The organism is Morganella psychrotolerans (assembly GCF_001676055.1).
In the GTDB taxonomy this organism is placed as follows: Bacteria; Pseudomonadota; Gammaproteobacteria; order Enterobacterales; family Enterobacteriaceae; genus Morganella; species Morganella psychrotolerans_B.
On sequence record NZ_LZEX01000001.1, the window covers coordinates 288,357 to 346,027 of the forward strand.

The 57,671-nt window shown below is 48.2% G+C and carries 53 protein-coding genes, 2 pseudogenes and 1 riboswitch (2 of these 56 cut by a window edge); of the genes and pseudogenes, 27 read left to right on the forward strand and 28 right to left on the reverse strand.

The window, feature by feature from the left end:
- The 9 genes from pabB to mntP all read left to right on the forward strand — a co-directional run.
- Positions 1–1,286 carry the 3' portion of an aminodeoxychorismate synthase component 1 gene (gene pabB, locus AYY17_RS01260; protein ID WP_067420634.1) on the forward strand. Its footprint begins 97 nt before the window's first position, so the window shows 1,286 of its 1,383 coding nt (coding positions 98–1,383); the start codon falls outside the window, past its left edge; it ends in the stop codon at positions 1,284–1,286.
- Between the two features lie 3 nt (positions 1,287–1,289).
- The gene (locus AYY17_RS01265) at positions 1,290–1,856 is read left to right on the forward strand and encodes a CoA pyrophosphatase (RefSeq protein WP_067420636.1); all 567 of its coding nucleotides are present in this window, start codon (positions 1,290–1,292) and stop codon (positions 1,854–1,856) included.
- Positions 1,857–2,047: 191 nt separating this feature from the next.
- Positions 2,048–3,412 carry an L-serine ammonia-lyase gene (locus tag AYY17_RS01270; RefSeq protein ID WP_067420638.1) on the forward strand — a complete coding sequence of 455 codons (1,365 nt, stop codon included), beginning with the start codon at positions 2,048–2,050 and terminating at the stop codon, positions 3,410–3,412.
- A 491-nt stretch (positions 3,413–3,903) separates the two neighbouring features.
- Positions 3,904–4,887 (forward strand): PTS mannose transporter subunit IIAB, encoded by a 984-nt coding sequence (gene manX, locus AYY17_RS01275; protein WP_206778821.1) that lies wholly within the window; start codon positions 3,904–3,906, stop codon positions 4,885–4,887.
- A gap of 63 nt (positions 4,888–4,950) precedes the next feature.
- Positions 4,951–5,748, forward strand: a complete 798-nt coding sequence (locus tag AYY17_RS01280; RefSeq protein ID WP_067398011.1) for a PTS mannose/fructose/sorbose transporter subunit IIC — start codon at positions 4,951–4,953, stop codon at positions 5,746–5,748.
- A gap of 13 nt (positions 5,749–5,761) precedes the next feature.
- Positions 5,762–6,619 (forward strand): PTS mannose transporter subunit IID, encoded by an 858-nt coding sequence (locus tag AYY17_RS01285; protein ID WP_067362881.1) that lies wholly within the window; start codon positions 5,762–5,764, stop codon positions 6,617–6,619.
- 79 nt (positions 6,620–6,698) lie between these two features.
- Complete coding sequence (locus AYY17_RS01290; RefSeq protein WP_412778995.1) at positions 6,699–7,019, forward strand: DUF986 family protein; 321 nt, start codon at positions 6,699–6,701, stop codon at positions 7,017–7,019.
- Positions 6,937–7,158, forward strand: coding sequence for a DUF986 family protein (locus AYY17_RS22660; protein WP_412778996.1), 222 nt, complete (start codon positions 6,937–6,939; stop codon positions 7,156–7,158). The genes AYY17_RS01290 and AYY17_RS22660 overlap by 83 nt, the downstream gene beginning before the upstream one ends.
- A gap of 156 nt (positions 7,159–7,314) precedes the next feature.
- A riboswitch (yybP-ykoY riboswitch) is annotated at positions 7,315–7,511 on the forward strand.
- 6 nt (positions 7,512–7,517) lie between these two features.
- A complete protein-coding gene (gene mntP, locus AYY17_RS01295) occupies positions 7,518–8,087 on the forward strand; it encodes a manganese efflux pump MntP (protein ID WP_067398666.1) in 570 nt (189 codons plus the stop codon).
- A gap of 53 nt (positions 8,088–8,140) precedes the next feature.
- On the opposite strand, the gene rlmA is transcribed toward mntP, so the two are convergent.
- Positions 8,141–8,956 (reverse strand): 23S rRNA (guanine(745)-N(1))-methyltransferase, encoded by an 816-nt coding sequence (gene rlmA / locus AYY17_RS01300; protein ID WP_067421288.1) that lies wholly within the window; start codon positions 8,954–8,956, stop codon positions 8,141–8,143.
- 75 nt (positions 8,957–9,031) lie between these two features.
- Between rlmA and AYY17_RS01305 the strand changes: the two genes are divergently transcribed.
- From AYY17_RS01305 to AYY17_RS20930, 3 genes are all read left to right on the forward strand, one after another.
- The gene (locus AYY17_RS01305; protein ID WP_067420642.1) at positions 9,032–10,081 is read left to right on the forward strand and encodes a hypothetical protein; all 1,050 of its coding nucleotides are present in this window, start codon (positions 9,032–9,034) and stop codon (positions 10,079–10,081) included.
- Between the two features lie 114 nt (positions 10,082–10,195).
- Entirely contained in the window at positions 10,196–10,933 is a 738-nt protein-coding gene (locus tag AYY17_RS01310) for a vWA domain-containing protein (RefSeq protein ID WP_067420644.1), read from the forward strand.
- A gap of 182 nt (positions 10,934–11,115) precedes the next feature.
- The gene (locus AYY17_RS20930) at positions 11,116–12,390 is read left to right on the forward strand and encodes a YadA-like family protein (protein WP_082981217.1); all 1,275 of its coding nucleotides are present in this window, start codon (positions 11,116–11,118) and stop codon (positions 12,388–12,390) included.
- A 78-nt stretch (positions 12,391–12,468) separates the two neighbouring features.
- On the opposite strand, the gene AYY17_RS01320 is transcribed toward AYY17_RS20930, so the two are convergent.
- The 4 genes from AYY17_RS01320 to AYY17_RS01335 all read right to left on the reverse strand — a co-directional run bounded on the left by AYY17_RS01320 (position 12,469) and on the right by AYY17_RS01335 (position 18,716).
- Entirely contained in the window at positions 12,469–15,609 is a 3,141-nt protein-coding gene (locus AYY17_RS01320; RefSeq protein WP_067420646.1) for a CusA/CzcA family heavy metal efflux RND transporter, read from the reverse strand.
- Entirely contained in the window at positions 15,602–16,861 is a 1,260-nt protein-coding gene (locus tag AYY17_RS01325) for an efflux RND transporter periplasmic adaptor subunit (protein WP_067420648.1), read from the reverse strand. The genes AYY17_RS01320 and AYY17_RS01325 overlap by 8 nt, the downstream gene beginning before the upstream one ends.
- 27 nt (positions 16,862–16,888) lie before the next feature.
- On the reverse strand, positions 16,889–17,242 hold the full coding sequence (locus AYY17_RS01330) for a copper-binding protein (RefSeq protein WP_067420650.1): 354 nt from the start codon (positions 17,240–17,242) through the stop codon (positions 16,889–16,891).
- A 91-nt stretch (positions 17,243–17,333) separates the two neighbouring features.
- Positions 17,334–18,716 (reverse strand): Cu(I)/Ag(I) efflux RND transporter outer membrane protein, encoded by a 1,383-nt coding sequence (locus AYY17_RS01335; protein ID WP_067420652.1) that lies wholly within the window; start codon positions 18,714–18,716, stop codon positions 17,334–17,336.
- 165 nt (positions 18,717–18,881) lie between these two features.
- Between AYY17_RS01335 and AYY17_RS01340 the strand changes: the two genes are divergently transcribed.
- The 3 genes from AYY17_RS01340 to AYY17_RS01350 all read left to right on the forward strand — a co-directional run bounded on the left by AYY17_RS01340 (position 18,882) and on the right by AYY17_RS01350 (position 21,730).
- Positions 18,882–19,568 carry a copper/silver response regulator transcription factor gene (locus tag AYY17_RS01340; RefSeq protein WP_067362891.1) on the forward strand — a complete coding sequence of 229 codons (687 nt, stop codon included), beginning with the start codon at positions 18,882–18,884 and terminating at the stop codon, positions 19,566–19,568.
- Complete coding sequence (locus AYY17_RS01345; protein ID WP_067420654.1) at positions 19,555–20,985, forward strand: Cu(+)/Ag(+) sensor histidine kinase; 1,431 nt, start codon at positions 19,555–19,557, stop codon at positions 20,983–20,985. Before AYY17_RS01340 ends, AYY17_RS01345 begins: the two co-directional genes overlap by 14 nt.
- A gap of 238 nt (positions 20,986–21,223) precedes the next feature.
- Complete coding sequence (locus AYY17_RS01350; RefSeq protein ID WP_162271084.1) at positions 21,224–21,730, forward strand: hypothetical protein; 507 nt, start codon at positions 21,224–21,226, stop codon at positions 21,728–21,730.
- Positions 21,731–21,776: 46 nt separating this feature from the next.
- On the opposite strand, the gene AYY17_RS01355 is transcribed toward AYY17_RS01350, so the two are convergent.
- The 3 genes from AYY17_RS01355 to AYY17_RS01365 are packed head-to-tail and all read right to left on the reverse strand — an operon-like array spanning position 21,777 to position 25,358.
- On the reverse strand, positions 21,777–23,732 hold the full coding sequence (locus tag AYY17_RS01355) for a DNA topoisomerase III (protein WP_067420657.1): 1,956 nt from the start codon (positions 23,730–23,732) through the stop codon (positions 21,777–21,779).
- Between the two features lie 2 nt (positions 23,733–23,734).
- Entirely contained in the window at positions 23,735–24,778 is a 1,044-nt protein-coding gene (selD, locus tag AYY17_RS01360; protein ID WP_067420659.1) for a selenide, water dikinase SelD, read from the reverse strand.
- 28 nt (positions 24,779–24,806) lie between these two features.
- Complete coding sequence (locus AYY17_RS01365) at positions 24,807–25,358, reverse strand: NAD(P)H nitroreductase (protein ID WP_067420662.1); 552 nt, start codon at positions 25,356–25,358, stop codon at positions 24,807–24,809.
- A gap of 163 nt (positions 25,359–25,521) precedes the next feature.
- Here AYY17_RS01365 and sppA point away from each other — a divergent pair, with 163 nt between their 5' ends.
- The 3 genes from sppA to pncA all read left to right on the forward strand — a co-directional run bounded on the left by sppA (position 25,522) and on the right by pncA (position 29,188).
- The gene (gene sppA, locus AYY17_RS01370) at positions 25,522–27,384 is read left to right on the forward strand and encodes a signal peptide peptidase SppA (protein ID WP_067420663.1); all 1,863 of its coding nucleotides are present in this window, start codon (positions 25,522–25,524) and stop codon (positions 27,382–27,384) included.
- Positions 27,385–27,505: 121 nt separating this feature from the next.
- Positions 27,506–28,525 (forward strand): asparaginase, encoded by a 1,020-nt coding sequence (gene ansA / locus AYY17_RS01375; protein WP_067420665.1) that lies wholly within the window; start codon positions 27,506–27,508, stop codon positions 28,523–28,525.
- A gap of 24 nt (positions 28,526–28,549) precedes the next feature.
- Positions 28,550–29,188 (forward strand): bifunctional nicotinamidase/pyrazinamidase, encoded by a 639-nt coding sequence (gene pncA, locus AYY17_RS01380; RefSeq protein ID WP_067420668.1) that lies wholly within the window; start codon positions 28,550–28,552, stop codon positions 29,186–29,188.
- Positions 29,189–29,243: 55 nt separating this feature from the next.
- Here pncA and AYY17_RS01385 read toward each other — a convergent pair whose 3' ends face one another.
- The gene (locus tag AYY17_RS01385; protein WP_067420670.1) at positions 29,244–29,519 is read right to left on the reverse strand and encodes a YeaC family protein; all 276 of its coding nucleotides are present in this window, start codon (positions 29,517–29,519) and stop codon (positions 29,244–29,246) included.
- Between the two features lie 104 nt (positions 29,520–29,623).
- A complete protein-coding gene (msrB, locus tag AYY17_RS01390; RefSeq protein ID WP_067420671.1) occupies positions 29,624–30,025 on the reverse strand; it encodes a peptide-methionine (R)-S-oxide reductase MsrB in 402 nt (133 codons plus the stop codon).
- 340 nt (positions 30,026–30,365) lie between these two features.
- On the opposite strand from msrB, the gene gapA reads away from it, so the two are divergent.
- Positions 30,366–31,361: a glyceraldehyde-3-phosphate dehydrogenase gene (gene gapA / locus AYY17_RS01395; protein ID WP_067420673.1), complete on the forward strand. Its 996-nt coding sequence runs from the start codon at positions 30,366–30,368 to the stop codon at positions 31,359–31,361.
- 110 nt (positions 31,362–31,471) lie between these two features.
- Positions 31,472–32,353 carry a D-hexose-6-phosphate mutarotase gene (locus AYY17_RS01400; protein ID WP_067420675.1) on the forward strand — a complete coding sequence of 294 codons (882 nt, stop codon included), beginning with the start codon at positions 31,472–31,474 and terminating at the stop codon, positions 32,351–32,353.
- A 33-nt stretch (positions 32,354–32,386) separates the two neighbouring features.
- On the opposite strand, the gene AYY17_RS01405 is transcribed toward AYY17_RS01400, so the two are convergent.
- The 6 genes and pseudogenes from AYY17_RS01405 to fadR all read right to left on the reverse strand — a co-directional run bounded on the left by AYY17_RS01405 (position 32,387) and on the right by fadR (position 40,003).
- Entirely contained in the window at positions 32,387–32,989 is a 603-nt protein-coding gene (locus tag AYY17_RS01405) for a YiiX family permuted papain-like enzyme (protein ID WP_067420677.1), read from the reverse strand.
- Positions 32,990–33,068: 79 nt separating this feature from the next.
- Positions 33,069–33,827: a MipA/OmpV family protein gene (locus AYY17_RS01410; RefSeq protein WP_067420679.1), complete on the reverse strand. Its 759-nt coding sequence runs from the start codon at positions 33,825–33,827 to the stop codon at positions 33,069–33,071.
- Positions 33,828–33,975: 148 nt separating this feature from the next.
- Positions 33,976–36,267 carry a carbamoyltransferase HypF gene (gene hypF / locus AYY17_RS01415; RefSeq protein ID WP_067421289.1) on the reverse strand — a complete coding sequence of 764 codons (2,292 nt, stop codon included), beginning with the start codon at positions 36,265–36,267 and terminating at the stop codon, positions 33,976–33,978.
- A gap of 203 nt (positions 36,268–36,470) precedes the next feature.
- Positions 36,471–37,541: an alanine racemase gene (alr, locus tag AYY17_RS01420; RefSeq protein ID WP_067420681.1), complete on the reverse strand. Its 1,071-nt coding sequence runs from the start codon at positions 37,539–37,541 to the stop codon at positions 36,471–36,473.
- A gap of 22 nt (positions 37,542–37,563) precedes the next feature.
- Complete coding sequence (locus AYY17_RS01425) at positions 37,564–38,862, reverse strand: D-amino acid dehydrogenase (protein WP_067421290.1); 1,299 nt, start codon at positions 38,860–38,862, stop codon at positions 37,564–37,566.
- Positions 38,863–39,284: 422 nt separating this feature from the next.
- Positions 39,285–40,003, reverse strand: a pseudogene (gene fadR, locus AYY17_RS01435) (fatty acid metabolism transcriptional regulator FadR).
- A 243-nt stretch (positions 40,004–40,246) separates the two neighbouring features.
- Here fadR and nhaB point away from each other — a divergent pair.
- Together nhaB and dsbB are read left to right on the forward strand one after the other, a co-directional pair.
- Positions 40,247–41,794: a sodium/proton antiporter NhaB gene (gene nhaB, locus AYY17_RS01440; protein WP_067420685.1), complete on the forward strand. Its 1,548-nt coding sequence runs from the start codon at positions 40,247–40,249 to the stop codon at positions 41,792–41,794.
- A gap of 163 nt (positions 41,795–41,957) precedes the next feature.
- Positions 41,958–42,491 carry a disulfide bond formation protein DsbB gene (gene dsbB, locus AYY17_RS01445; RefSeq protein ID WP_067420687.1) on the forward strand — a complete coding sequence of 178 codons (534 nt, stop codon included), beginning with the start codon at positions 41,958–41,960 and terminating at the stop codon, positions 42,489–42,491.
- Positions 42,492–42,552: 61 nt separating this feature from the next.
- On the opposite strand, the gene AYY17_RS01450 is transcribed toward dsbB, so the two are convergent.
- The 3 genes from AYY17_RS01450 to AYY17_RS01460 all read right to left on the reverse strand — a co-directional run bounded on the left by AYY17_RS01450 (position 42,553) and on the right by AYY17_RS01460 (position 43,626).
- The gene (locus AYY17_RS01450; RefSeq protein WP_067421291.1) at positions 42,553–42,963 is read right to left on the reverse strand and encodes an ASCH domain-containing protein; all 411 of its coding nucleotides are present in this window, start codon (positions 42,961–42,963) and stop codon (positions 42,553–42,555) included.
- Positions 42,957–43,214 (reverse strand): putative hemolysin, encoded by a 258-nt coding sequence (locus AYY17_RS01455; protein WP_235845240.1) that lies wholly within the window; start codon positions 43,212–43,214, stop codon positions 42,957–42,959. The genes AYY17_RS01450 and AYY17_RS01455 overlap by 7 nt, the downstream gene beginning before the upstream one ends.
- A 79-nt stretch (positions 43,215–43,293) precedes the next feature.
- The gene (locus AYY17_RS01460; protein ID WP_067420691.1) at positions 43,294–43,626 is read right to left on the reverse strand and encodes an SMR family transporter; all 333 of its coding nucleotides are present in this window, start codon (positions 43,624–43,626) and stop codon (positions 43,294–43,296) included.
- A 440-nt stretch (positions 43,627–44,066) separates the two neighbouring features.
- On the opposite strand from AYY17_RS01460, the gene AYY17_RS01465 reads away from it, so the two are divergent.
- Positions 44,067–45,632 (forward strand): ATP-binding cassette domain-containing protein, encoded by a 1,566-nt coding sequence (locus AYY17_RS01465; RefSeq protein WP_067420693.1) that lies wholly within the window; start codon positions 44,067–44,069, stop codon positions 45,630–45,632.
- Between the two features lie 66 nt (positions 45,633–45,698).
- Here the strand turns inward: AYY17_RS01465 and AYY17_RS01470 are convergent, their stop codons facing one another.
- The 3 genes from AYY17_RS01470 to AYY17_RS22025 all read right to left on the reverse strand — a co-directional run bounded on the left by AYY17_RS01470 (position 45,699) and on the right by AYY17_RS22025 (position 47,307).
- Complete coding sequence (locus AYY17_RS01470; RefSeq protein WP_067420695.1) at positions 45,699–45,902, reverse strand: hypothetical protein; 204 nt, start codon at positions 45,900–45,902, stop codon at positions 45,699–45,701.
- Positions 45,903–46,010: 108 nt separating this feature from the next.
- Positions 46,011–46,769 (reverse strand): HAD family hydrolase, encoded by a 759-nt coding sequence (locus AYY17_RS22020; RefSeq protein WP_235845241.1) that lies wholly within the window; start codon positions 46,767–46,769, stop codon positions 46,011–46,013.
- 1 nt (position 46,770) lies between these two features.
- Positions 46,771–47,307 (reverse strand): hypothetical protein, encoded by a 537-nt coding sequence (locus tag AYY17_RS22025; protein ID WP_235845242.1) that lies wholly within the window; start codon positions 47,305–47,307, stop codon positions 46,771–46,773.
- 191 nt (positions 47,308–47,498) lie between these two features.
- Between AYY17_RS22025 and AYY17_RS01480 the strand changes: the two genes are divergently transcribed.
- On the forward strand, positions 47,499–48,053 hold the full coding sequence (locus AYY17_RS01480; RefSeq protein ID WP_067420697.1) for a class IV adenylate cyclase: 555 nt from the start codon (positions 47,499–47,501) through the stop codon (positions 48,051–48,053).
- A gap of 100 nt (positions 48,054–48,153) precedes the next feature.
- On the opposite strand, the gene AYY17_RS01485 is transcribed toward AYY17_RS01480, so the two are convergent.
- A complete protein-coding gene (locus tag AYY17_RS01485) occupies positions 48,154–48,681 on the reverse strand; it encodes a hypothetical protein (protein WP_235845243.1) in 528 nt (175 codons plus the stop codon).
- Positions 48,682–48,890: 209 nt separating this feature from the next.
- Positions 48,891–49,490, reverse strand: a complete 600-nt coding sequence (locus AYY17_RS01490) for a pentapeptide repeat-containing protein (RefSeq protein WP_067420701.1) — start codon at positions 49,488–49,490, stop codon at positions 48,891–48,893.
- 492 nt (positions 49,491–49,982) lie between these two features.
- On the opposite strand from AYY17_RS01490, the gene AYY17_RS01495 reads away from it, so the two are divergent.
- On the forward strand, positions 49,983–50,327 hold the full coding sequence (locus AYY17_RS01495) for a hypothetical protein (protein ID WP_235845244.1): 345 nt from the start codon (positions 49,983–49,985) through the stop codon (positions 50,325–50,327).
- 368 nt (positions 50,328–50,695) lie between these two features.
- On the opposite strand, the gene AYY17_RS01500 is transcribed toward AYY17_RS01495, so the two are convergent.
- On the reverse strand, positions 50,696–50,923 hold the full coding sequence (locus AYY17_RS01500; RefSeq protein WP_067420703.1) for a hypothetical protein: 228 nt from the start codon (positions 50,921–50,923) through the stop codon (positions 50,696–50,698).
- 535 nt (positions 50,924–51,458) lie between these two features.
- Here AYY17_RS01500 and ttcA point away from each other — a divergent pair.
- A pseudogene (gene ttcA, locus AYY17_RS01505) lies at positions 51,459–52,378 on the forward strand (tRNA 2-thiocytidine(32) synthetase TtcA).
- Between the two features lie 286 nt (positions 52,379–52,664).
- Here the strand turns inward: ttcA and zntB are convergent.
- Together zntB and AYY17_RS01515 are read right to left on the reverse strand one after the other, a co-directional pair.
- Entirely contained in the window at positions 52,665–53,648 is a 984-nt protein-coding gene (zntB, locus tag AYY17_RS01510) for a zinc transporter ZntB (RefSeq protein ID WP_067420706.1), read from the reverse strand.
- Positions 53,649–53,713: 65 nt separating this feature from the next.
- Positions 53,714–55,348, reverse strand: coding sequence for a peptide ABC transporter substrate-binding protein (locus AYY17_RS01515; RefSeq protein WP_067420708.1), 1,635 nt, complete (start codon positions 55,346–55,348; stop codon positions 53,714–53,716).
- A 161-nt stretch (positions 55,349–55,509) separates the two neighbouring features.
- Here AYY17_RS01515 and tpx point away from each other — a divergent pair, with 161 nt between their 5' ends.
- A complete protein-coding gene (gene tpx / locus AYY17_RS01520) occupies positions 55,510–56,013 on the forward strand; it encodes a thiol peroxidase (RefSeq protein WP_067420710.1) in 504 nt (167 codons plus the stop codon).
- Positions 56,014–56,102: 89 nt separating this feature from the next.
- Here tpx and tyrR read toward each other — a convergent pair whose 3' ends face one another.
- Positions 56,103–57,671: the 3' portion of a transcriptional regulator TyrR gene (gene tyrR / locus AYY17_RS01525; RefSeq protein WP_067420712.1), read on the reverse strand. Its footprint extends 27 nt past the window's final position; 1,569 of the gene's 1,596 nt are visible here — the last part of the coding sequence; its start codon lies off the right edge, out of view; the stop codon is at positions 56,103–56,105.

Sequence of the window (57,671 nt, forward strand, 5' to 3'; positions counted from 1 at the left end):
TACTGCTGCACTCGGGTGATGCTCAGCATCAGCATAACCGCTTTGATATTCTGACTGCTGACCCTTTTATGACCCTGACGACCCGGGGCGATAACACCTTTATTGAGGATAACCGGGGTCAGTGTAGCTGTCATAAAAGTGATCCGTTCCGGTTACTGGATGATGCGCTGGCACAGTCCGGTTTTTCCCCCTGCCCGCAGAATGATTATCCGTTTATGGGCGGCGCACTCGGGTTATGGGGATACGATCTCGGTCGCCGTACCGAATCCCTGCCGTCACTGGCGCGCAATGAGCTAAGCATTCCGGATATGGCAGTGGGTCTGTATGACTGGGCAATCATAGTGGACAACCATCGCCTCTGTGCCACACTGATTACGTATGACGATCCTGCTGTGCGTCTTGCGTGGTTACAGGCACAGCGGGATGCCGCTCCCGTACAGACGGTTCCGTTTGCACTGACCGGCAGTTGGCAGTCCGATATGAGTGAGCAGGAATATCACGAAAAAATCGCCCGTATTCATGAGTATCTGCAGGCCGGAGACTGCTATCAGGTGAATCTGGCGCAACGTTTTACCGCACCTTATGAAGGGGATGAATGGCAGGCGTTTCTGTTGCTGAATGCAGAAAATAAAGCCCCGTTCTCTGCATTTCTGCGTTTGCCTGAAACGGCAGTTATCTCTGTTTCACCGGAGCGCTTCCTGTGGCTGAAAGACGGCACAGTGCAAACGCGTCCGATTAAAGGCACACGTCCGCGTCATCCGGAAGATGAACAGGCTGATGAGAAAGAAAAACAGGCGCTTGCCGCATCCGAAAAAGACCGGGCCGAGAATCTGATGATTGTTGATCTGATGCGCAATGATATCGGGCGGGTTGCGCGGCCGGGCTCTGTCAGTGTGCCGTCACTGTTTGCCGTGGAGGCATTTCCGGCGGTGTATCATCTGGTCAGCACCATTACCGCAGAATTACCGCCGCAATGCCATGCAGCGGATTTGCTGCGCGCCTGCTTTCCGGGCGGATCAATTACCGGTGCGCCCAAAATCCGCGCGATGGAAATTATTGAAGAGCTGGAGCCTTACCGCCGCCATGCCTATTGCGGGTCAATCGGCTATATCAGTTTCTGCGGAACAATGGACACCAATATAGCTATCCGTACCCTGATTGCCGAAGACAACCGGCTGTACTGCAAAGCAGGCGGCGGTATTGTCGCAGACAGCCGCGCCGCAGATGAGTATCAGGAAACATTTGATAAACTGGGGCGGATCTTACCCGTTCTGCCGGAGAAATAACCCATGAATTCACTGGCGCAGTTTATTCCCCGTTTTCAGTTAATTCGCCCTGAAGAGGCGGAGATTTCAGGTCAGCGTGATCGTCATGCAGCTGTTTTGCTGCCGATCACAGATAAACCCCGGCCGGGAATATTACTGACCCTGCGCGCCGCTTCACTGCGATCTCACCCGGGGCAAATTTCCCTGCCCGGCGGTGCGGCTGATCCCGGTGATACAACACCTGTTGCCACCGCCCTGCGCGAGGCTCAGGAAGAAATTGCCATCCCGCCGCAATCGGTACAGGTACTGGGGCAGATGGCGCCGGTTGACAGTGTGACCGGGTTTCGCGTGACCCCGGTGGTCGGAATAGTTCCCTCCTCACTGGCCTTGCGGGGTAATCCGCAGGAAGTTGCTGATATCTTTGAACTGCCGCTTGATGCCGCTCTTGATGTAAGCCGTTACCGCTACATTGATATGAAGCGCAATACCGTGGAGCGCCGCCTGTATTTTTATCTGTATGAAGGAAGAATGATTTGGGGGCTGACTGCGGGTATTTTATACCGGCTGGCAACGCAAGTTAAAAATGATTAATTTGTAACCTAATTCACACTCTTACACTATTTTACCCTGTATTTTTTCATCAACCATGCCTTTCTTTTATCTGAAAACGCTGTTATGCGGCAAAAAATGCGATAAACTACTTTATTAGCGTGAGCAAATAACAGTAAAGTAACGCGCTTTACAATAAGTCACTATTACATTGTTTTTTTAAGGAGTCTGACGTGATTAGCGTTTTCGACATGTTTAAAGTGGGCATTGGCCCTTCCAGCTCTCACACCGTAGGGCCGATGAAAGCCGGGAAGCAGTTTGTTGATGAATTAGTTGAAAAAGGACTGATCTCACGCGCAACCCGCGTTTCCGTTGATGTCTACGGCTCACTCTCCTTAACAGGGAAAGGTCACCATACTGATATCGCTATCATCATGGGTCTGGCGGGTAACTTACCGGCAACCGTGGATATTGATGCTATTCAGGGCTTTATTGCAAATGTCAGTGAAACAGAAAAACTGGCACTGGCAAATGGTCAGCAAACCGTTGATTTTCCGCTTGAAGGCGGAATGAATTTCCATACCGGTAACCTGCCGCTGCATGAAAACGGCATGAGCATCACTGCATTTGCCGGTAACGACGAATTGTTCACCAAAACCTATTACTCCGTCGGCGGTGGTTTTATCGTCGATGCAGAACACTTCGGTCAGGATAACGCGAATGAAACCCCGGTATCCTACCCGTACGCCAGTGCTGAAGAGCTGCTGAAGCACTGCCATGAGACCGGTCTGTCAGTCTCCTCTCTGATGATGAAAAATGAGCTGGATCTGCACACCAAAGCAGATATTGATGCGTATTTTGCTGATATCTACAAAACCATGACTGACTGTATTGCTCATGGTCTGGAAACCGAAGGCATTCTGCCTGGTCCGTTGCGTGTACCACGCCGCGCGGCAGCACTGAACCGGCTGATTAATTCAACCGGTAAACTGTCAAATGACCCGATGCAGGTTATTGACCTGGTCAATATGTTTGCACTGGCGGTCAACGAAGAAAATGCCGCCGGCGGACGTGTTGTCACCGCGCCGACCAATGGCGCCTGCGGGATCGTGCCTGCGGTACTGGCTTACTACGACAGCTGCATTGAAAAAGTCACCCCGGATATCTATCTCCGTTACTTCCTCGCAAGCGGTGCGGTCGGCATTCTGTATAAAATGAATGCATCGATTTCAGGCGCCGAAGTCGGTTGTCAGGGTGAAGTCGGTGTCGCCTGTTCAATGGCAGCAGCCGGACTGACTGAAATTCTCGGCGGCAGCCCGGAGCAGGTCTGTATCGCGGCTGAAATTGGCATGGAACATAACCTGGGATTAACCTGTGACCCGGTCGCAGGACAAGTTCAGGTGCCATGTATTGAGCGTAACGCGATTGCCTCTGTGAAAGCGATCAATGCTGCACGTATGGCAATGCGCCGTACGAGTGCGCCGCGTGTCTCTCTCGATAAAGTTATCGAAACTATGTATGAGACAGGCAAAGACATGAATGCCAAATACCGCGAAACATCGCGCGGTGGTCTGGCGATCAAAGTTCAGTGTGACTGAACCGAATCATGTTGTGATCTGATCCGCAAAACATAATTTTCGGACATTAATATCCCTGCAACATTGCAGGGATATTTTTTACCTGAAGCGCATCAGCTTCGCTGTTTTTTTGTACAAATTTGTACTATTTCAAGTAATTATATTAATGGTATGTAAATTTCATCAGTTCATCACGCTATAAAATACCAAATAATCCCGCCATTCCCCTGATAAATGTCTTGTTCAACATAATTATCATCTTTACTTACATGTTTCGTGTTTCGATTTTGTTGTTTTCTGACGGAAAGCAAGTTTTTTTTATAATCATAAAATGGTAGTCTTACAATTAATTAGCGCCCCGAAATTAATTACCGCTGCTTAAACGTAAATAATTAGCGGTATCACGGGCCTGAGACTATCTTTACACCGGAGTCTTACGGTTTTTTCCTGACCCATAAAAGATTCTGTGTAATACACAAAAACCATCCTGGCTGATGTTAAGGGGGAGAAAGGTGAGTATAGCCATTATGATTGGCACCCACGGTAAAGCCGCGGAGCAATTACTGCGCACGACTGAAATGTTGATTGGTGAACAGGAGAACGTCTCCTTCATCGACTTCGTTCCGGGGGAAAATGCCGACACACTGTATGCCAAGTACAATGAAAAGCTGCCCGGTTTATCAACCACCGACGGGGTATTATTCCTTGTCGATACCTGGGGCGGCAGCCCGTTCAACGCAGCAAACCGTATCGTCACTGAGCAGGATCAGGCGGCCGGCGGCACCAGTAATTATGAGATAGTCACAGGGGTGAATGTTCCGATGCTGGTAGAGACCTTTATGTGCCGTGATGATAATCCGTCATTACAGGAACTGGTCGCTGTCGCACTCGAAACCGGTCGTGAAGGTATCCGCGCCCTGAAAACTCAGGAAGCAGAAGCACCCAAAGCGGCACCCGCGCCAAAACCGGCTGCAAAACCTGCAGCACCGGCCGGTCCCGGCGGACACATGATTATTTCTCTTGCACGTATCGATGATCGTCTTATTCATGGTCAGGTTGCCACACGCTGGACCAAAGAGACAAATGTAAAACGTATCATTGTTGTCAGTGATGACGTCGCAAAAGACACTGTCCGATCCACATTACTCAAACAGGTCGCACCTCCGGGCGTTACGGCTCACGTCGTTGACGTGGAGAAAATGATCCGTGTCTGGAATAACCCGAAATACGCCAATGAACGTTGTATGTTGCTGTTTACTAACCCGGCAGATGTACTGCGTCTGGTTGAAGGCGGCGTTAATATCACAACCGTGAATATCGGCGGAATGGCATTCCACGAAGGCAAGAAACAGGTTAATAATGCAATATCTATCGATGATAACGATATCGCTGCATTCAAGGCCTTAAATGAACGGAACATTGAGCTGGAAGCCCGCAAAGTGTCTACCGATTCAAAAATAAAAATGATGGATTTAATCAGCAAAGCTGAAAGTTAATTTGACCCATTACTCAATACAAGATTTGTTTTTCACAACATGATTGGTTAAAGGAGAAAGACAATGGAACTTTCCGTTGTACAAATCGTCCTGGTCTTCATCGTTGCCTGTGTCGCAGGTATGGGGTCAATCCTCGATGAATTCCAGTTTCACCGCCCTCTGGTCGCCTGTACGCTGATGGGGATCGTTCTGGGTGATATGAAAACAGGCATCATGATCGGCGGTACGCTGGAAATGATCGCCCTGGGCTGGATGAACATTGGTGCGGCAGTCGCACCGGATGCAGCGCTGGCGTCTATCATTTCCACCATACTGGTTATTGCCGGCGGACAAAATATCGGTGCCGGTATTGCACTGGCTATTCCGCTGGCTGCCGCAGGTCAGGTTCTGACCATTATCGTCCGTACCATTACTGTCGCCTTCCAGCATATGGGGGACCGTGCCGCAGATAAAGGTAACCTCTCCGCGCTGGGCTTTATCCATGTCGGCGCCCTGCTGCTTCAGGCCATGCGTATCGCTATTCCGGCAGTTATCGTTGCGGTATCAGTCGGGACAGATGTTGTCCGTGAAATGCTGGATTCCATCCCTGACTGGGTCACCAACGGTCTGAATATCGCCGGAGGCATGATCGTTGTTGTCGGTTACGCCATGGTGATTAACATGATGCGTGCCGGTTACCTGATGCCATTCTTCTACTTAGGTTTCGTGACCGCCGCATTCACCGACTTCAACCTGGTTGCTCTGGGTGTTATCGGGACGGTGATGGCTGTGCTGTATATCCAGCTCAGTCCGAAATACAACAAATCGGAAGTCGTTGTCGCTGCCGGCAGCAAAAATGACCTCGATAACGAGTTAGACTAAGAAGGTGAACAACATGGTTGATACAACAAGCAACATAACTGCAAAAAAACAGTTAAGAAAGAGCGATATCCGTGGTGTGTTCATCCGCTCAAACCTGTTTCAGGGGTCGTGGAACTTTGAACGTATGCAGGCGATGGGTTACGCCTTCTCCATGGTGCCGGTGATCCGCCGTCTTTATCCTGAAAATAACGACGAGCGCCGTCAGGCAATCAAACGCCACATGGAATTCTTCAACACGCATCCGTATATGGCAGCCCCTATCCTCGGGGTAACCTGTGCGATGGAAGAGCAGCGCGCCAATGGTGCAGATATCGATGATGGTGCCATCAATGGTATCAAAGTCGGTCTGATGGGACCATTAGCCGGTGTGGGTGACCCTATTTTCTGGGGTACCGTACGTCCGGTATTTGCCGCACTCGGTGCCGGTATTGCCATGACCGGCAGCCTGCTCGGGCCACTGCTGTTCTTCTTCCTGTTCAATATTGTCCGCCTTGCCACCCGTTATTACGGTGTGACGTACGGCTATAAAAAAGGACTGGATATTGTTCAGGATATGGGCGGCGGCTTCCTCCAGAAACTGACAGAAGGTGCCTCTATTCTCGGCCTCTTTGTCATGGGCGCGCTGGTTAATAAATGGACAAAAGTGAATATTCCGCTGGTGGTATCGGAGATTAAAAACCCGACCACAGGCGAGATAGATGTCACCACTGTCCAGACCATCCTCAACCAGCTGATGCCGGGCCTGATGCCTCTGTTGCTTACCTTCGGGTGTATGTGGCTGCTGCGCCGTAAAGTAAATGCGCTGCTGATTATTATCGGGTTCTTTGTGCTCGGCATTCTGGGTTACGTTTTCGGTTTCCTGGCACCATAATCAGTAAAGAACTATGTTAATTTAAACGGGAGGACAGCCTCCCGTTTTTTATTGCCACTTCAGGGGAAAAGGAACCACTATGACAATTAACGATATCATTCTGCTGAGTGTAATTATTCTGATGCTGCTGTTTGCAGCCTATGACGAATTTATCGTCAATACACTGAAAGGTAAAACACAGTTACGGGTCAAACTCAAACGTAACCACCGTGCTGATGCCGTTATTTTTATCTTTCTTATTGGTATTGTTATTTATAATAATATAACCGGACATGGCAGTGCATTAACAACCTATTTACTTTCTGCCTGTATTATCATTGCAATCTATCTGGCTTTTATTCGTTCACCCAAGTTATATTTTAAGCCAGACGGATTTTTTTTATGCAAATGCCTTTATTAAATATGACAGAATAAAAACAATGAATTTATCTGAAGACGGCATTCTTCTTGTGGGTTTAGAAAATCGTAAAATTTACATCAAAGTTTCTCATCTTGATGATTTACAACAAATTTATAATTTCATGGTTAATAATAAATAATTATCCTTTATTTTTATCCCCCTATAGAAATAAAGACTAATAACAATATTAGTCTTTATTTTCTTATTTAATCATAAGTAATGAAAATCATTCTCATTAGCATCTTTTAAAAAGAGAATATCTATTCTTGCCTTTTTTATTTTCTGTGATATCTTTCCGCTCACGTCATTGGGGAGTAGCCTGTTCTATTATTCACCTCTCAGGTAAATAACAGAAAATCCGTGTCAACATGCTCGCTGGATATTATATCAGCGTGGTACGGATGCCGTTTCGGTTGGCAAGACCATAGACACACTTTTCACCGGAGGTCGGGGATGAATTGTGTGTATATGGATAGCTACCCGACCGAGACTGAGTTTATGAGTTTTTATGCCACCCTCGTCCTCGCCCTGGCCCTGTCTATGGATGCCTTCGCCGTTGCTGTCTGCAAAGGCGCTACCTTACACAAACCACCCTTACGCGAAGCTCTGCGCACCGGTTTAATCTTTGGTGTTATTGAAGCCATCACGCCGCTTATTGGCTGGACAATCGGTATTTTTGCCAGCCGTTATGTTATCGAGTGGGATCACTGGATTGCGTTTGCGCTGTTATTTATTCTTGGCGCCCGTATGATCTACAACAGTATCACTGCCGGTGATGATTGCTGCGCCCAACACGAAAAACCACAACGCCACAGTGCAATGCATCTTGCCACCACTGCTATTGCCACCAGCCTGGATGCCATGGCTATTGGTGTTGGTCTGGCGTTTCTGGAAGTGAATATCGTGCATACCGCCATGACTATCGGGCTGATGACCATGATAATGGCAACAACCGGGATGATTTTGGGACGCTATATCGGTCCGCTGCTGGGTAAACGCGCGGAAATTGCAGGCGGGATAGTTCTGATCCTGATTGGATTCACCATTCTGTATGAGCACATTGGTTAATCAGTTCTGTTTTGCACACAAATAAAAAGACCCGCTGTCGCGGGTCTTTTTATTTATGCATCACGCCGGTAAACCCGGATCAGAAAATCAGTTTCACAGGAAAATGCCGTTTCTGCCGCCAGCTGATTTTTCACCGCCTCTGTCGCTTTCCAGGCAAACGGTGTCATCGAGAGCAGTGCGATTGCATCCGCTCCGTTCAATACCATCGGATACGCTACCTGATACTCTTGTGCAGGACTGAAGCCGGGGAAACATTCCTCTTTCAGCGGATGCAGATGCACTTCATTATAAATCAGGGATTTCAGCTGATACAGATGGCGCGGGCCGGGTGTTACTGTAATGACAATTCCGCCCGGCTTCGCCACGCGGGTTAACTCATCCGGGTTACAGGGCGCATAAATACGCAATACGCCTTCCAGACTGTTATCTTCAAACGGCAGCCGCTGGCTGGACGCCACACTGAAATTTACCTGCGGATAGCGCTTTGCACCAAAACGTACCGCGACTTTTGCCACATCCAGCCCGTAAACCGTGACATCACGCGCAGCAAGGCTTTCCGCCAGCGCGCCGGTGTAATACCCCTCGCCACAGCCGATATCCAGAACCGCTTGCGCCTGTTCCGGTAAAAACTGGTCAAACGCCGCAATAACCTGATCACGCATCGGCCGGTAATGATGATTATCCAGAAACGCTCTGCGCGCCTGCATCATCTCTTTGCTGTCTCCGGGCTCTTTTGAGCGCTTAAACTGAACAGGTAACAGATTGATATATCCCTCTTTCGCCAGATCAAACTGATGGTTATTATCGCAGTAATAACTGTTGGAGCGGCGATCCAGCGGGTGTTGGCAAAGCGGGCATTGGTAAGACATAATCATTCACTGTGAAATAGGATAAGAGTGCAACCGGCAGCGCCGGTAACAGAAAAATTGAGGCAAAACCATATCATGAAAACGTATTGGTGGCAGGATAAAATTGATGATTATCAGCAATGGCACAGCCTGCACGTCAGAGTTAATCCACAGAGTGTAACCTCCGGTGCCCCTGAACTGCTCAGCGGACATAATAGCCGTATACAGTTGCAATTACGGGGCTATCCGCTTTTTTGGGCCACCGTTTTACACAACCACAGCGGTGTCTGGCTGATCCATAACCGGGACCACCCTGACCAAAACAACCTGTTGTCCCCAATCCGTTCACATACGGTGGAACAAATGGCGGCAACATCGTCTGATACACGCACGCCGCAATGGTGCCGCTATTTTGCCCGCGACCTTCTTGAGCGTCCTTCTCCGTTACTGTCCGCCGGGGAATGGCTGCTGCGCCCGATGAATGCAGTTCCGCCTGCTGCACCTTACTCTTGCAATATTCCTCAAACCGTAAAAGAGTGGCGCTTCCGCTCGCCGGTAAGTAACGATCACAGCGGGGCTGACTGGATGTTATACAGTGAAGACCTGCCGGATCTGCAATCGCCTGCGCAGGTTACGCTTGTCGATTGGTGGTTCGGCGGTTATCTGTTACTACCCCGCTATCCGGTTGATCCGCAAAGCAGCAGACTGAAATACTGGCGTAAAACTGCCCGTGAAGGGAAATTACCGCCGGTGCTGGTCTGGTATATCAGCGGCCTCGCCTCTTATCTTATCCTTGACGGGCACTTGCGGCTTCAGGCGGCATTTGATGAATCAGTGCCGCCTTCATTTATTGTACTGAGCCAATATCATGAATCACATTATGAACCGGGTCCGGAAGCGATTGATAAAATACAACGGGCATTGCAGCACCAAATAAACCGTAGTCCCGGCAAGCCTGATATTGACAGCATAAATCAGAGACTGATCAGTCTTTATCAGACCCGCTACGGACTACACTACAGCCTCAGCCGTGCTGTATTAGGGAACAGTTCAAAATGGGAAGATGCTGTTTCTGACTATTTGCGCCGTCATCAGGCACAACAATGGCTCCCTGCTATTTTGCAACGGACAGAAGAGGTTATCTGATCCCGCGTAATCAGATAAATCTGCTTTGAATATTTTTTGTACACGCCAGAATACGGGTATTCCCCCCCTCACCTCACACGAAAGAATATATACCCTGAATAATAAGGAATACCTATGCTCAGACTTACCCGTCCGCTTTTTGCCTCACTTTTGTTTTTATTTTCAGCCACCACATTCGCTGCGGTTGACACCAAACCGGCACCGTCTGAAACAATTGCGCCCGCAGATTTAGACCTGGTATTTGTTCTGGATAAAAGCGGATCTATGTCCGGGTTTGAACAGGATACTATCGGCGGCTATAACTCCGTGCTGGCAGAAAACCGGAAAAAAAGCGGCAATATTTACGTCACCACTGTTTTATTCAACCAGGAAAACAGCACATTACATAACCGTGAACCTATCAGTAAAGTTAAAAACCTGACCCCGGATGATTATTCTGTCGGCGGTAATACCGCATTATTCGATGCCGTTGGTCAGACAATCGAAAAAACCCGTGAAACCCGCAAAATCACAAAAAATAACAACGTATTATTTGTCATTATTACTGACGGTGAAGAAAACAGCAGTCAGAAATACAGCCAGTCAAAAATTAAATCGATGATTAATTCTGCGGAAAAAGAAGATAAATGGGATTTTATTTTCCTGGGTGCCAATATTGATGCTATTTCAGAAGCCGGTAATATCGGTATTAAAAGCGATAACGCCACAGGTTATGTGCAGGATAAAAAAGGTTACGATAAAGCCTATGAAGCTGTAAATAAAGCAGTTTCCGTTAAACAGCAATCCAAGCCGATTACAGGCGAATGGAAAGCGGAAGTCGAACAGGATAACAGCGAGCGTAGTAAGAAATAACAGTTTACCTCTTATATATTCACAAAAACAGTACAGTTCGCTGTGCTGTTTTATTTTCTCATCCCGCAGGCTTTATTTCCTCCGCCCCCCTCTGATAATGAACATTAAATGAGTTAAATTCAGCCGGATTAATTTAATACTTTAGCTATAGTTATGTGTAATTACCATAATGAGGCGTAATCATGTTTAAAAAATCTGTTCTTATCCTTGCACTGTTACCTGTTTTTAGTTTATCCGTACAAGCGGCTGATGGCTCAAATAAAATAACCATAGGTGAGATTGCAGATCCACAGACGTTTCCGGCAGATCATCCGGACCCGAATAAAAAAGCACAAGCAAAATCAGACTCCGATATTGCCATCGGTAATAGCTCTTATGCCGACGGAAGCGCTGATGGTCAGAGTGGTGCACCTGCGATGGCTATCGGAAATGCGGCTGTTGCGACCGGTGAAGGTTCTGTCGCGCTGGGCAGTAAAGCGGTATCAGAAGGTATGGGTGGCGTTGCTATCGGAGATGCCGCGAAACAGAAAAATGGCGGGATAAGTATCGGGTCTAATGCGAATGCTGGTATCGGAGGTGATGGTCCATTCCCGGGAATGGAGATAAATAATAGTGTTGCAATCGGCAATACAGCAAAAGTTGTTAATGGCGCAAAAGATTCTGTTGCGCTGGGAGCAAATTCTGTTGCTGGTATAGAAGCAACACAAAAAGTACGTTTTCTGGCTGAAGATGCTCGTGCCGCTCAAAATGTAGGTGATGTTTCTCTTGGCAGTAAATCTGCCGACCCGCAAAATGAACCCGATACATTCCGTCGGATAACCAATGTCGCGGGTGGCGCGGAAGATACAGATGCCGCCAATATTGCACAGTTATCTGTGGTCGACGATAAAGCCGTTACTGCAAAAAACACCGCTGATGCTGCTGATGCCAAAGCTGTTACTGCAAAAAACACCGCTGATGCTGCCGATGCCAAAGCAGTTACTGCCAAAAACACCGCTGATGCTGCCGATGCCAAAGCTGGTGTTGCTGACGCCAAAGCAGTTGATGCAAAAAATACAGCCGTAACAGCAAATACCACGGCAATTGATGCCAGAAATACCGCATTTACCGCCAACACCACCGCCCAAAAAGCGAATGTGACGGCAAATAATGCGTTTAACCTGGCAACACATAACTCTGCACGTATTGATAAACTGGAACTGCGTTATGACGAACTGGATGACAAAATGCAGCGCGGTTTTGCTATGTCTGCCGCTACAGCCAACCTGTTCCAACCTTATAATGTCGGCAAATTTAACCTGAGTGCGGCAGTCGGCGGATTTAATTCTGAGAACGCACTGGCGGTCGGCAGCGGCTACCGGTTTAATGAGAATGTTGCCGTTAAAGCCAGCCTTGCCACCTCAACCTCTCAGGGCGGGGATGTGATGTACGGCGCGGGTATGAATCTGGAATGGTAAACAGCAGGAATGGTAACTGAATAGTAAATCCCCGGCTGTCAGGCCGGGGATTTTATTTTGGTTATGACCTTCTTTTGGTTATGTCGTTTTATGGCGGCGCAGCCAGATCAGTTTATAAGCTGCCGGAATAATAAACATTGATAATAATGGTGCAGTTATCATGCCGCCAATCATCGGTGCGGCTATCCGGCTCATCACTTCTGAACCTGACCCCGTTCCCCATAATATCGGCAGTAAGCCTGCAATAATCACCGCCACTGTCATTGCTTTCGGTCTGACGCGCAGCACCGCACCGTGATAGAGAGCATCATCCAGACCTTCACGGGTGAATGTCGCCGGGTTGGTCAGTTTAGGGTCAGCTTCTATGGCATGGCGCAGATACATCAGCATCACCACACCAAATTCTGCTGCAACGCCCGCAAGAGCAATAAATCCGGTGCCGGTTGCAACAGATAAATGGAACCCCTGCCAGTACAGGAACCAGATCCCGCCGATCAGGGCAAACGGCATACTCAGCAGAATAAGCAACGCTTCATCTAACCGTCTGAAGGCAAGATACAGCAGGATGAAAATAATCATCAGCGTCATCGGTACCATCAGCATCAGTTTCTGATTTGCCCGCTCCAGTAATTCAAACTGACCGGAAAATGACACGCTGGTTCCCGGGCGCAGTTTCACGTCCTTCTCAATAGCCTGGCGCAAATCATTCACCACCGAAACCATATCGCGCCCGCGGGCATCAATATAGATCCAGCTTGCCGGACGTGCATTTTCTGTTTTCAGCATTGACGGGCCGGAAGACACTCGGATCTCTGCAAGGTCACCGAGCGTTATCTGCTGATTCTGTGGTGTCAGTACCGGCAGTTCACGCAAGGCCTGCGGGCTGTCACGCAATGCCTGCGGGTAGCGCAGGCCTATCGGATAACGCGCCACACCCTCCACGGTTTCCCCCACCATAGCCCCGCCGGTTGCCGATGATACAAACAACTGGACATCACTGACAGTCATTCCATAACGTGCTGCTTTTTCACGGTTTATCACCACATCGATATAACGTCCGCCCTCAAGCCGCTCGGCAAGCGCCGACACAACACCCGGAACCGTTCTGGCGACAACTTCAATATCCGACGCTGTTGCATCAATGTCGGCTAACACTGTACCGGAGACTTTAATACCAATCGGACTTTTTATCCCGGTGGATAACATATCAATGCGGTTACGGATAGGCGGAACCCACAGATTAGCTAATCCCGGCAGACGTACGGTTGCATCCAGCTCCTCAATGATTTTATCCAGCGTCATTCCTTCACGCCATTCTTCCTGCGGCTTCAGCTGAATGGTTGTTTCTATCATTTCCAGCGGCGCAGAATCGGTTGCGGTTTCCGCTTTTCCTGCTTTACCGAATACCGTTGCCACTTCAGGCACAGTGCGGATCAGTTTATCCGTGGTCTGTAACAGCGCGGTTGCCTGTGCCGGAGAGACACCCGGCAATGTGGACGGCATATACAGTAAATCACCCTCATTAATTTTCGGTAAAAATTCCCCGCCTATCCGGCTGAGCGGCCACATCACAGTGAAAAGTGTCAATACCGCCACCAGCAAGGTCAGCTTCGGCCGGTGCAGCACTTTCAGTAATAACGGGTGATAGATGCGGATCAGGAAACGGTTCAGCGGATTTTTGTTTTCAGCCGGAATTTTACCGCGTATCCAGTAACCCATCAGGATAGGGATAACAAAAATCGCCAGCGCCGCAGCGCCTGCCATGGCATAGGTTTTGGTAAATGCCAGCGGTCCGAACAGACGCCCTTCCTGACCTTCAAGGGTAAAGATTGGAATAAATGATAATGTAATAATCAGCAGGCTGATAAATAACGCAGGACCCACTTCAACAGAGGCCTCCGTGATCACCTGCCAGCGCGTTTTATTATCAAGTGGTGTGTCCGGATGCTGATGTCCCCACTCTTCCAGGCGTTTGTGTGCATTTTCTATCATCACAATTGCCGCATCCACCATCGCGCCGACCGCAATGGCTATCCCTCCCAGCGACATAATGTTGGCGTTCAGCCCCTGGAAATGCATGACGATAAACGCGATAAATAATCCCAGCGGCAATGAAATAATCGCCACCAGTGCAGAGCGAAGATGCCACAGGAACAGTGCACACACCACGGCAACCACCAGAAACTCTTCCAGCAGTTTAAAGGTCAGATTTTCAATAGCGCGGTCAATCAACTGGCTGCGATCATAAGTCGTGACGATTTCAACGCCTTCCGGCAGACTGCTTTTCAGTGCTTCAAGCTTGGCTTTGACCGCTGAAATTACGTCACGGGCATTTTCACCGGAACGCAAAATCACTATCCCGCCCGCAACTTCGCCTTCACCATCAAGCTCGGCTATGCCACGGCGCATTTCAGGCCCTATCTGCACAGTCGCCACATCGCGCAGATACACCGGCACACCATTCGCATCCGCTTTCAGGACTATCTGATTAAAATCATCCTCAGATTGCAGATAGCCGGTGGCCCGCACCATATATTCCGCTTCTGCCAGTTCAAGGGAGGATCCCCCGGCTTCCTGGTTTGAGGCGGAAAGCTGCTGCTTCACCGTCGCAAGGCTGATGCCGTACTGCGCCAGTTTCTGCGGATCCACCACAATTTGGTACTGTTTTACCACGCCGCCGACAGACGCGACTTCCGCCACATTTGGTATGGTTTTCAGTTCATATTTCAGGAACCAGTCCTGCAATGCGCGTAAATCCGCCAGATCCTGTTTTCCGCTGCGATCAACCAGCGCATATTCAAAAATCCAGCCGATACCGGTGGCATCCGGGCCTATCTCCGCACTGACACCGGCGGGCAGTTTTCCCTGAATCTGATTAAGATATTCCAGCACACGGGAGCGCGCCCAATAAAGGTCGGTTCCGTCTTCAAAAATGACATAAACATAAGAGGCACCAAACTGTGAGAATCCACGGACTGTTTTCGCCCCGGGGACAGACAGCATGGTAGTTGTCAGCGGATAAGTCACCTGATTTTCAACCAGTTGCGGTGCTTGTCCGGGATACGTGGTTTTGATAATAACCTGCACATCAGACAGGTCCGGCAGTGCATCCACCGGGGTTTTGGCAATAGTCCACGCGCCCCATAAGGTCAGAAACAGTACACCGAACATCACCAGAAAGCGGTTGGCGACCGAGCGCCGGATAATCCATTCAATCATGACCGCCTCCCTGATGCCCTGAGTGCGGGGAAGTATCACGCATCCGTTCCAGCGCACCATTAATATTGGCTTCGGAATCAATCAGGAACAGTCCGTTAACCACCACTTTTTCCCCTTCACTCAGTTCATTACCAATCCCGGTGTCACCCTGAGATTCGCGCAGAACAGTAATCTTTTTCGGTACAAACTTCCCGTTTTCATCCTGAGTTATCACCCGTTGCTCACTGCCGGTATCAATCACCGCCCGCGACGGAATAAGCAGCATATCGCCGCTCTTTGCCGTTAATGTGAGATACGCATTCATGCTGGGTTTAAGTAATTCCTCCGGGTTTTCAACCTGTAAACGCAACTGAAGTGTGCGGCTGACCGGATCAGCCCCCGCCAGCAGGTCGCGCCGGGTGATTTTGAAGGTTTTATCCGGCTGAGACGGTACTGAAAGGCGCAAGTCTGCCTGTTTATCCAGCAGATAGGCGAGAGATTCCGGCACCGCTACAGTCAGCCAGATGGGATCAATTCCCTGAATTTTGGCAACAATATTTTCTTTGCCGATATTCATCCCGGTTTTCAGATCAAACGCAGTCAGAACACCGTCAATCGGCGCAGTGATTGTAAACCGGGTCTGAATTTCCCGTTTTTGCTGCAACTGCCGGATATGATTTTCCGGCATTCCGGCCAGACGCAGGCGCTCCAGCACACCGCGAAGCTGTACTGCGGTTGCGCCGGTTTCTCTGAGCAGAAGATATTCACTCTGCGCCTCAACCCACTCAGGTACAGTGATTTCAATCAGCGGCATGCCTTTGCGTACGCGGTCACCGGTGGTCAGCGGGGATACTTTTTCAATAAATCCCCCGGCGCGGGCCTGGACAATGACAAACTGATAATCATTAAACATCACATTTGCCGGAAACGTGCGGGTATAATCCAGGGTTCCGCGACGAACCTGCGCCGTTTTTAACCCGAGATTTTGCTGCTGAACCGGGTCTATCCGCACGCCGTTACCTGTTCCTCCGCCCTCTTCATCCGCATATTTGGGCACCAGATCCATATCCATAAACGGGGATTTACCCGGCTTATCAAATTTGGCATCCGGTTTCATCGGATCATACCAAAAGAGGACTTTCCGCTCCGGCGCCTGAACGGCGGTATCACTCTGTACAGAAGTGAAATACGGTGAGATCCCGATTGCCACGGCGCCGCCGATAATCAAGCTGCTGATTATCACCGCGCTGTATTTTAATGTTGCAGATGCCATGTCCGTTCCCCGGAAATAGCCGGTGAATTACCGGACTGAGATTGACTGAAGAAGGGAAATATTTTCCTGCTGAATGAATGTGAAGCTGACTTTGTCACCTTCTTTCAGATCCGTAAATTGCGGTGAGTCTTCTGTGTAGGTAAAGCGCATCCGCATCGCGGGCCAGCCAAGTGATGCGATAGCATCATGATCTATCGTGATTTTTTTGTTCTCCGCATCAATGCCCCGGACAGTACCGACGGCGTCGGTAACCGGCTGCGATACCGGAGATGCAGATGCAGATGCAGATGCAGATACATTGTGATGTGTTTCATTGGCGGACGCAGGCAGTGAGAATGCAGCCATGCCCGCCACTAATGTGACGATGAGAGATAGACGCATAATAAGTATCCTTATTTTAATATACCCTTATTCATTCAAACTGCAGGTTCGTTGGCTACATCTTAAATGACGTTGGGTATAATGTTGATGATCAGGCTTTCCATCCACCGCCCAATGCGGCAAACAGGGTAATTTCATTTATTTTTTGGTTGTACTTCAGTGTGGCTAGGGTTTGCCGCGTGGTCAGCAGTGCCCGTTGCGCATCCAGCACATCGAGATAACTGCTCTGCCCGCGGGCAAAAAGAAACTGTGCACGCTGCAATGTAATATCCAGTGATGCGGCGTACCTGGTCTGTGCCGCTATCTGTTGTGTAAGACTGTCCCGCAACGCCAGTGCATCCGCGACTTCTTTAAAGGCGTTCTGAATGCGCTGCTCATAGATAACCACCGCTTTTTCCTGTCGGATCTCCGCAAGCGCCAGGTTGGCGCTGTTACGCCCGCCGTTAAATAGCGGAATGGTGATTTTCGGAATAAAGCGCCAGATGCCGGTGGCGGCATCAAGCACAGAAGCGAGGTTACTGCTGCTGCCGGAGATATCACCGGTCAGCGAAACAGACGGGAAAAATGCCGCTCGGGCTGCACCAATATTGGCATTTGCTGCCAGCAAAAGGTGTTCGGCTTCGGTAATATCCGGTCGTTGCAGTAAAATATCTGACGGGAGATTAGCCGGTAAGTTAACTTCCGGGGAAACCAGTGCAACAGCCGGATTTGCCGGTAATAACGGACGGTAATCACCTGATACCCGCTGCAACGCATTGGCGGCCTGTTTCAGCTCACCCTCACGCGCGGCAATATCCGCCTGTGCGCTTTCCGTTTGTCCGCGGGCTTGCTCCAGCGCGAGTACATTGCTGTTTCCGGTCACCAGACGACGCTCAATAAACCGGTAAGACTGCACATAGTAGTTCAGGCTTTCGCGACTGATAGCAAGCTGCTCTGTGGCAAGGTGATACTGGTAATAACTCTGCATTGCAGTGCTTATCAGCAGGATCTGCGCGGTTCGCTGCGCTTCCTGTGTGGCAAGAAAGTTTTGCTGATCAGCATCACTCAGGTTCTGTAAACGCCCCCAGAAATCCGGCTCAAAGCTCAGTGAAAAACCGGTTTCATAACTGTCTTGCGTCCGTTTTTCGCCGGTAAACCCGCCTTGTGACGTGGCACTGAGGTTACCATTTACCTGCGGTAATTGGTCTGCCCGCGTCACACCATATTTTTCACGGGCTTCACGGACATTGAGTATCGCCGTTTTTAAATCCGCATTCGTGCGCAGTGTCTGCTCAATCAGTGCCGTGGCCGCAGGATTGGCAAAAAACTGACGCCAGCCCGGATCGGTATAATCACCGGTGCTGACCAGCCCGTTCTGCGCACGGGAAAATTGCTGAGGAACCGCGAGTGCCGGACGCTGATAATCCGGCGCAAATGACACGCAGCCGGTCAGAACAAAAAAGGTACTCAGTGAGATATATTTTAAAATCCGCATACTGTCCGGTCCGCCGGTTATTAACGTAATAGCCGCAGTGTACCGAGGAGATTCTGTTTACTGAGTGACAGAAAAATGACGAAATTGTCATTTTAGGTAACGGACGTTGATCTCATGATTTTGCGCATTAAAATGGCTGTCATCGCTCACGGAACAGGAATGAATGTGAAAATTTTAATCATCGAAGATGAAAGCAAAACAGGCGAATACCTGAAAAAAGGATTGTCAGAGGCCGGTTTTATTGTCGATCTGACCGATAATGGTCTGACCGGGTATCATCTTGCACTGACGGCCGATTATGACCTGATTGTGCTGGATATTATGCTGCCTGATGTCAACGGCTGGGAAATCATCCGTATGCTCAGAGCCGCAAATAAAGGCATGCCGGTGTTACTGCTCTCTGCACTCGGCACCATCGAACACCGCGTCAAAGGTCTTGAGTTGGGTGCGGACGACTATCTGGTCAAACCCTTTGCATTTGCTGAATTATTGGCACGGGTCAGAACCCTGCTGCGCCGGGGAACCGCGATTATTGCCGAAAGTGAATTCCGGATCGCTGACCTGATGATGGATCGCGCGTCACGCAAAGTGACCCGCAGCGGTGAGCGGATCACGCTGACCAGTAAAGAATTTTCACTGCTTGAATTTTTTCTGCGCCATCAGGGGGAAGTTCTGCCGCGTGCCCTTATCGCCTCTCAGGTCTGGGATATGAATTTTGACAGTGATACCAATGTGATTGATGTGGCGGTCAAACGTCTGCGTGCCAAAATTGACCAGGATTTTGAGCCGAAACTGATCCACACCATCCGCAGTGTTGGTTATGTCCTTGAGATCCCCGATGATAAAAAATAAGTCCTGCCGCCCCTTTTCCCTTGCCACCCGGCTGACCTTTTTTATCAGCCTGGCAACAGTGACCGCCTTTGTCGCATTCACCTGGATAATGCTTCATTCCGTGGAGAAACATTTTGCCCAGCAGGATGACAGCGATTTGCGGCAAATCAGCGCTACTGTCCACAGTATTCTTCAGGACAACAGTGAATCCGCATATCAGCGGCTCAGCACACTGAGTTCAGTACTGAATAATTACCCGAATATTGCGGCGGTCTTGCTTGATAAAAACAATAAGATCCTGTTTCAATCACAAAACGGACCTGATTTTAATACCATTATTAACTCTCCGGCGTTCAGTCAGAAATCATACGATGACCGTGTATTCCGCTGGGAAAAAGAAAATGACCCGACCGCCTACCGTATTCTTATCACCCCGGCCGGGGCGCACTATACATTACTTATTTCACTCTCAATCAATTTCCATCTGCATTACATTGATGAACTTAAACGTAATTTAATGATGACCGCATCCGCCATCAGTATGCTGATTGTCATCATTGTCTTATTTGCGGTTTATACCGGGCATCAGCCGTTGCGCAGTGTCAGTGATAAAATTAAAAATATTACCTCTGAAGATTTAACTGTTCGCCTGGATCCGGAAAATGTGCCGATTGAACTGGCACAATTAGTTATTTCGTTTAACCATATGCTCGGCCGAATAGAAGATGTCTTTACCCGACAGGCTAATTTTTCTGCGGATATTGCTCATGAAATACGCACACCTATTACGAATTTACTGACACAAACAGAAATTGCATTAAGTCAGCCGCGCACCACAAAAGAGCTGGAAGATATTCTGGAGTCCGGCATGGAAGAGTATCACCGGCTGGCTAAAATGGTGACTGATATGCTTTTTCTGGCGCAGGCTGATAATAATCAGCTTATCCCGGAGCAATCACTGTTGAATTTACACACGGAAGCTATGAAGGTGATTGATTATTACGATATCGTCGCCGAAGAGCAGGGAATTTCATTAATGCTGACGGGCGAGCCTGCATATATTAATGGTGATTCAGTGATGATCCGCCGTGTTATTAATAATTTACTCTCTAATGCTGTCCGCTATACCCCGCCGGAAGGCACCATCATTATTGCGATAAAAGAAGAAGATAATCTTATTACGCTGATGGTAAAAAACCCCGGAACGCCGATTTCAGCAGAGCATCTTCCCCGTCTGTTTGACCGGTTGTACCGTATAGACCCCGCAAGACGACGTAATGGTGAAGGCAGCGGCATCGGGCTGGCGATTGTCAAATCCATTGTGACCGCACATCACGGCAGAATACAGGCTGAATCTGATGAAGATTCCACCCGGTTTATTATTTCATTCCCCGTTATTACTGTCATCGTTCCGCCAACGAACCTGCAGTTTGAATAAATAAGGGTAGATACCCAACGTCATTCGAGATGCAGGAAGGCGGCAAGCTCCGACCGCCGGGGAGCATACATTAGTATGTGACCCGACGGGCTGAGTGCAGCCAACGAACCTGCAGTTTGAATGAATAAGGGTATATGACAAACATGTCATTATTCCGTCACCCCTGCAACAGAACCTGTTTTATATAATCATCCCATCGAACACAGTTTACCAACTAAACTAACTTTCATGGAGATATATGATGAAAAGCATTATGAAAACATTATTAACCACTACTGCATTAATGATGGTATTTTCCGGCGCAGCCACTGCTGCCACACAAAATACCACCAACTTCAATCAGATGAATGAGCATGAAAAAGCCGTGGTTGCGCACGATATGATGAATAACGGACGTTCCGGTGCGCACCAGGTAATGAGCAGTGACCATAAGAATAAAATATCGGCTGAACAAAAAGCATCTGAAAATACCGTTACCGGTTTTTCACAGATGAATGAACATAAGCAGGCTGCCGTCGCACATGACATGATGAATAACGGCCGTTCCGGGCAACATCAGGTCATCAGTAATAAACATAACCAGCTTGCCGGTGATAAAGCAAATACCACCGCAAATAACGGTACGGCGACACTCTTTTCACAAATGAGTCAGCAGGAAAGAGCCGCTGTTTCCCGCGATATGATGAATAACGGGCGCTCCGGTCCGCATCAGTTACTTGCTGAACAACACCGCAGACAGAGTTAATTTCTTATTTCCTTATTTCCTTATTTCCGTACCCTGTTGTGTTTTATTATTTCCTTGTGATTATGGTGTTATTCTTGCCCCGGCTTACGGGGCTTTTTTTTGTTTTTTTCGGCTTTGCGGCCTTCTTTTTTGACTGTGGCGGCGGCGGTAAATCACGGAATGCCCGCACATTACGGTTTTGCTTTGCCTGACCTATCAAGCCCATCAATGTTTCAGACAACGGCACCATAAAATCCTGATAACGGTACTGTTTCTCACTGATTTGTGTCAGGGTTGATTCCCAGTGCGCCGTCATATCCGGCAGTGTCGCCATTTCCGGCAAGACATGAATAAGTGCGCGTCCCGCAGGCGATGAGTGAATATTCCGCCCTTTTTTGTACAAAAATTCACGGCGGAACAGCAATTCAATAATGCCTGCGCGGGTCGCTTCTGTGCCTAAACCATCGGTTTCACGCAGCACTTTTTTCAGGGATTTATCTTTCACAAACCGGGCAATCCCGGTCATAGCGGAAAGCAGCGTGGCATCGGTAAACGGGCGTGGCGGCTGAGTCTGGCGCTCCACCACTTCCCCGTGCTCACACAGCAATTCATCACCTTTGGTCAGAACCGGCAGCGGTGTGCCTTCGTTCTCTTCATCCCGCTCTTTGGCACCTAACAGGGTGCGCCAGCCCGCTTGTGAGAGGAAACGGGCTTTTGCGATAAATTTTCCGTTGGCAATATCCAGCTCAATTACGCACTTACGATATTGCGCATCCGGCATAAACTGCATCAGATACTGACGGGCAACCAGCTCATAAACATTCGCTTCATTTTCACTGAGCGACACACGGGAGGCTTTTGCTGTCGGAATAATGGCATGGTGCGCATCGACTTTTTTATCATCCCAGCAACGGTTTCGCAGGGAATCATCCATATTTTCCTGTGGCAGCAAATCCGGCGTATGCACAGAAATCGCGTTCAGTACGGTGTGCCGCCCGGCAAAGTGCTCTTCCGGCAGATAACGGCTGTCCGAACGCGGATAGGTAATTAATTTATGAGTTTCATACAGACGCTGACAGGTATCCAGCACTATCTGAGCACTCAGCCCGTAGCGTTTGGCGGCCTCAATCTGTAATGCGGACAACGAAAACGGCAATGGCGCCACTTCGTTTTCTGTTTTGTCCTGAAAATCCGTGACCAGCGCAGGCTGCCCGCTGATACGGCTGACAACATGTTCTGCCAGTGTACGGTTGATCAGGCGTCCGTCTTCATCCTGATGATCCTGACACGCCTCACTCGGCTGCCACAGCGCAGTAAAGCGCTCATCTGCCGGTGTGACAATATGCGCCCTTACTTCAAAGAAATCACGCGGCACAAAATTTTCAATCTCTTCGTCGCGGCGCACCACCAGCCCGAGCACCGGAGTCTGTACGCGCCCGACAGACAACACGCCGTTATAACCGGCATTGCGCCCGAGGATCGTATAGGCGCGGGTCATATTGATGCCGTAGAGCCAATCCGCACGTGATCGCGCCAGTGCCGAAACACACAACGGAATAAATTCGCGGTTGGAGCGCATTTTCCCGACCGCCCGCGTCACTGCCTGCGGGTTAAGGTCATTCACCAGACAGCGCAACACCTGCTGACGGCGCGCCGGGTCAAGTTCGAGAAAATCGAGCACTTCATCCACTAATAACTGCCCTTCGCGATCAGGGTCACCGGCGTGGATAACTTCGGTGGCGTTATGAAGCAATGAGCCGATAGTGCGAAGCTGTTTTGCTACAGAATCACGCGGTCTGAGTATCCATTTTTCAGGGATAATGGGGAGATCGGCGAGGTTCCAGCGTGCATAGCGGGGATCGTATGCATCCGGCTCTGCCTGTTCGAGCAGGTGTCCGATACACCAGGTGACACAATCATTTTCACCGCAACGGATAAAGCCGTCCCCCCGCTGGTGCGGTTTGGGTAATACGTCCGCAATCGCACGGGCGAGGCTGGGCTTTTCAGCAATAAACAAACGCATGTTTATGCAGTGACTTCTATCAGAGCGCGATCGGCATCCGGCGCAACCAATTCGCCGACCGGACTGAGGGTCAGACCATATTTACGTGCAACCGCTTCCACTTCATCACGCGCCGCAGGATCAACCGCCAGTAACAGACCGCCTGATGTTTGCGGGTCGCACAGCAATTTGCGCTGAACGTCGGTCATTTCGCCGACAAGATGCCCGTAACTGTCAAAATTACGCTGTGTACCGCCCGGTGTGCAACCCAGTGCAATATAATCATAAACACCCGGTAAAACCGGAATAGAATCGGTGTGAATAATTGCCTGTAAACCAGAACCCCGGCAAATTTCACTCAGATGGCCGAGCAGCCCGAAACCGGTCACATCCGTCATGGCTTTCACACCACTGATTTCTGAGAAATCCGCACCCGGTTTGTTGAGCTGACACATGGTGTCACGTGCCAGATTTTTATGTTCAGGGCGCAGTTTGCTCTCTTTCTCAGCGGTGGTCAGCACGCCGATACCCAGCGGTTTGGTCAGCAGCAGTTGGCAACCGGCCTGCGCGAGGTTGTTCTGTTTGATTTTGTCTGTCGGCACAATACCGGTTACCGCCAGACCAAAAATCGGCTCAGGGGCATCAATCGAGTGACCGCCTGCCAGTGAAATTCCGGCTTCACGGCAGACCGCACGGCCACCTTCAATAACCTGCTGTGCAATTTCCGGTGCCAGTTTGGCAATCGGCCAGCCGAGGATAGCAATCGCCATAATCGGCTTGCCGCCCATGGCATAAATATCACTGATCGCATTGGTGGCGGCAATGCGCCCGAAATCAAACGGATCATCCACAATCGGCATGAAAAAATCCGTGGTACTGATGATGCCGACACCGTTACCGATGTCATATACTGCGGCATCATCACGGGATTCGTTACCGACCAGTAAATTAGGATCAATAAACTTAGCCTGCTCACTGTGCAGGATAGTTTCGAGTACTTTAGGGGAAATTTTACACCCACAACCCGCGCCGTGACTGTATTGCGTTAAACGCACTGCTTCTGACATGATAATCTCCTTGTTAGCGTCAATCTGCTCAGAACCAGCTGACAAAAGGGGTGAGATCCACAGGCGTCACAGTAGCCGGTGCTTTCAGTGCCGGGGTGCCGAGATAAAGAAAGCCGACAATTTTATCATGCTCTTCACATCCCAGGCCATCCCGTACCACCGGGTCTTTTGTCCATGAACCCGTACGCCAGATCCCGCCGAAACCCTGAGCCACTGCTGCCATCTGCATGGCCTGTACAGCACAGCCCGCTGCAACCACCTGTTCCCACTCAGGAACCTTATGTGCGGCTTTTACCTTTGCGATAACCGTAATAATTAACGGTGCACGTAAAGGTGCATTGCGGGCTTTTTCTTCAACTTCAGGTCCGAGACCGGCTTCCTTCGCTGCTTTTTCGAGCAATTGACTGAATTTTGTAATGCCTTCATTTTGCATCACAATAAAATGCCAGGGCTGTAACGCGCCATGATCCGGCGCACGCATCCCGGCATTCAGAATACTATTTAAGGCGTCACCCGACGGTGCAGGTGTTGTCAAACGTGACGCTGAGCGGCGATTAAGTAATAAAGTCAGTGCATCCATCAGTTATCCCCTTTTTTTAGTCGCAGATAAGCTACCACTTTTTTCACTATTTTTAAGGATAGATTGTTTAAATGCTTATATTTCAGGCAATCCGTCGTTTTCAGGCTGACAAATCCGTTTATCCTCTTTACGATAGCAGGACATCTTTGTATTTGGAGCCGTCATGCGTATTTTATGGACTATCATCACCGGATTATTTAAATGGAGCTGGCGAATACTGAATTTTGTGCGTCACCTTGTCGCCAACATTCTTTTTCTGGTCTTACTGCTGATTGTGGCCGGTGTGTATGTCACCCTCAGTGAATCTGATACTCAGGTCAGCAGAGAGCCCGGAGCATTATATGTAAATCTCTCCGGTGTTGTCGTCGATCAGATTTCCCGTAACAGTCCGCTTGAAGGTCTCAGCCGTCAGTTGCTCGGCGCATCAGCCGGTCAGTTGCAGGAAAACTCACTTTTTGACCTGGTTGAAACTATCCGCACCGCTGCCGGTGACCCGGACATTACCGGGATGGTTCTCAAACTGGATGATTTTGCCGGTGCTGATCAGCCATCGCTCAATTATATCGGAAAAGCGATCAGTGAGTTCCGCAAACAGGGTAAACACGTTTATGCGGTCAGCGGCAGCTACAGTCAGTCACAGTATTATCTGGCCTCTTACGCTGACAAAATCGTGATGCCGCCACAGGGTGGCGTCGGTATCTACGGGTTCGCGACGAATACCTTGTATTATAACGAGTTACTGGAGATGCTGAAAGTCAAAGCGCACATCTTCCGTGTCGGCACCTATAAATCTGCTGTCGAGCCGATGATGCGTAATGATATGTCACCGGAAGCCCGCGAATCAACACAGCGGTTTATGGATATTCTGTGGGATAACTACCTCACGACCCTTGCCGCCAACCGCAAAACAGATAAAGACACCGTTTTCCCGGGGGCGACAAAAATGCTCGCCCTGATGAAACTGGCGCAAGGTGATAATGCCCGTTACGCAATGCAACAAAAACTGGTGGATGAAATCATGCCGTCAAATGTTTTTGAAGCAGAAATGGTAAAAGTGTTCGGCTGGGATAAACAAAATAAAACCTTTAACGCTGTTCAGTTTAACGACTACGCCAAACTCAGAGGTGTCGGCGTTGCGCCGGAAAAAGAGACACAAAATATTGCGGTTGTCGTTGTCCAGGGCGCAATTGTTGACGGACCGGATGCACCGGGTATGGCAGGCGGTGACGCCGTTTCTGCGCTTATCCGCGAAGCACGTCTGAACCCTGATGTGAAAGCACTGGTTCTGCGGGTAAACAGTCCGGGCGGCAGTGTGACCGCCTCTGACCAGATCCGCGCCGAAGTTGCCGCCCTGAAACAGGCCGGAAAACCGGTTGTGGTTTCGATGGGCGGTGTTGCGGCATCAGGCGGTTACTGGATTTCGACTCCGGCTGACTACATTGTTGCCTCGCCAAGTACCATCACCGGCTCTATCGGGATTTTCGGGGTGATCACCACCTTTGAAGATACCCTCAGCCAAATCGGTGTTCACACTGACGGCGTATCCACCTCACCGCTCGCCGATGCAACCGCCACCAAAGCGCTGACACCGGAGTTTTCAGAGCTGATGCAGATGTATATCGAAAACGGCTACCGCTCTTTCCTGACGATTGTTGCGCAGTCACGGCACAAAACCACGGAAGAAGTGGATAAAATTGCTCAGGGCCGTGTCTGGATAGGACTTGATGCCAAAGCCAATGGCCTGGTTGATAAACTGGGTGATTTTGATGATGCCACCGCAAAAGCGGCTGAACTGGCAAATATTGAAAATCCGGTACTGAACTGGATGCAGCCGGAGATGACATTTGTGGATAAACTACTGTCAGAAGCGGTCGGAAATGTGAGTATCTCCCTGCCATCAACCTTGCAGGGGCTGATCCCGGCACCTGTCGGTGCGACACTGACGCAGCAGGCCAGATTCTCAAAAATGCTGACCGATCCGCAATACCGTTACGCGTTCTGCTTAAACTGTACTGATATTCAATAGGTTTATTCTTCAGCCAAAAACTATAACCTGAAGCCTGTTCGTGACGAACAGGCTTTTTTTTTATTTCTGAACACCCTATAATTCCTGCAACTTTCCCTGTCACTCCGTTAAGAGCAGCAACATGCAAAAGAAATCCATTTATGTGGTCTATACCGGCGGTACTATCGGAATGCAGCACTCGGCGCAGGGCTACGTTCCTGTTTCCGGACACCTGCAACGCCAGGTCGCGATGATGCCGGAATTTTTCCGTCCTGAAATGCCGGATTTCACTATCACAGAACATCAGCCGCTGATTGATTCATCTGATATGACACCTGATGACTGGCAGTGCATTGCCGATGATATCAACGCCCAGTATGACCACTATGACGGATTCGTCATTCTGCATGGTACGGATACCATGGCGTTTACCGCCTCCGCACTCTCTTTTATGTTTGAAAACCTGACCAAGCCGGTAATAGTGACAGGGTCACAAATTCCGCTGGAAGCCCTGCGTTCAGATGGTCAGATAAACCTGCTTAATGCGCTCTATCTGGCGGCCAATTATCCGGTCAATGAAGTCGGTTTATTCTTCAACAACCGCCTGTACCGTGGTAACCGGACAGTAAAAGCCCACGCAGACGGCTTTGCGGCCTTTACCTCACCGAACTATCCGCCACTGATGGAAGCCGGCATTAACATTCGCAACCTGAATACCAACCCGCTACCGCAGAGTGATGCACCTTTCACTCTGCATAATATTACCCCGCAGCCGATTGGCGTGGTTACCGTGTATCCCGGGCTTTCTGTCGATGTGGTAAACAATATTCTGCAACAGCCGGTCAAAGCACTGATTATCCGCTCTTACGGGGTAGGTAATGCACCGCAGCAACCTAAATTACTCCGTGCGCTGCGTGATGCCACTGAGCGCGGCATCATCGTAATAAACCTGACACAGTGTATCTCCGGGCGTGTCAATATGGACGGCTATGCCACCGGGCACGCCCTCGCTGACGCCGGTGTACTCAGCGGGTTTGATATGACCTTTGAAGCCGCACTGACCAAGCTGCACTATCTGCTCAGCCAGGATTACACCAGTGATGAGATCCGCATTCTGATGCAACAGGATCTGCGCGGCGAACTTAGTTATAACGACAACTGAAATAACAACTGAGGATACAAGGCGATGAAAACAGCCCTGCTTCTGGTGGATTTACAAAATGATTTCTGTCAGGGCGGTTCACTCGCAGTCCCGGACAGTGACAGTGTGATCCGCACCGCTAACCGGATGATAAAATATTGTCAGCAGCAGGCAATAGCAGTGGTAGCCAGTCAGGACTGGCATCCGGAAAATCACCTGAGCTTTGCTGTTAATTCCGGAACAGTTGTTGGTGAATGTGGTGAGCTTAACGGGCTGCCACAGGTGTGGTGGCCGGTTCACTGTGTACAGCACACTCAGGGAGCGGATTTTCATTCCGGCCTGAACCAACAGGCTATCACGCACATTATCTACAAGGGTGAAAGCCCGGCAGTTGACAGTTACAGTGCGTTTTATGATAACGACCACCAACGCCCGACAGCCCTTCTCCCGTGGCTTGCCGCGCAGAATATTACCCGGCTGGTGGTACTCGGGATAGCCACCGATTACTGTGTGAAATTTACGGTGCTTGATGCACTGGCGGAAGGTTTTGCGGTAACAGTGATCACCGATGGCTGCCGTGGTGTCAATCTGCAGGAAAATGACAGTGATAACGCGCTGAAAGAAATGGAAAAACAAGGTGCGGTGTTACAGACCTGCGCGCAGTTTTGCAGGACAGAAACCTGACTTCAGATAAAACAGACGCGGGACAGCGGCATTTCTGCGCAGTCCCGGTGTATACTCAGTCCTGCGGCCGGATGGTCGCCAGGTGTGTATCACTGAACAGGGCTTTCAGCGCCTGTTTGGATTTCAGGCTGATTTCCCCGTTCATCCCGATGCTCATATGCTCCGGATCCTCGTTATGACGGGACTGCCATATCATCACCAGTTGCAGGCTGCTGCTCTTTTGTGATTCTGTCAGCGGCACGCCATCGGCCCATTTACCTAACTCGACGGCGGTCACCAGGCGCCGGTATACTTCCGGTGTCATGGCGGACAGCAAATCATCAATTTCCATTCTTACTCCTTCCCCGAATACGGCTGATTTTACGTTTTGATCACATCAAAAGCTGAATCGTTTTTTCTTTAGTTGATTAAATGTTAAATTTAAAAATTAACAGACTAACCTTTTGTTATTTCTTTTGTTTTTTCATCTTCAAAACTCAGTGATGCTGAGTTAATGCAATACCGCTGCCCTGTCGGCGCAGGTCCGTCAGGAAAAACGTGCCCGAGATGCGCATCACAATGACCACAACGGGTCTCAATACGATGCATGCCATGAGAGCTGTCGTCAATATACCGAATCGCACTTTTGCTGACCGGTTCATAAAAACTTGGCCAGCCACAACCCGCATCAAATTTAGTATCAGAATAAAAAATTGGGGAATCGCAGCAAATACAACGGTATACCCCCTGTTTTTCATTATAAAGCAGGCGACCGGTAAACGGATGCTCTGTTCCTGCCTCTTGTGTGACATAGCGCTGAATATCTGTCAGTGCAGGTTTTTTTTCAGTCTCAGACATTGCTGAATCCTTATCATTATTTTTTAAAGCAAATCAAAGTATAAGGGTAACAATAAATTAACAACCTATGACCGGTTGTTATTCTAAACGTGTCCTGTCAGCATTGACACTGCTTATTTGTGATGTGATTCACATTTATGCGCCATGCCCGCTGTCTTTCTTGCGCTAACTCCCGATAATAGCGGCGACAAATTTACTGAAAGTGGCGATTTGTTACGCGAAATTGAGTATTTTTTCTGTCAGATGACATTACTTGACACGATTCCGCTTGACGGCTGGCAAGGTTTTGGTAACTTTAGTAGCAACTTTAATTCACTAATAAATAGCTGGTGGTAATACTATGACTATCAAAGTAGGTATTAATGGTTTTGGTCGTATCGGCCGTATCGTATTCCGTGCTGCACAAGAGCGTTCTGATATCGAAATCGTTGCAATCAACGACCTGCTCGATGCAGATTACATGGCATACATGCTGAAGTACGACTCAACTCACGGCCGTTTTAACGGTACTGTTGAAGTGAAAGATGGCCATCTGGTTGTTAATGGTAAAACTATCCGCGTAACGGCTGAGCGTGATCCTGCTAATCTGAAGTGGAATGAAGCCGGCGTTGATGTTGTTGCTGAAGCAACCGGTCTGTTCCTGACTGACGAAACTGCACGTAAACACATTCAGGCAGGCGCGAAGAAAGTTGTCCTGACCGGGCCTTCCAAAGACGAAACTCCGATGTTTGTTATGGGCGTTAACCATAAAGAATACAAAGGTCAGGAAATCGTCTCCAACGCATCATGTACCACTAACTGCCTGGCACCACTGGCTAAAGTTATCAACGACAACTTCGGTATCGTTGAAGGTCTGATGACCACTGTTCACGCAACCACTGCAACCCAGAAAACGGTTGACGGCCCGTCACATAAAGACTGGCGCGGCGGCCGCGGTGCATCTCAGAACATCATCCCTTCTTCTACCGGTGCTGCTAAAGCAGTAGGTAAAGTTATCCCTGCTCTGAACGGGAAACTGACCGGGATGTCTTTCCGTGTTCCTACCCCTAACGTATCTGTTGTTGACCTGACTGTCCGTCTGGAAAAATCAGCAACTTATGCGCAGATCTGCGACACCATCAAAGCAGCTGCCGCAGGCGAGCTGAAAGGCGTTCTGGGTTACACTGAAGATGACGTGGTTTCCACTGACTTTAACGGCGAAGTACTGACATCTGTATTTGATGCCAAAGCCGGTATCGCGCTGAACGACAACTTTGTGAAACTGGTTTCATGGTATGACAACGAAACCGGCTATTCTCATAAAGTACTGGATCTGATTGCACACATCTCCAAATAAGTCTGCACTCATTTTATCCCTGAAGAGCCGCTTTTGCGGCTCTTTTGTTTTTCAGGGAACAGACGTAAAGTAAAGAGAACATCATTTTTTTCATTTCAAAAGGGTAAATTATGATTGAGCGCCTTCTTGCATTACCTGTCGTCAGTCCGATCACTCCCTCTCTGTCACAGCGCCAGATTGGTGAGCTGCCCATTATTGTAATCGACCATCCGAAAGTCCGTGCGGCGGTTAGTTTTCAGGGCGCACACGTACTGGCATGGCAACCGGCAGAGGCTGAGCATCCGGGATTATGGCTCAGTGAAAACAGTGCGTTTACCCCGGGCGTGCCGGTACGCGGCGGGATCCCAATCTGCTGGCCGTGGTTCGGTCCGGTACAGGCGCCGGCTCACGGATTTGCCCGCACCATGCAGTGGGATTTTACCGCACACAATGAAAATGAAGACGGTGTTTTTCTGACCTTCACCCTGCGTGACAGCGCAGAGTCCCGCAAAATCTGGCCACATGAATTCACATTGATTGCCCGCATCCGCCTGGGGGATACCTGTGAGGTTGAACTTGAGGCTTACGGGCAGTATCAGGCAACTGCCGCACTGCACAGCTATTTTACCGTCGGGGATATTGCACAAATCAGTGTGACCGGTCTGGGACAGCATGTGGTGGACAAACTGGCTCAGCGTGAAGAATATACCGATGATGAAAAACTGGTTTTTCACGGTCGTACCGACCGCATCTATACCGAACCGGAACAATGCAGTTATATCCGTGATAAGAAACTGAAACGGACGATTGAAGTTGTGCATTTTCATCACAGCGATGTGGTGTGCTGGAACCCGGGAGCGGCATTATCCGCTGACATGAAAGATATGCCGGATGATGGCTATAAAACCATGGTGTGTGTCGAGAGCGCACGGATTAATCACCCTATGGCACCTCAGGGCGATAAACCGTCTCATCTGTCAGTACGTGTCAATCTTAGTCCAAAAATCGCCTGACGGCGGTTACAGCGATGAATAGCCGGTAGCAGATTACCGGCTTTCATATACTGTCAGTAATAACGGTGAGTCAAACATTGATTTGGGGGAGATCACCGTTTCATTCAGCGGAATACGGTTGCCGTAGCGCTCTTTCATTTTCGTTCTGACCGCAGGTGATGTCAGGTCAAACTCACGCAGTGTCTGCAATTTTCCGATCTCTGTGCCGGATGCATTTTTATATATCTTCCAGACCAGCTCAGAGCAGTAGATCCGCTCATCATCCCATGAAAATGTCAGGTCGTAAGGCCGCGACTGATAACGGAGCGCCTGCTGATACAGCGCCTTTTTCTGTGATTCTGTCAGGGGGTCGCGCAACCGTTTCAGCACATAATGACCGGAAACGCCCCGTGCAACCCACTGTTTTAGTGGCGTAAATTTCACAACATCGGCTGCTTCATACACATAAGGTTTCCCGTCACGCAACAGAATAATCCCCATATGACTGTAAGGCGAATGCGTTGCTTTCTGAATGGCAGCACTTTGGGATGAACGCGAGGTGTGGAAAATAATATCGCCCTGTTGCGGTTGCAGGGCAAATACGGGTGCGGTGAAAAAGCAAAAGAGTAACAACAGGTTGCGCACTGATATTATCATGCATCGTCTCCTGTGAAATGCCATAAAAAAACTGCACCTGACAATCTGTCAGGTGCAGCTCTGTAATCTGTCTGTTTTATCAGAAGCTATAGGTAACGCCGGTCCACAGAATTGAGGTGGTTTTTTTATCCACCATCGGGCTGTTTTTCGCTTCATTCGGTAACAGGTCAATACGCCCCATTGCGAACGCTGACCAATTATCATCAAACTTATAATTTCCTGTCAGCTCAACATACGGCATCCAACTGCTGCCCGGACGGTATTCATCCAGACCGCTGCGGCGGGATTCTGAATCCGTTATACCGTATTCATAGCGGTTCTGACGCTCACTCTGCCAGATAACCCCGACACCCGGCTGAAGTGACCAGTTGTCACCATCAAAGCCGTAGAGGTAAGCCGCATCAAAGCGCATGCCGTCACTTTTTCCGAGGATATCACCGGAGAAATTCGCACGCAGGGTTCCCCACTCTTCATGATGGCGGTAACTCATGCCCGCCATCGCGGTATCACGGCGGTTATCGAGCTGACGCATACGGGAATCTTTATTATCTTTGGCGCGATATGCCTGCGGATAATAAAAAAGATCGACAGAAAGCTGATCTTTTTTATCATTCCACAGATAGTAACCTGTTGCTAACGTATGAAAATAAAAGTTTTTACCGTCATAGTTAACCATCGGAACCGGCATGAATTTATCTGACGTTTTTGTTCCGCGATAGGCCTGTTCCTGGTATAAAACAGAGGCCCCGACAGACCACTTTCCGTCATCCGCGAATGCGGAGGCTGACAAGGTCGCCAGCACTGCTGTTGTCAGCAGACCGGTTATTTTTTTATGCATTATTATTTCCTGAGTTAAATTCGTCTGCAAATTACAGTGATACGTATTCGCACAGTGGTATATTTTACCGTGAATGATAATTCAGTAATGATTAAAATTACAGATATTTACTGTATCAAAACGTGCCGTTAACATGGCTGAAAACCACCTAAAAAACACGAAATGCCGCAATCACCGCCTGTCCTGCCGCTATTCCGCCATCTCCGCACGGAAGCTGACGGGGTTCAAGAACATGGCGGTGAGTTAATCCTGCCTTAATAAAACCACGTAATAACCGGTTATTAAATACCCCGCCGGAAAGGACGACTGTATTAGTCTGATACTGTTCTGCGGCTTCATTCGCCAGTTCTGCAAAGGTATTCGCCAGCATGATATGGAAGCAGACCGCTTTTGCCTCAGAGGTCAGCGAATCATCCACCAGCATCAGCCAGAGCGGAAGCAAATTGATCGTATTATCAGGGTTGACCGGCAACGATCCTATTACCTTCATTTCATTAATATTGTGACACTGTAACGCATGCGTTTCCAATGCACAGGCGGCTTCGCCTTCCCAGCTCACCGGACCGGAAATAAGCCCCAGCGCACAGGCAACCGCATCGAACAACCGCCCGCAGGATGATACGCGGGGTGAATTAATTCCCTGTTCAATGGCTTTTATCAGTAATTCACAGCCCTGCTCCGGTAAACGGGCAGACAGCTGAGAGCCGGGCCATAACCCGGCATGATGCAGGTGCGCCAGCAAATTACGCCACGGCTGTGTTGCCGCTTTGTCTCCGCCCGGCAAACTCACTGCGGGCAGACCGCCGGTGCGGATCATATTGCAGTAATCCCCTGCAAGCACTTCGCCGCCCCACAACTGATTATCTGCACCAAACCCGAGACCATCCAGCGCAATACCCACAACCACGCCATCCTCCTGCCGCCAGCCGTGCTCTGCCAGACAGGCAGCAATATGGGCATGATGATGATACACAGGTATAAACGGCACCTGCCAGGCGGCGGCGAGCGCCATTCCTGTTTTATGGCTGACATACCCGGGATGCGCATCCGCAGCAACTGCCTGAGGACGCACCTGATAAATCTGCTGAAACAGTGCCAGCGATGCCTCCTGTTGCGCCTGCACGGAAAGGTCATCCAGATCGCCGAGATGGGGGCCGGTAATCAGCTGGTGATGATGCAGAAAACAAAACGCATTTTTCAGATCCCCGCCCAACGCCAGCACTGACGGCGTTTCTTTGCCGGTCACCGCACTGACATCGATCGTGTCCGGCACATAGCCCCGCGCGCGGCGCAGCATCTGATTACCGTCCTTTTGATAGCGAACAAGGGAATCATCTGCACGCTGAATGATTTCGCGGTTATGCAGCAGAAAAACATCGGCGATCGTATTAAGTTGTTCAAATGCGGTGGTGCTATCAAGCGCCGGCGTATGACCGGAGGCATTTCCGGACGTCATCACCAACGGACGCTGACTGTCATTCAGCAGCAGATGCTGTAATGGATTAGATGGCAACATAATACCGATTTCACATAAATTTGGTGCTATCAGTGGCGATAATGCAGCAAACAGCCGCGGTTCATCGATTAACACAATCGGCGCTGCCGGGCTTTTTAATAATGTGACCAGTGCTGCGTCAGGCTCGCGTCCCAGACAGGCTGTCAGCCAGTCAACAGAGGGGATCATCACGGCAAACGGTTTTGCCGGCCGGTGCTTGCGAACCCGCAGTTTCGCAACTGCATCACTGTTTTGCGCATCAACTGCGAGGTGAAAACCACCCAGCCCCTGCATAGCCAGAACGTTACCGTTATGCAGTTGCCTGACACTCTCTGCGATTGCATCATCATGACGCATCAGCACCCGCTGATCCGCATCAGTCAGCCAGATTTGTGGTCCGCAGTCAGGGCAGGCATTAGGTTGTGCATGAAAGCGCCGGTCGCCGGGGTCTTTGTACTCTTTCTGACATACCGGACAAAACGGAAAGACAGACATCGCCGTATTGGGGCGGTCATACGGCATACTGCGGATAATAGTGAAACGCGGTCCGCAATGGGTGCAATTTATGAAAGGATAACGGTAGCGGCGGTTTTGCGGATCAAATAATTCTGCGCGGCAGGCATCACAGGTGGCGGCATCCGGAATGATTTCTGTGTCCATTTCACCACGCCCGCTGGCACAGATAACAAAGGCCGCCGGATGCTGTGCAAAGGTATAGTCGTGCTGCTCAATACTGTCTATCCGCGCCAGTGGTGGGCACTGTGCCTGTAACCGGTCAATAAACCCGGCAACATCGGCACTTTTCAGCAGGTGAACAAGCACCCCTTCACTGTCATTACTGACATCACCACACAGCGCCATCTGATGTGCTATCTGCCAGACGGCGGGACGAAAGCCGACGCCCTGAACTTTACCTTTAACCCGTATTGCCACACCCGCAATCATAAAACGCTCCAGCCTGATTTTAACCGACACCCTGATTTTAACCAACACCCTGCTTTTAACCAACATAGTGTACTGCGCTCAGATGTCCGGGTTATTTAGCCAGATCAGAAAAAAGCGGTATTTATACTCTTTCATTCAAACTGCAGGTTCGTTGGCGGAACGAGGACAGCCTGCATCCTGAATGACGGCTGGTATGCCTGAAATCAGTCAGTTGTCACTACCGGTACCCGCAGTGCCAGCGCCGTCAGTAATTCATAGCCGATGGTTCCCGCATGCATGGCAACCTCATCAACCGGCAGAGATTTCCCCCACAACTCCACCGGCGTGCCGATATCCGCAGCCGGACACTCAGAGATATCAACCGTCAGCATATCCATGGAAATACGTCCTGCCAGCGGACAGCGCTGCCCTTCAATCCATACCGGTGTGCCGTCAGGTGCATGACGGGGATAGCCATCGGCATAGCCGCAGGCAATAGTGGCAATACGCATAGGTTTATCTGCACTGAACCGACTGCCGTAACCGACTGTGTCTCCGGCGGCAATATGATGAACCGCAATAATTTCACTGCGCAGTGTCATTGCCGGCTTCAGTGCAAATTCCGCAATATCCGCATAATTTCCGGAGGGTGATGCCCCGTAAAGAATAATTCCGCAGCGGACTTCATCGCCCCGCGTATCCGGCTCCCACAGTGCAGCAGCCGAATTAGCCAGACAATGCGGCAGATTCAGTGAGCTGAATAACGCAATGCGTGACATCTGCTGATGAATGCCGGCGGTCAGATCGGCATCAGAAAAATGGCTCATCAGTGTAATATTAAGCACCTGCGGCGCTATTTTCAGGCGCTGAAGTGCATTCAGATAAGAGGCGGGCGAAAAACCCAACCGGTTCATGCCGCTGTTCAGCTTAAGATAAACATTCAGCGGATGAATAAACGAGGCATCTTCAATCGCCTTTAACTGCCAGTCACTGTGTACCGCTGTTGATAACTGATAATGGTCAATCAGCGCCAGATCCTGTGGCTGAAAAAAGCCTTCCAGCAACAAAATGGGTTTCTGCCAGCCCCGCTCCCGCAATTTGATCGCATCGGCAAAATCCAGCAGCGCAATACCATCTGCTTCAGTCAGTGCCGGGAATATCCGTTCAATACCATGTCCATAGGCATCTGCTTTGACCACCGCCCATACCAGAGACGGGCTGACAATACGGCTTATCTGCGCCAGGTTATGGCGGATGGCATCATTATGAATAACTGCCTGTATCGGACGCGGCATAAGATAGCGGGCTCCTGTTCTGTTATGCGGTATGCAACTGCTGCGGAATAACCAGCTTTGTTTTAAACCCGTTCAGATAGCGGGAAACCGCCAGGTCATCGGCACGGATCGCGGTGTGGTGTCCGGTCATAATATCCGCCAGAAGTTGCCCGCTGCCGCAGGCCATCGTCCAGCCGAGTGTGCCGTGTCCGGTATTAAGGAACAGATTTTTATATGCTGTCGGACCAACAATTGGTGTGCCGTCCGGTGTCATCGGGCGTAATCCTGTCCAGAATGTCGCTTTTGTTATGTCCCCGCCGCCGCCGTAAAGATCCTGCACCACCATTTTCAGTGTTTCACAGCGCCGTTTTACAATATCCAGATTAAACCCGGTGACTTCCGCCATACCCCCGACACGGATCCGTTCATCAAAACGCGTCACAGCAATTTTATATGTTTCGTCCAGCACGGTAGAGACCGGCGCACGGCTGACATCGGCTATCGGCATGGTCAGTGAATAGCCTTTGAGCGGATAAACCGGCACTGAAATGTGACCGCGTAACAACTGAGTTGAGTAAGAGCCGAGTGCAACCACATACTGGTCTCCGGTGATCACTTCTTCATCACAAATAACACCGCTGACACGATCACCACTGTACTGAAGCCGGTGAATATTTACACCGAAACGAAATTTCACCCCTGCCTGCCGTGCCATTTCCGCCAGGCGTTTGGTGAATAAATTGCAATCGCCGGTTTCATCATTCGGTAATTGCAAACCGCCGCTGAGTTTGTGCTCCACATGCGCCAGCGCAGGCTCAGCCTCATGAATTTCACCGGCACTCAGTAACCGGTAAGGCACACCTTCCTGCGTCAGAACAGCAATGTCATTGGCGGCATTATCCAGCTGTTTTTGTGTACGGAATAATTGCAATGTGCCGCCCGACCGCCCTTCATACTGAATACCGGTTTCTGCCCGCAGGGTTTGCAGACAATCCCGGCTATACTCTGCAATGCGAACCATGCGGCTTTTATTCATCACATAATAATCAGCACCGCAATTGCGCAGCATCTGCCACATCCAGCGTAACTGAAACAGAGAGCCATCCGGACGAATGGCCAGCGGTGCGTGTTTTTCAAACATCCATTTTACCGCTTTCAGGGGAATACCGGGTGCGCCCCATGGTGTGGCGTAACCGGGTGAAATTTGCCCGGCATTGCCGAAGCTGGTCTCTTCTGCGGCAGCTGATTGCCGGTCAATCACGGTTACATTATGGCCTTTCTGCGAGAGATACCAGGCTGTTGTAACACCGATAACACCACTTCCCAGGATGACAACGTTCATATTGCCGCCTTTTGTTAAATTGACGTTATCACCAGCATAATATTTCAGAAACATTTTGCCAACATAGCAGCATCCACTCAGCGCTGAATATGTTTGTTTCTTTGCAGTCAGTCACAAAACAGCACGTTTTTTCATCAATGAAATTATTAATTAATTTATTTTTTTATCTGAAAACAGTTTTATTGTTTTATAAACCAATATGTTATCTTCTTCTTTTCCGTATAACCCACCCTGTGCGGAAGACAGCAGAATGAGCAATAACAGAGAGTGAGGCAGCGGATGTTTTTTACCGTGGAATAAGAGAGATACGCAGAATTTTCCGGTTATCATACCGGGCGGAAGGAATTCCCTGATTTAAGACACTGACAGCAAAAAACCGGCCTGAGCCGGTTTTTCAGATTATATATTATTAATGCAGGGGATCAGCATGCCTGCGGGTTCAGATCGCGGGCGATTTCGCTCTGCATAGTCTGCCAGATAAGCCCGCTCTCTTTACCGTAATGGCGGACACACTCAAGCACACTGTCATACGCTTTATCGCGGCATAACGTAATAAGCTGCTGATAAAAATTCAGGGCCAGCTTACGGGCCTGCGGGCTGGCAAAATAAAACCGTCCTACCCGGGTGTACAACCCTTTTAATCCGTTGAAAATCAGACCGTAAATCGGGTTTCCCGAGGCAAATGCCAGGCCGCGGAATACATCATAATCATACTGACTGAATGCGGCCGGGTTATCCTCCGGTACAGAGTCCTGTCCGAGGACTTCCAGTGATTTTTCAGGATTATGGCGAAACGCGGTGCGGATAAAAATAGAGGCGATATTAGTCCGGGCTGCCAGCAGGTTTTCAATCAGTTCCGGCGCACTTTCGTGATCCAGACGGGCGATGGTTTCCAGAATATTAAGACCGGAAGTTTCCCAAAAATTGTTGATTTTAGTCGGTTTTCCGTGCTGAATAGTCAGCCAGCCATCTCTGGCAAGGCGTTGTAATACCTCGCGCAGGGTGGTACGGGTTACACCGATAAGTTCTGATAATTCACGTTCTGCGGGTAAAATGGAACCGGGCGGAAAACGATTGTTCCAGATGCTTTCAATAATATACTCTTCTGCAAACCCCGCAGGCTCTGCGCTTTGATTACCATAGCTGACGTCATCCGACACAAATAATTAATTTTCCAATGACAAGGATGATAACAGAATGTAGTGCCGCGATATACCAATCACCATGCGAAAGAGTGAATCAGGTCATAAATAACATCGGTGTATTCACGCCGTGAACAGTTGATTTAAATCCTTAATAAATTCAGAATACCGGCGTAGTATAAAATACTGCATATCTTCATGCTGCTTTTCCCTGCAACCCCTATGGAGGACACACAGCAATAATGGAAATGTCAATGCGGCAAGCCTTCCTGAAAAACTTTATGGGTCATTCACCTGACTGGTACAAGCTTGCTATTATTTCGTTTTTAATAATAAATCCGATTGTTTACTTTCTTATCGATCCGTTTACGGCAGGCTGGTTATTAGTTATTGAGTTTATCTTTACGCTCGCGATGGCGCTTAAGTGCTACCCTCTGCAACCCGGCGGTCTGCTGGCGATTGAAGCGGTTATCATCGGGATGACATCCCCCGGCCAAATCAGTCATGAAATAATGAATAACCTTGAAGTTATTTTATTGCTGATTTTTATGGTTGCCGGTATCTACTTTATGAAACAGTTACTGCTGTTTCTGTTCACCAAAATGTTGTTAACTATCCGCTCTAAACGGGCTCTTTCCCTGGCATTCTGCCTTGCCAGTGCCTTTTTATCTGCCTTTCTCGATGCACTGACAGTGATCGCTGTTGTTATCAGCGTTTCTGTCGGTTTTTATGCGATTTTTCATCAGTATGCCTCTTCGCAAAAAGAGATGTTGCCTCTCAGTGATGATCATTTTATCGACAGTGCAGAGAAAAAACAGACACTGGAACAGTTCCGTGCGTTTTTACGCAGCCTGATGATGCATGCCGGTATCGGTACAGCACTCGGCGGTGTGATGACTATGGTGGGTGAACCACAGAACCTGATTATCGCCAAACATGCCGGGTGGGATTTCATTAATTTCTTCCTGCGCATGGCACCTGTCACTATCCCGGTCTTTTTTTGCGGTTTACTGGTTTGTTACCTGGTCGAGCGTTTCAGATTGTTTGGTTATGGTGCCGAGTTACCGGATCGCGTCAGAGCCGTACTTGAAGATAATGCACAAAAATCTGCCGCACACCGGACCAAACAGGAAAAAATGCAGCTGATTGTTCAGGGCATTATCGGCCTCTGGCTGATTTTCGCGCTGGCATTTCATCTTGCGGAAGTCGGGCTGATCGGGTTGTCCGTTATCATCCTGGCAACGGCTTTCTGCGGGATCACGGAAGAGCATGCACTGGGTGAAGCCTTTGAAGAAGCGCTGCCGTTTACCGCGCTGCTGACCGTCTTTTTCTCTGTTGTCGCGGTGATTGTCGATCAGAAACTGTTTACACCCTTTATTCAGTTTGTTCTCAGTTCTGATCCCTCCTCGCAGCTTTCGCTGTTTTACCTGTTCAACGGACTGCTCTCTGCCGTTTCCGATAATGTCTTTGTCGGCACCGTCTATATTAATGAAGCCATGACGGCGATGAAGGAAGGACTGGTTTCCTATACACAGTATGAATACCTGGCCGTTGCTATCAATACCGGGACAAATCTGCCGTCGGTGGCAACCCCGAATGGTCAGGCTGCATTCCTGTTCCTGCTGACCTCCGCTCTGGCACCGCTTATCCGCCTGTCCTACGGGAAAATGGTGATGATGGCGCTGCCTTATACCATTGTAATGACCCTTGTCGGCTTCTTTGGTGTCGAACTGTGGTTAGTACCGGTTTCAGAATGGATGGCGGGTCAGGGTATCATTACTCTGCCGTAACAGATGTATTACACTAAACTAACCGGAATAACGCTGTTATTCCGGTTTTTTCTTTTGCGTACCGGTCTGATGCGGAAAAAAGATGCGCCGCAGTACTTTTTGTCGTACATTCATTCGTAACGTTAGTCTATTCATTCATTTACCGGATAATACGGATAATATTATGCTGACTTACCTTTATGAGTGTTCCCGGGGTCGCAGTGCCTGGTTTTTACTGATGATCTCCGCGCTGGCACTCGACGGTATCGCCCTGTTCTTTCAGCACGGGATGGGATTACAACCGTGCGTGATGTGTATTTATGAACGTATTGCTGTTCTGGGTATTGCATTTGCCGGTTTCCTCGGCTGGGTGGCACCGCGTACCGCACTCATCCGCTGGATAGCTGTCGCGTTATGGATTTACAGCGGGATAGTCGGGTTACAGCTGTCATGGGAGCACACCATGATCCAGCTCTATCCGTCACCTTTTAACACCTGTGATTTCTTTGTGAATTTCCCGGAGTGGCTCCCGCTCAATGAGTGGCTGCCGGCGGTTTTCGAAGCCTCAGGTGATTGTTCCGTTCAGCAGTGGGTATTTCTGAAACTGGATATGCCGCAGTGGCTTATCGGGATTTTTGTGGTGTATCTGATTATCAGCGCGCTGGTGCTGTTATCTCAGTTTATCCATAAGAAAAAACGCCGTCCCCTGTTCGGATAACGGGTAATAAACAAAAAATATCCGCGCCAACGGGTGCGGATATTTTTGCAGAACCCGGCAGTTACAATACTTCAATCAGTATAAATTCCTCGAAAATCAATTCCATCTCCGGCGAAAAAAAACCTTCCCGCGTAAAATAGGCCTGATGCTCTCTCTGCCAGAAAGCGAGACTTAAATCCCCTTCTCCCTCTGCTGCGGCTATAGCGGGTGTCACATCACAGAAACGGACAAGCTGCATTGATATGGTGCGGATAACACAAACCGGCACATTTTTGCCGTCAAGAACAATACTGTATCCACCAATCTCCGGTTTAATCCCTTCCTGCATAAAACTATTCAGGGAAGAACAGCTTGCTCTTTTCTGCCCGTGAATAACCAGCGCCGCCAGTTCATCCGCCAGTTCCGGTGAATCACCAAACGGCCAGGCGACGACTCCCGGGTATTTCGCCCGTAATACATCAGATATCACAATACAGAACCGCAACTACCGGAAAGCAGTGCCCGTTCATTACAGCGCTTTCCGTTGGCAAACTGACAAACTGATGACTGCGCGCCGTTCAGCTCATGAATAAGCGAGGGTGTTCCGCCTGCATAACTGCATGATGCACGGGCATCTTCCGTTAAATCTGTCAGTGGCTGCTGGTAACGCAGAACCTGCTTTTGCTGCACCGTTTCCGTTGACTGACTGCATGCCGCCAGTAACCCGATTACACCGACAAGCATTGTGCGCAGGACCCACCGCCCAGTGTGATAAAAATCTGCTGATTTCATTCTGTTTTTGCCTCACATCCCGTCACCGGTACTAATGACCGCTGCTTTTGGAGAATAAATTTATCACTAACACACCCGCAATAATGAGAGCCATTCCCGTAATTGCGGGTAAATCCAGCTTTTGCTGATAAATAAAATAAGCGGCCACAGAGACAATGACAATCCCCAACCCTGACCATATTGCATAAGCGATCCCCAGCGGCATTACACGAACCACCTGAGAGAGCGCAAAAAATGACACACAATAGCCAATCACCACGATCACCGACGGAATAAGCCGGGTGAATCCGTCCGCGGCCCGCAGCATGGAAGTTGCGATCACTTCTGAACCCACCGCTAAAATCAGCCATAGAAAACCATTCATAGAAAAACCTGTCATTCTGTATTTATGATTAAATCAGATCCGCAGTATAAAGGCGTTGCAGAAAAAAGGATAAAAATATCCTGTGACGCAATTTTGCCCGCAGGTTTATACCCAACGTCATTCAAGATGCAGGCAGGCGGCAAGGGAAGACAGTCGGGGAGCATACATCAGTATGTGACCCGGCTGGCTGAGCGTAGCAACGCACCTGCAGTTTGAATGAATAAGGGTATACATTTTGTGTTTTCTTTGACATCATAACCGCGATTTCATTTCCCCCGAGGATGTCAGCTGACATGATTTAATGCCTGTACGTAACCACAATATCGTCCGCATCTTATTGATGCGATTTGTTGATATTGGGCAGGCTGCTATCCCCGTCATTTTTTGTCTTATTTACATTGTGCATAATTGCCTGCCCTGAATATTTCAGGAGCTTACTTATGCCTGTTCATTGCCATTTTTCACACTTATCTGTCGTTTTTAACGACACTCCGCTGTTTGAGAATATCAGCGGCACATTAACACATCAGGTTCAGGGACTGACCGGCAACAACGGCCGGGGAAAATCCGTGCTGATGTCCCTGCTCGCACAACGTCGTCGTCCGGCAACCGGTACAATCAGCTGGCAGACACCTTTCCATTATGTTCCGCAATTGACACGGCTGCCCGGTGTAACACTGGCTGATGCGTTAGGTAACAGCTCTGTTCAGGCGGCGTTCCGGCGCATTGATAACGGCACTGCCACCGCAGATGATTATGATTTTTTGTCCGATAAATGGGATTTCCCTCATCGCCTGCAATCCTTACTGGAAAGCGCGCAACTGGGTCAGTTTTCGCCCGATACGCCGTCGGCACAGCTCAGCGGAGGCGAGCAAACCCGGCTGGCACTCTGCTGTGCCTTTTTACAACCGGATAAATTTTTATTGCTCGATGAGCCGGGAAATCATCTGGACGGCGCCGGTCGCCGCTGGCTGAGTGAACAGCTTCTTCAGCACCCTGCCGGAGCATTAGTTATCAGCCATGACCGGCGGTTACTTGATGATATGCACCGTATTTTTGAACTGACCCCATCGTCACTGGACGAGTACGGCGGGAATTACAGTCACTTTGCTGAGCAAAAAGCCTTTCAGCTTAATGCGTTACAAAGTGAAGAAAAGCTGTTGCAAACCAAAGCACGTAAAGAAAAAGACGAGTTACAACGCACGCTGGAGAAAAAAGCACAACGTCGCCGCCAGGGAGAACAAGTACGCGCATCCGGTTCTTCTTCCGCACTGTTACTGGATATGAAAAAAAATAAGGCAGAAAAACAACAGTCGGCTATCACTCAGCGCCATGAGCGGGTCATGGGACAACTGAATGACCAGCGGCGCTGCGTGAATGAACAAATACAACGAATAACGCCGCAAATGCTGGCATTTGACTATCAGGATTATCAAAAGCGGATCCGGGTGAATGCACATGATCTGGTTCTGCCGTTCGGCTCACAACAACCGGTTTCACTGACGATTTCCGGCGGGGAGCGCTGGCATATTGCAGGGCGCAACGGCTGTGGTAAATCCACTTTACTGAAAGTGCTGACTGATCAGTTAACTGCTCTATCCGGTCAGCACTCTCTGCATGGTCACCGGCGCTATCTTGATCAGCACCTGGCGCTGCTGAATAAATCGCTGCCGGTTGTTGATGCATTATGCGAGTTTGACCCGGTCATTACGGCACAAACCTGGCGCACCCATCTGGGTGCATTACGTATACGGGGTGATAAAGGTCTGATTCCCCTTTCACAATTGAGCGGCGGTGAACAACTGAAAGTCACATTGCTGGCATTAACGCTCTCTGCACCACTGCCGGATATTTTGTTGCTGGATGAACCAGATAACCATCTGGATCTGGATTCAAAACTACTGCTTGAAGGCGTATTACGCAGTTATAAAGGCGCATTATTATTAGTCAGTCATGATGATGCGTTTGTAGAAAATTGCGCTGTGACTCATACCCTGCTCTTATAACACATACCATGATACGGCGGCACTGCCGCCATATCACAGTATTTACTACTTAATTTATAGCTTAATTTATAACTTACAGATATTCACAATAACGAAACGGGCAATATTGACATCATTGGCAGTTGCATCATTGATTGCTGCAGTATTAAACATTGTCAGAAACTTATCTGCATCTGTATTATTAATATCTGTATTGATTGCAATCTGGCTACGAAATAAAACCGATCCGGTCAAACCAAGACCTTCATAACACACAATATACTTATCCATATCTTTTTTAACCCCTGTCATTATCAATGAATATTTATACTAATATTTATTTAAGGTCCCGGTTATCAGTATTTCCTTAATTTACGGCGCAGCATTACAGAACAATCATTATTTGACCTCCCGGCCTTCTTTATCACCTAATGGTGTGTGTAGTTGTGACGGAACAAATAAACCCGTGTTATCATTACGCCCCTGCAATAATATTTTCGACTCTTTTTGTCTGTATTCTCTGACAGCTCGTTGTGACAATTTTCCGATAATGGTGTCAGGCGAACGCAAACGATTAATAATCAGCACGACCTCCGTATCCGGGAAATCAGACATCATATTTTGATCGCCCTCACTGTCTCCGGCGACTAATAAAGGCCCTTTACCTGCATATTTATCCTGAATAAACTGACGAATAGTCTCTGTTTTGCCTTTTCCCTGGGTTTGCGGATAGGCAGGGTCTAAATCAGACGTCAGCTTATTCTCTTTTGTGCGTAATAAATGCATCGCAAAAACCTGAGAATCAGGAACCAGATACGGCGGCTGAGTCACAATTGATTTAATCACTTCAAGATTTGAGGCAGATATAACATAAACATCAATACCGGATTTTTGTAATGCCTGATAAAGATCCTGCATTTCAGGCACTAAACGAAAGCCGTTATGCCAGGAAATATCGACCACACCAGCCAAACCCTGTAACGACTCCGGGCTTTGCCACGTAACGCTTTCTACCGGCTGAGTTTGTTGCCACGCAATTGTTTTTTCTGTTATATCTGCGACCTGTTCAGGTGTCATATTCATAAATAAATACGTCACCCACGGATAAGAGACTTCATGCTGAAATGTTCCGCCGATGGCCGCATATAAATAGCGCATTTTAGTAATGAAGTTTTGATAATGCGGAGATTTTTTTTATTTCAGAAAGTGGTTTATTGCCATTGAGCCCTTCTGCATTATCATACAGCCACTGATAGCTTTCGAGAATATCTGCACCCACCTTTTTAATATTAACGGTTTTACCCTTTTTATTGTTAAATTCAGCCACGAAATCAGTTGCAGGGATATCTTTAAAAATAACGGTTTTCAACTCTTCAGGCGTCATCGCAAATAACAGATTTTCGAGCTGATAAATCATTGCAGCTTCTTCAATATCCAGAAATGCTGTCGTATTGTCAAAGTCAAATACGGCATAATACGTATGAGCAGGAGACTTTCCGGCTTTTTCCAGCATCGCATCCAGACGCTGCTTATTAACGCTGTCCCATTGTCCCTGCTGTAATGTCTGCGGTTTTATGACAACCTGCGGTGCTGCTGATGCATTCAGTGAAATGGTTTGAGAATGTGCAGCGGTAATATTCAGTGTCAATGCACTGACTGCAAGAGCAATCAGGGTGTAACGGTTAATCAATTTCATAGAAAACCCCTTTTTAAAAGAAAATACTGATAAAAGGGATAACACAGGGTCATTTTTTGCTGTATCAAAAATCAGCAACGAATAACATTAAGCGAAATGGATCACACTCTTTTTATCGGCTTTTTTTTATAACGGACGTGTTATAATCTCAACCCCGCCTCATACACTAATAATTAATAACAGGTATACAAATGAGTCACCATTTCGATGGAAAATACGAGGCTGAAATAAAATATCACCTGCCTGATCACCGGGTATTCTTGTCGCAATTACTGTCACTGAATGCTGAGCCCTTTGTTGTTAATAATGAAGAAACTGACTGGTTTTTTGATAATCCGCAGCTCACTCTTGCCGGAAAAAATGTCAGTATGTCAGTCAGAAAAATGTCGCCTTCCGGTATTCAGCTCTGGATTGTAAAAGGACCCGGTGCTGCTGAATGTAAGGCCATCAATATTGACGACCATCAGCATGTCAGAAATATGCTGACAACACTGGGTTATACCTGCAACATGATATTAACCAAAACCCGGAGTATCTATTTTTTAGGTGAGATTCATATCACACTGGATCATCTGAATAATATCGGTTGGTTTGCTGAATTTGCGATTATGACGCACGATGAATCGAAATTAGCCGGTTATGAGAGTGAACTCAGGGAAAAAGCAAAAGAATTTGGTCTGACTGACGGGATGATTGAAAAGCAAAGCTACAAAATGCTCTATCGCCGGATGCAGGCAGGCGGCTGACTCCGGCCGCCGGGGAGCATACACAAGTATGTAACCCGGCGGGTTTCCCTGCACCAACGAACCCGCAGTTTAAATAAATAAAGGTATATCTGTAACCGGCTTATTTCAGCGTATACATTGTCAGCACAGTATAGGTCAGATCGTTTTCATCAATAATCCGTACCAGATTGGCATTACTGACGATACCAACAACGATTTCCACGCCCTCTTTTTCATATTTACGCTTAAACTGCCCGATTTTTCCCTTGGCTATCTTTTCCAGGAAAGGCGTATTCCGGTCATATTCCTCATTGATACCCTCCGGCTGACCATATTGTGCTTCCATCTCTGCATTAATTTTATCATATTCGCTGAGAAGTACCGTCTGATCACGGCTCCAGAGTCCGAAACGGGATATCCCGTTTAATCCTTTCCCTTCAGGAGAAAATACCGTCATAAAAAATTGTTTTTTAATATCCGGCGATTCCAGTGAGCTGCATAATTTTCCGCCATCACTGGTTTCTGTACAGTCCAGCTCATTGAGATTCAGTTCACTTAATTCTTCCGGTGTCTGACCCCATTTAAATCCGTAAGGTGCATCCGGTGTATTGCTTCCTGAGCCTGCACAACCGGACAGTAATACGGCCATAATTCCTGATATAATAAACTTTCGCATACCTCACCCTAATGTACATTAAGCCACTTAATACTGATCATACCAAAGACAGGTAAGAGACCAGAAGCCCGGCAGCTGACTTCTGCGTAAAATCAGATTTAATGAAGTCAAAATACCGTGCTCATACTAATATACAGGTCTGTAAACCAGATGAACATCACAGAAATACGAGTGATGAATATTCAGTCAATCAGGTGTATATCCAACCCTCTCAGCAGATCTAATGCTTCAATTCTTGAAAATGTTGCATTGGTGACTTTATTTTGCCGGATATCAATATTAAATGAATGACTACCGGCTAAATTCGTATTTTCCAGGTTTGTATGCATAAACAGGCTGTTTGATAAATCACAATCTTGTATGTGAGACTTACAGAGTTCCGCATTTCTGAAGTCTGCATCATGTATCCGGCATGCTTCAAAATGAGATTCATGTAATTTTAAGTCAAAGAAGTTGCAACTGTCTAAAATACAGTCTTTAAAGCTCAGTTGTGAATAAAAATCAAATGCCGGCCAATAGCCTTTTGTCCAGTCAATCCCGACAAGTTTACATCCCGTGAATTCAACCACCGAAAACCGGCTGCCGGGCACGTCCATCAGACTTAAATTGCACGCATCAAACTGACAGTTCAAAAATTTACATTGTGAAAAAACAGTTGATGTAAAATCACAATTAATGAATTCACAACGTTCAAAGACCACATCTGAATAGTGTTGATAACTCAATTCCTGCTTGTTGAAACAGGTATCAAAATATTCACCGCTATTTTCCGGCTCTGTCATTAATTGTCTCCTGCAACAGAAACCGGCGGTAAAACCCGGTAGTCATTGTCATCTATCAATCTGAGAAACATTAATAAATACCTTTCATTCTCTGTTGTTCTTTATAAATGGCCTGGTTTTCTCTGATTGTATTTACTGTACTGTTTTCATAAGGATCATTTTTTTTTGCTTCCGGCGTCATTGCCGGGATGTTCTGATACTGAACATCCCGCGATTATCACCGGCATCAGAATACTTAATATTACTTTATACATTTATTTTCCTTTTCAGACAGCGTGTATCCGAATCAGAGTGTAAACAGGGTAAAAAGTTCCACAATAGTGTAAATCAATGATGATGAATAAACACACTATTGTATGTAGTAATACCTGTCTGACTCGTATATTTAATTCATTTTATGCAATATTCAGAATGTTCCCCCTGCAAAAAAGGAATAAATGCTGTAAATCTTCTTCTCTGCATAAATGAGTCTGATTTTGTAACGAGGTAATTATGTCTGTCAGTAACAAATCCGTGTATTCCGCATGTTCAAAACTGACCCTGATGGTCATGAAATTAAGTGGATTAAAGCGGATCATCACAATTAATCAGTATTTTGACTGGGCAACAGATAAATCACTTATTCAACGATTTATTGACGATAACAGAGACCACACGAGTGGTTTCATTGCTTTAGACAAAACAAACAAAGATTGCAAAGCAGACCTCATCGCATACCTGGATACTGAGATCCGCAAATATGCCGGAACAGAACAAAAAGAAAACTATACTGCGCTAAAAAACGGTAATCTTTTAGTCATTAAAACGTTCAGTACTATCATGCAAAAACACAGTTAAACAATATTTCCGGTGTTATTTACAGACAAAAAATCCGCCTTGTCCGGCGGATATTGTATTAACGAAAACATTTATAGCCTATAATTCCGGCCTGATTATTTTTTTGTTGAATCCTGCCTGCTGATTTAATCTTATTTAATATTCCCTCTACCAGATTTTTTTGGTACAGATCAATACCCGGTAATGTCATCAGGCATACAGACTGCTTAATAACCTATCATACTTCATGATAATTATAGTAATAAAGAGTATTCCGATAGAAAATAAATATAATAAGTGGATTGTTATTTTACTATATTATTTAATTGGTTATATTGCAGATCTAAAAAAATAAACACCGCAGGGAAAAACCTGCGGTGATAACACGACTACAGGATTGGGAGTACAATACTTGCGATCATTCCGGCACCAGAGAGCGCAGTACCGACGATACCCGCTGCCATCAGACCGAATCCAAGACCACCGGTTACCGGACCTAATACAGCACCTGCGACAATTGCAGGAATAGAGAACATCAAACCAAGACCGGCCGGAAATGCTAATAAGCCAAAGCCACCATTTACAGAGTCAATTTCATTTCTTTTTAATTCTCTCATGATGATACTCCTTATTTTAACACTGTGACCATCCTTAGACAGCTATATTCATCCGTGAATTAACGATGAATATTAATATATTATATTTAATATTTTAAAATACACCAATATTTAAACCATAATTAAAACAGAATGCTCTCTATAATCGATTTTTTATTATTAACTTACTCTGAAAAATTAATCTGAATTGGTTTTTTATACAGAAAAAGCACACTTGCGCAGTGGTGACCGGCGTTTTTTTTATGAAAAAACAAAAATATTTATCTTTTTTAAACTGTAATAACGGATTAAATAATTAAAAATACCGTTTTTATTATTTTATTTAGTATTTACCTCTGCCATGATATGAATCAACCCGGGGTTTCTGCGCAACCCGACAGCCGGTAAAAATGCTACTTTTTTACCGGCGCGTATCAGAAGACCCCGCCTATCTGCTATCATTGCATCTTTCTCTCAGACTCTTTGCCGCAGATAACCTGTCATTTTTATCTGTAAGTCTGCAAAACAACACCAAACAGTAAAGAAACAGTAAGACATGAATACACCAAAAGATCAGTACAATATTAATAAATTGCAGAAACGCTTACGCAGCCATACCGGCAAAGCCATTGCCGATTTTAATATGATTGAAGACGGCGACCGCATTATGGTTTGTCTCTCCGGCGGCAAAGACAGCTATACCCTGCTTTCTGTTTTACAGAGTCTGCAACAGAGCGCACCCATCCGTTTTTCTCTGGTCGCGGTAAACCTGGATCAGAAACAGCCGGGCTTTCCCGGTCATATTCTGCCGGAATATCTGGAAAATCTCGGTGTTGAATATAAAATTGTGGAAGAAAACACGTACGGGATAGTGAAAGAAAAAATCCCTGAAGGTAAAACCACCTGTTCCCTCTGTTCACGTCTGCGTCGTGGTATTTTATACCGCACTGCCACTGAGCTTGGTGCAACAAAAATTGCCCTCGGACATCACAGGGATGATATTTTACAAACACTGTTCCTGAATATGTTTTTTGGCGGCAAACTTAAAGGTATGCCACCGAAACTGATGAGTGATGACGCAAACACATTGTTATCCGTCCGCTGGCGTATTGCCGCGAAAAAGACATTGAGCGTTTTGCCGATGCGAAAGGATTCCCGATTATTCCGTGTAATTTATGTGGTTCACAGCCTAATTTACAGCGTCAGATAATTAAAGATCTGCTGCGCGACTGGGACAAACGGTATCCGGGACGCATTGAAACCATGTTCACCGCCACACAAAATGTCGTACCATCCCATTTATGTGATACCGAATTATTTGATTTCAAATCCATTCATCAGGGCGGTGATGTGGTGGACGGCGGCGATTTGGCGTTTGACCGTGAAACACTGCCAACGCAACCTGTTTGGGCGGATGATGACGATGAAAACACAGACTTTACAGAACACCGCCTGGATGTGGTGGAAGTAAAGTAAATTTTTGCGGATAATCCTGAAAAAGCGCTCCCTGTGAGCGTTTTTTTTACCGGCAGGAGCGGATACAAAATCCGGACAAAAAAAAAACCGATGTATAAATACACCGGCATGATAATGGTCAATATTCTGTATAAGAATTCAATATGAGAAAAACTACAATTATGGAGCACAACGTTCATCGCTCAACGTTGTATTCACCTGCGGGACTAATAGTGCCCTAACTGACGCCGCTGTTTCTTGATATAGCTCAAGTCAGGTACGTTAAATCACATGAAATTACGCGTTTTTACAACCAGTTACTCTTGCGTAACCACCAGGCAACAAACCCTATCACACCTGCCAGTCCCACACAGAACAGACTAAATGCAAACGGAAAATCACCACCCGGAATTCCGCCGAGGTTGACACCAAATAAACCGGTCAGAAACGTCGTCGGTAAAAAAACCATTGCCAGCAGTGACATAGTATAAGTGCGCCGGTTCATGGCATCCGCCATCATGTTAGTTATTTCATCTGAAATAACTGAGGTCCGCGCAATGCAGGAGTCAATATCATCGATAATCCGCCCGAGCCGGTCGCTGACATCCGTCAGCTGATGACGATCTTCATCTGAGAGCCAGACGTAGCGCTCTGATGCCAATCTGGCGAACACATCCCGCTGCGGTGCCATATAACGGCGCAGGACAATTAATTGTTTGCGCAGCAGCGCCAGCTCCCCGCGTGCCGGAATACGCGGTTCGAGTATCGCATCTTCCATGTCGATCAGCTTATCATGCAGATCTTCAATAAAATCAGCAACTTCATCCGTAATACAAAATGCCGCCTCTGCCAGCCATTCACCGGTATTTTTCGCTCCTTCGCCGTTCAGTAAATCATCCTGAATGGTCTGGATAGAGTGTACTTTCCGGTGGCGGGTCGAGATAATATAATTGCTGCCTATCCAGATGCGGAACGCCACGAGCTGATCCGGTCTGTCACCCTCATTATTATTAATAGTTTGCAGCGTGATAAGCGCCGCCTCTCCGATTCTGACAATCCGCGGGCGGATAACATCATTAGTCAGCCCGTCCTTTGCCAGAACCGGCAGCAGGTCGGTTTCACGCAGCCAGCGCTGATTATTGGCAGAGAGGTAATCCAGATGCGCCCACATCGGCTGCTTTTGTCCGGCAACCGCATTGACATCAACGGGGATGCAACCCCCTTCTCCGTCAAACTGAACCCTGTATATAGGATCGGTTCCCTGAAAAGCAGATCCGTACAATGCACCCATGTGTTTCTCCTCCGGTGTCCCGCCGCATTCCCCCGCTCCCTGCGGGGAAATGACAGAAAGCAGGTTTAGTGCTTAATAATATAGAGATTATGGCTGTACGCCACATCTTCCGGATTATTAACCGGATACCCTTTCAGCCACGGTTTTATCAGGCGGCCATTGGTGTACTGATAGATGGGTGCTATCGGGGTATCTTCCGCCAACAGTTTTTCAGCTTCGTTATAATCGGCATTGCGGGCGTCATCATCAGTTTCCAGCGCCGCGGTTTTCAGTAATTCATCATATTTATTGCTGTGATACCGCGAGATATTACCGGTGTGAATGCTGCTCAGCAGTGACAAGAAGGTCGACGGCTCATTGTAATCGCCTACCCAGGATGCACGGATCACATCAAAATCCCCGGTATTACGGCTGTCAATGTAGGTTTTCCACTCCTGGTTCACCAGCCTGACGTCCACACCCAGTTTTTTCTTCCACATCGAGCCAACGGCGATGGCAATTTTCTGATGATTTTCGGAGCTGTTATACAGCAGGGACAGTTTCATCGGATTATGCGGGCCATAACCGGCAGCTGCCATCAGCATTTTTGCCTGGCTGTCCAGTTCGCTCTGGCTGAATTTCTGATAACGGCCCGGTTCCGGAGTAAACCCGGCGGTGACATCCGGTGTAAAGCGCCAGGCCGGTTTTTCACCTGTACCGAGGACTTTTTCGGCAATCACAGCGCGGTCGATAGTCATGGAAAGCGCCTGGCGCACACGCAGATCATTGGTCGGGGCGCGCTGTGTGTTAAAGGCGTAATAATAGGTGCCGAGCTGATCCGGGATATAAATCTGATCCGGAATGGATTTTTTCAGCTTCTGATACTGGTTTTTCGGGAATGATTCCGTGATATCCAAATCACCGGCAAGATAGCGCTTTGTTGCCTGAGATTCATGGTTAATCGGCACAAAGGTAACCGATGTCAGTACCGTATGCTTGTGATCCCAGTAGTGCGGGTTAGGTGTCAGAACGATTTTTTCATTCACCACCCGATCATGCAGGACAAATGCACCGTTTCCGACCAGATGCCCGACGCGGATCCAGTTATCGCCATGTTTCTCTATTGCTGCGCGATTTACCGGGAAAAGACTGAAGTTCGCAGCTAAATTCGGGAAGTAAGGGACAGGTCTGTCCAGCGTGATGCGTAATGTGTGTGGATCAATGGCTTCTGCGCCAAGTGTGGCAGGCGCCATTTTGCCGTCGATAATCGCCTGTGCATTATTAATACCGGCAAGAGGTGCGAACCAGGCAAATGTCGACAGGCTTTTCGGGTCAACCAAACGCTGCCAGCTGTAAACAAAGTCCTGTGCGGTGACAGGTGTGCCGTCTGACCACTGCGCATCTTTGCGCAGATGAAATGTCCAGACCTGGTTGTTATTTGTTTCCCAGGAGGAAGCCACACCGGGAACCGGTTTCCCGCCCGCATCCTGACTGGTCAGCCCTTCAAATAAGTCACGCAGGAGTTGTGCTTCAGTCAGCCCGACTGCCTTTACAGGATCAAGTGATGCAGGTTCGTCTTTAAGATGACGATATACAGATTGCTCTTTTGCCAGCTCCGTTCCGGCGGGGATCACCGCCGCCATGGCACAGAACAGAGAAGAAAAAGTGAACACCGCACCAGCAAGAAATGCGGTACGTGATAAATTTGCCGGCATGAGCATAACGGACGCCTTGTATTAGAAATAGTAAACCGATAGATTATCCGATGATTACCGAAACACAACAATCGAATATTACATTTTAATGGACGGTATTCGATGTAAAAACACCTGTCTGCAATTTTTAAATAAACAATTATGGGCTTCATTAAAAGGATAAAAATATGACTAATTCTGTAAAACTTCAGGGTAATGATGTACGGGTTTATGGTTCGTTCCCACACCTTGGTGATAAAGCCGCACCCTTCAGCTTAGTGACCGGTGAACTGTCCGATGCCACTCTCGCCACTTATGCCGGAAAACGTAAAATCCTCAATATTTTCCCGAGTGTGGATACCGGTGTGTGCGCGACCTCTGTACGCAAATTTAATGAAACTGCCGCAAAACTCAGCAATGCTGTTGTTTTATGTATCTCCGCTGATCTGCCTTTCGCTCAGGCACGTTTCTGCGGTGCTGAAGGCATTGAAAATGTCGTGATGCTCTCCACTTTGCGTGACCCGGAGTTCCGTGAAAATTACGGTGTCGGGATTGGCAGCGGCCCGTTAGCCGGTCTGTGCGCCCGTGCAGTTGTGGTGCTGGATGAGAAAGATAATGTGATTTACAGCCAGCTCGTCGGCGAAATCACTGAAGAGCCGGATTATGACAGCGCGCTGAATGCACTGAAATAATTGTACATATTACAATATACCCATAAAAAACCCCGCTACCGGAAAAGGTGCGGGGTTCTTTTTACAGTACTTTTTACAGCACAGATAACTCAGGACTCTTCGTCTTCATCACTGTCACTGTTCTTTGTGCCTGCGCGCACCCGGCTGAGCCCGTACTCACGCAATTTATTGGCAATCGCGGTATGAGAGACATTAAGTCTCTTCGCCAGCTTACGGGTACTCGGGTAGTGACGGTACAGGCGGGTCAGTACCGAGCATTCAAAGCGCTTGGTGATATCATCCAGCGAACCGCTGAGAATATCTTCACTGAAACCGATTTCTGCTTCCAACTCCGGTAACACGATATCCTGCGGGCGCAACAGAGAACCTTCCAGTGAGGAAAGCGCCTGATAAATCACGTTACGTAACTGACGGACATTGCCCGGCCAGTGATAAGCACATAAAAACGGTCCCAGCTCCGGCGCAAGGCGCGGCTCTTCGCACTCCTGCTCGTCAGAAAAACGCTTAACCAAATCACGGGTCAGCGGCAGAATGTCTTCCTGATGATCACGCAGTGGCGGAATGGTCAGCGTCAGCACATTGAGGCGGTAATAAAGGTCTTCGCGGAATTTACCCTCTTTTACCAGCTCCAGCAGATTTTTTTGTGTTGCACAGATAACCCGTACATCCACTTTTACCTCATGCTCTTCCCCGACACGGCGGAACGTGCCGTCATTGAGAAACCGCAGCAGCTTTATCTGCATCTGTGATGACATTTCGGCAATTTCATCCAGAAGAACAGTGCCGCCGTTGGCTTGCTCAAAGAAGCCTTTTTTCGGCTCGGTACTGTTGGCATAAGCGCCTGCGGCGTAACCGAATAATTCAGTTTCCACCACATCATCCGGCATAGAGGCGCAGTTAAGTCCCAGGAATGCCTGGTTGCCGCGCACACTGTAAAGGTGGCAGGCTTTGGCAAACACGTCTTTCCCGGTACCGGTTTCACCGACCAGTAACAGCGGGGAGTCCATTTTTGCCATGCGCTGCGCCTGCTCAACCACATGACGCATTTTGGCGCTTTTCGCCACCAAATCATCAAAGCTGCCTGAGTGAGCCACCTGCATGCGGCGTTTCTGACCGGTTCCGCTGTTATTTTCCGCGCGCAGCAACACAACCGCACCAATAGCTGCAGAGGTATCGTCTTTATCATCAAAGCTGATTGGTGTGACATTCAGGCTGTAAGTGTGCCCTTTGAGTATCAGGGTTTCTTTATGCGGCGACGGCACATCCTGCTCAATCCAGCGGCTGAAATTAAACTGGCTGAAATAATAGGTGATATTGCGCTGCTGAATGCGCTCTTCTGTAGTGGTAAACAGAGACAGCGCCGCACTGTTGGCAAGCTCGATATTACCGCGTAAATCCAGCGATAAAATCGGGTCTTCCAGTGATTCAAGTAATACCCACATTGCGCGTTGCTCGCGCTCTGAAGGCATAAAATGAACAGTTCTGACATCCACCACACCCTGAATACGGCGGATTTCAGCCATAAGGGACTGAAATACAGAAAAATCAATCTGCATAAAATTAAGGTAAATCCGGCCGTTCGGGGCAATTTCAATGCCTTTCAGGTCGATATTTTGCAATACCAGCAGATCCAATAACTCCCGCGTCAGTCCGATTCG

Bases quoted from the DNA above. Each gene is read 5' to 3' on its own strand.
- AYY17_RS01405 (WP_067420677.1), bottom strand. From the start codon at position 32,989: ATGATAATATCAGTGCGCAACCTGTTGTTACTCTTTTGCTTTTTCACC.
- AYY17_RS01490 (WP_067420701.1), bottom strand. From the start codon at position 49,490: ATGACAGAGCCGGAAAATAGCGGTGAATATTTTGATACCTGTTTCAAC.
- AYY17_RS01280 (WP_067398011.1), top strand. From the start codon at position 4,951: ATGGAACTTTCCGTTGTACAAATCGTCCTGGTCTTCATCGTTGCCTGT.
- AYY17_RS01470 (WP_067420695.1), bottom strand. From the start codon at position 45,902: ATGGATAAGTATATTGTGTGTTATGAAGGTCTTGGTTTGACCGGATCG.
- AYY17_RS01425 (WP_067421290.1), bottom strand. From the start codon at position 38,862: ATGAACGTTGTCATCCTGGGAAGTGGTGTTATCGGTGTTACAACAGCC.
- AYY17_RS01400 (WP_067420675.1), top strand. From the start codon at position 31,472: ATGATTGAGCGCCTTCTTGCATTACCTGTCGTCAGTCCGATCACTCCC.
- AYY17_RS01515 (WP_067420708.1), bottom strand. From the start codon at position 55,348: ATGCTCATGCCGGCAAATTTATCACGTACCGCATTTCTTGCTGGTGCG.
- AYY17_RS01265 (WP_067420636.1), top strand. From the start codon at position 1,290: ATGAATTCACTGGCGCAGTTTATTCCCCGTTTTCAGTTAATTCGCCCT.
- rlmA (WP_067421288.1), bottom strand. From the start codon at position 8,956: ATGTCTTACCAATGCCCGCTTTGCCAACACCCGCTGGATCGCCGCTCC.
- selD (WP_067420659.1), bottom strand. From the start codon at position 24,778: ATGTCAGAAGCAGTGCGTTTAACGCAATACAGTCACGGCGCGGGTTGT.
- tpx (WP_067420710.1), top strand. From the start codon at position 55,510: ATGACTAATTCTGTAAAACTTCAGGGTAATGATGTACGGGTTTATGGT.
- AYY17_RS01320 (WP_067420646.1), bottom strand. From the start codon at position 15,609: ATGATTGAATGGATTATCCGGCGCTCGGTCGCCAACCGCTTTCTGGTG.
- pncA (WP_067420668.1), top strand. From the start codon at position 28,550: ATGAAAACAGCCCTGCTTCTGGTGGATTTACAAAATGATTTCTGTCAG.
- AYY17_RS01465 (WP_067420693.1), top strand. From the start codon at position 44,067: ATGCCTGTTCATTGCCATTTTTCACACTTATCTGTCGTTTTTAACGAC.
- gapA (WP_067420673.1), top strand. From the start codon at position 30,366: ATGACTATCAAAGTAGGTATTAATGGTTTTGGTCGTATCGGCCGTATC.
- AYY17_RS01350 (WP_162271084.1), top strand. From the start codon at position 21,224: ATGATGAAAAGCATTATGAAAACATTATTAACCACTACTGCATTAATG.
- AYY17_RS01325 (WP_067420648.1), bottom strand. From the start codon at position 16,861: ATGGCATCTGCAACATTAAAATACAGCGCGGTGATAATCAGCAGCTTG.
- AYY17_RS01365 (WP_067420662.1), bottom strand. From the start codon at position 25,358: ATGGATGCACTGACTTTATTACTTAATCGCCGCTCAGCGTCACGTTTG.
- hypF (WP_067421289.1), bottom strand. From the start codon at position 36,267: ATGATTGCGGGTGTGGCAATACGGGTTAAAGGTAAAGTTCAGGGCGTC.
- msrB (WP_067420671.1), bottom strand. From the start codon at position 30,025: ATGTCTGAGACTGAAAAAAAACCTGCACTGACAGATATTCAGCGCTAT.
- AYY17_RS01355 (WP_067420657.1), bottom strand. From the start codon at position 23,732: ATGCGTTTGTTTATTGCTGAAAAGCCCAGCCTCGCCCGTGCGATTGCG.
- AYY17_RS01345 (WP_067420654.1), top strand. From the start codon at position 19,555: ATGATAAAAAATAAGTCCTGCCGCCCCTTTTCCCTTGCCACCCGGCTG.
- AYY17_RS01385 (WP_067420670.1), bottom strand. From the start codon at position 29,519: ATGGAAATTGATGATTTGCTGTCCGCCATGACACCGGAAGTATACCGG.
- AYY17_RS01460 (WP_067420691.1), bottom strand. From the start codon at position 43,626: ATGAATGGTTTTCTATGGCTGATTTTAGCGGTGGGTTCAGAAGTGATC.
- nhaB (WP_067420685.1), top strand. From the start codon at position 40,247: ATGGAAATGTCAATGCGGCAAGCCTTCCTGAAAAACTTTATGGGTCAT.
- AYY17_RS01480 (WP_067420697.1), top strand. From the start codon at position 47,499: ATGAGTCACCATTTCGATGGAAAATACGAGGCTGAAATAAAATATCAC.
- AYY17_RS22020 (WP_235845241.1), bottom strand. From the start codon at position 46,769: ATGCGCTATTTATATGCGGCCATCGGCGGAACATTTCAGCATGAAGTC.
- AYY17_RS01455 (WP_235845240.1), bottom strand. From the start codon at position 43,214: ATGCTTGTCGGTGTAATCGGGTTACTGGCGGCATGCAGTCAGTCAACG.
- AYY17_RS20930 (WP_082981217.1), top strand. From the start codon at position 11,116: ATGTTTAAAAAATCTGTTCTTATCCTTGCACTGTTACCTGTTTTTAGT.
- AYY17_RS01330 (WP_067420650.1), bottom strand. From the start codon at position 17,242: ATGCGTCTATCTCTCATCGTCACATTAGTGGCGGGCATGGCTGCATTC.
- zntB (WP_067420706.1), bottom strand. From the start codon at position 53,648: ATGGGTGCATTGTACGGATCTGCTTTTCAGGGAACCGATCCTATATAC.
- AYY17_RS01335 (WP_067420652.1), bottom strand. From the start codon at position 18,716: ATGCGGATTTTAAAATATATCTCACTGAGTACCTTTTTTGTTCTGACC.
- AYY17_RS01485 (WP_235845243.1), bottom strand. From the start codon at position 48,681: ATGGCCGTATTACTGTCCGGTTGTGCAGGCTCAGGAAGCAATACACCG.
- mntP (WP_067398666.1), top strand. From the start codon at position 7,518: ATGAGTTTTTATGCCACCCTCGTCCTCGCCCTGGCCCTGTCTATGGAT.
- AYY17_RS01310 (WP_067420644.1), top strand. From the start codon at position 10,196: ATGCTCAGACTTACCCGTCCGCTTTTTGCCTCACTTTTGTTTTTATTT.
- AYY17_RS01495 (WP_235845244.1), top strand. From the start codon at position 49,983: ATGTCTGTCAGTAACAAATCCGTGTATTCCGCATGTTCAAAACTGACC.
- AYY17_RS01410 (WP_067420679.1), bottom strand. From the start codon at position 33,827: ATGCATAAAAAAATAACCGGTCTGCTGACAACAGCAGTGCTGGCGACC.
- AYY17_RS01305 (WP_067420642.1), top strand. From the start codon at position 9,032: ATGAAAACGTATTGGTGGCAGGATAAAATTGATGATTATCAGCAATGG.
- alr (WP_067420681.1), bottom strand. From the start codon at position 37,541: ATGCCGCGTCCGATACAGGCAGTTATTCATAATGATGCCATCCGCCAT.
- AYY17_RS01500 (WP_067420703.1), bottom strand. From the start codon at position 50,923: ATGAGAGAATTAAAAAGAAATGAAATTGACTCTGTAAATGGTGGCTTT.
- AYY17_RS01290 (WP_412778995.1), top strand. From the start codon at position 6,699: ATGACAATTAACGATATCATTCTGCTGAGTGTAATTATTCTGATGCTG.
- AYY17_RS01285 (WP_067362881.1), top strand. From the start codon at position 5,762: ATGGTTGATACAACAAGCAACATAACTGCAAAAAAACAGTTAAGAAAG.
- ansA (WP_067420665.1), top strand. From the start codon at position 27,506: ATGCAAAAGAAATCCATTTATGTGGTCTATACCGGCGGTACTATCGGA.
- dsbB (WP_067420687.1), top strand. From the start codon at position 41,958: ATGCTGACTTACCTTTATGAGTGTTCCCGGGGTCGCAGTGCCTGGTTT.
- sppA (WP_067420663.1), top strand. From the start codon at position 25,522: ATGCGTATTTTATGGACTATCATCACCGGATTATTTAAATGGAGCTGG.
- AYY17_RS22025 (WP_235845242.1), bottom strand. From the start codon at position 47,307: ATGAAATTGATTAACCGTTACACCCTGATTGCTCTTGCAGTCAGTGCA.